Here is a 50634-nt window from a genome sequence, read left to right on the forward strand (position 1 = left end):
AAGGAGTATCTGGAAGAAATTTCAAGTCTGCAGCAAGAACTTAAAAACTGGGCCAACACCTGTCCTGAAAACTTCTTGCATAAGGTTTGGCTGGTAAACGCAGAACTCGCTCGCCTTGACGAGCGACCATGGGAAGCGTTTGGGGGGTACGATCAGGCAATTACAGAGGCAGCCACACAAGGATTTATCCAGGATGAAGCCTTAGCAAATGAGTTGGCAGGTCGGTTTTGGTTATCACAAAACAAGCGAGATTTTGCCCAAACCTACTTGCAAAAGGCCAGCTATACCTATCAACTTTGGGGAGCCCATGCCAAAGTGAAACAGCTGAAGCGGCACTACCCAAATCTGTTGGCGATCACCAGCCATTCCCCCAGAGGGTACATTTTTGATTCCCAGTCTACGGCAGTGCAGTTTAGTCTCGCGTCGGGGACTGAAACCTTTGATTTCCAGTCTTTGATGAAGGCGTCTCAGGCCATTGCCCAGGAAATTGTCCAGGAGAAGTTGCTGGGGCAGCTGATGAAAGTGGTGATGGAAAATGCCGGGGCCCAAACCGGCCATCTCATTCTTGAAAATCAGGGCCAGTACAGGATTGAAGCAACTGGAGCAGTCAATAAACCGATTCGGGTGTTGATGGGGTTACCCATTCAGGGGCATATTCCCACTGGGCTGTTTAACTATGTGGTGCGGACTCAGAAGAGTGTGGTGCTGACGAATGCGATCGCACCCGACGCCACGGATCAATTTGCCGACTTCGCCCAAGATCCCTACATTCAGCAACACCAGCTCAAGTCTGTACTCTGTACTCCCCTGGTACACCAGAGCAAGCTAGTCGGCGTTCTATATTTAGAAAACAACCTGGTAGAAGGAGCCTTTACCCGCGATCGTCTGCAGATTTTGGGTCTCCTTTCCACCCAAATAGCCATCTCATTAGAAAACTCACAGCTTTATACCACCCTGGAGCAAAAGGTGGCAGAACGCACGGTTGAACTGAAGTTGGCCAGGGATGAAGCCGAAATGGCTAGCAAAGCTAAAGGCAAGTTTCTTGCCAACATGAGCCACGAGCTACGCACCCCCCTCAACTCCATTATTGGCTTTAGCCAAATTATGGCTAAGGCTACAGACCTGGCAGAGACCCATCAAAAGCGTCTCAATTTGATTCGCCATAGTGGGGAACACCTGCTGCACTTAATCAATGACATTTTGGAACTCTCTAAATTGGAGGCTGGTAAGCACCCCCTAAAGGAGAGTCTATTTGAGATTATCCAATTAACAGAAACCATTCAGGCCCTCTTTCAACTACGGGTGGAACAGAAAGGATTGAGATTTTTCATCGAGACTGATCCAGATGTCTCGCCTCAGTTTGTCGGTGATGAGAAAAAGATTCGTCAGGTGCTATTAAATCTCTTGAGTAATGCGCTCAAATTTACGAACCAGGGACACATCGGTGTGCGGGTGCGGCCTTGCTCTGAGGCTGAGCAGCCATGCTTAGAATTTAGTGTGGAAGATACCGGCGAAGGCATTGCCGTCGATGAACTACCTAAATTATTTGTCCCCTTTGAACAAACTGACAGTGGCACTAAATCCAAAACTGGCACTGGTTTAGGTCTCTCTATCAGTCAACAGTTTGTCAAACTCATGGGGGGAGAGTTTCAGGTTACAAGTCAACTGGGAGAAGGCACAGTATTTTCCTTCACGGTTCAAAGCCAAAGTACCGTTGAGGCACTAAAACCATCGGCACCAGCAGCCATATTAGAACCTGCTATCCAAGTAATAAATCGTGAAGTTGAACCCGACGTTTCAGATTTAGGGGAGCTAGCAAAAGGAGCAAACACCCCAATCACATCTAGTACCATTGCCCAAGCCCTGACCACGATGCCTGCAAACTGGTTAACCGAACTCAAACAAGCCTCACAGCGGCTTAATGGTCGCCAGGTGATGAAACTCCTGAACCAGATGCCAGAGTCTGAAATAGCGGTGGCTAACCATTTGAAGCAACTCGCCGAAAATTATGACTACGGTCAACTAACTACCCTTTTGTCAGGTCATCCAGCCTAGGGCTTGTCAAAAAATAAGCTTATGGTTTTACTCAACGACTCAGATAATGCGGCTCAGATAATATTTATAACCCTATCCACAATGAATCTGAAGGGTTTGCTACACTCACGACAGTTTAAGCTTTCTCAACCACTGCAATGACAGTGGTTGAGAAAGCTGATTTTCTACGGTCAACTTACTCTTCTGAACGTAGGCCAGATTTAATAAGCGTTATCCATGAGCGACACTGACAGTATTCTAGAATTTGCTGAAACTCTTATCCACAAAAAGACAGACACGTTCTGTAGTGAGCTACAACGCCAAATTTTGATTGCCGCTCTCCAGGGAGAACGCAAAACCTATGACCAGATTGCTGAAGAATGTGGATACTCAGCTAAATATGTCAAGCAAGATGTTGCGCCTAAACTTTGGCAGCTGATTTCTCAATCATTGGATCAAAAAGTTACAAAAGCTAATGTGCGCGGGCTCCTAGAACAGACGATGCGCAGTGCTGCCCCTGCTCCTAAACCGGTTACGGCACCAATTGCCGCTGCTGCTGCTGCAGCGGCTGTACCACCGGTCACACCAGCCACTACAGCGCCAACCGCTGTACCATCGGTTAAACCTTTATCAGGTTCTACCATTTTGCTGGTGGACGATCAGCCTAAAAACCTGAGGCTGCTATCCGATTTGCTCGAAGAGCAGGGCTATGAAGTCCAGCAGGCCATCAATGGCACTGTGGCGCTGCAAGCCGTTTCGCTAGAACAGCCAGATTTGATCTTGCTGGACATTCATATGCCCGATATGGATGGGTACACCGTCTGTCAGCAGATCAAGGCGAATCCAACCACCCAGGAGATCCCTATCATTTTTGTCAGTGCCCTGGATGAAGCGTGGGACAAAGTCAAAGCATTTTCGGCAGGGGGGAGTGACTATATTTCTAAGCCCTTCAAGGTGGTGGAAGTGCTGGCCAGGGTAGAAAATCAGCTCAAGGTACAACAGCTGCAACGTCAGCTCAAGGCACAAAATGCTCAGCTGCAGCAGGCGATTCAAGAGCTACAGCGCCTAGCTGCTTTGGATGAATTGACCCAGGTGGCCAATCGTCGTCGATTTGATGCCTATTTGCTGCAGTGTTGGCAGCAGGCGGTACAATCCCAAATGTCTTTAAGTTTGATGCTGGTCCAGGTAGATAATTTTAATTTTTATGGGGAAGGGGGAAACCCGACAGCGGGCGATCAGTGTCTAACTCAAGTGGCCCAGGTGCTGAAGCAAACAATCCAGGGTTCTAATGATTTGGTTGGTCGCTATGGCACGTTAGTCTTTGCCATCGTTTTACCGAATACAACAGCAGCAGAGAAAATGGCCCAGAAGTTGTTGCAAGCTGTTGAGAAAATTGATCAAACCCTGAGTATTGGGATAATCACAGCGCAGCCGATAGCGGATATGGGACTGGAGGCGTTTTTAGAGGGATGCGATCGCGCTTTGCAACAGGCCAAACAAAATGGCGGCAATGGCATCAACATAGTGTCGTTGTAACCCTTTAACGCTCAGGCCGATATTATTTCTCACTGGGGGGCAGTACTCAGGTTTGTGTTACGGAAAGCGCGATTGCTGGTTAATCGATAGATGCCGTAGCCATGCTCTAGCGTATCAAGCCCCAGACCACGATCAACAGATTACTCACAAAAGCCAACAACACTTTTATCATCATTCCAGTTTAAAGCCTTAGTTTTTAACGCATTGTCATCTCAGTTATCTTGTTGAACTGATAATTTTCGGCTAGTTCTCTCAAGTGGTGCGCAAGGGCTGCTTTCTCCTCTGATACTTGCTGAATCAACTGCATCACCTGTTTCCCCTTTAATTGGCTCGCTGCATAATGTAGCTCTTTTAACCATTGGGGCGGCATATCATTTAGCATTTCATCCAATGATGCTGCAGTTGATGACGATAATGACTCAATTTTGTTTATATTATTCTCTTTGACTTGAATTTGACGCTCTTGACCATCAAGCTTGGATAAATGCTCAATAGCAGAGGCTACAGACAGCTCTGCAGGTATCTCCACAGACATCATCTCATCAGAATATTGGTAAACAGGTATATGGAGTTCAAACTTAGAGCCGACTCCAACTCGGCTATTGACTGTCAATTGACCACCCATCAATTGAATAAATTGCCGACTGATGGATAACCCTAACCCAGTTCCTTGATGGATATTACGACCTACTGAAGTTTGTTCAAAGGGGGTAAAGATGACTTCGAGATCACTCTCAGCAATCCCAGGCCCAGAGTCTTCTACTTCACAGTACAACGTACATGGAGTTCTAGACGATGTTTCCCCTTGTTGCTCAGCTGCCAATGTTTCAAAACTAACCCTAAGACACACCTGACCAATCTCTGTGAATTTAATGGCATTATCTAATAAATTGATTAAAACTTGTTTTAATTTTCCGGCGTCCGTTTCAACATACTGAGGTAGTTCAGGAGAGTAATTGAGAATCAGCTCTAAGCCTTTGGCATCTGCTTTGAGCTTAAACATAGCCTGCATAGCCTGCAAAAGTGTATGCAAATTGATGATGCTTGGATTAACAATGGTTTTACCTGCTTCCAGCTTAGACATATCTAAAATGTCATTGATCAAAGTCAGCAGATGCTCTCCACTTCGATTGATGATAGTCAGTTGTTCTCGTTGTTGAGAACTCAGGGACGGGGTATTTTCTAACAGTTGGCTAAATCCCAAAATCGCATTTAAGGGTGTGCGTAACTCATGGCTCATACTAGCCAAAAACCTACTTTTAGATTGGTTTGCCAACTCAGCAGTCACCTTAGCAATACGTAGTTGATGCGTAATATAGTCCGAGTGTTCCAGAGTAGTGTCAAGCAGAATCTCTAAATCTATTTTTTCACGCTCAAGCTCGCTGATTGTTTTTTGCAGTTGAGTAAGAGGATTATGCTCACACTGTTGATCTTCGGACGTAACAGTAGGTTCTTTAGAAAGAGTTGACTGAGGTGCTCCCAATGTCAACAAGTACGATTGAATAACTGTGGATGAATCCAGACCAGACTGCTCGCAATAGGCTACTAAATTTTTTAGTGCCTGCTCGCTAAGTTCTACAGTTAGATGTTTTGTATCCATGGGCAAACCTGAGCATAGGTCCGATCAAGTTCTAACTATTCTTGCACATATAGCTGGTATCTAGAAGTTTGTATCATATGCCACCAGGTATTTAGAAAATACTGGTAAAAAGTGGGCCTAAGGAGCCATTTCTACGTAGAAACCCAATTAAACTGAACTTCTACCTGAATAAATCTGAACTTTTCAGGAATAAATCTGAACTTTTCAGGATTGATTTTACCAAAAGTAGTTGTCATAGTGAGATTGTAGAATCCCATAGGCGATGCAGTGGGCTGTCAGTAATTTTCATCACTCCTCTGTTCGATGATGTTTTCTCAAACCGACCTTAAGTACATTGAGCTGGAAATGCTTTATAGCATTTTGAGCGATGATACTCCTTATCCTTGGAATCCTGCAGAACCAGCCGCCGCTAACTACTTCGACAGCATCGAAACACCCGATGATTTTTGCGATTTACTCAAAAATAGTGAATCCCAGTGGCTCCAATTGCTACGACAGTTAGAGTCCCACTGGGAGGATGAGTCGTTCAATCTCTCGAAGTCGATTACGGATTAATATCTGAGTTACCAATGATTTCAATAACTTCAGATAAGTACTGTTTCTGAAGGGAGTCTTCTTCGGAAGCAGCTAAACTGGATAATAGTGTTTGTACAAAACTCACATCTTCTGAGGCACTCAATGCTTCCTTAAAAGCATCGTACCAGTAGCCGGCTTCTGCATAGAGTGATGCCTTCTCTGAGGCTGTGGGAGCTAGAGCTACAGCAGCAGCCAGCTCTGCTGGAGGAGAAACGATGTCAACCTCGGCTATAAAATACTCCTGATAAGTGGGATTATCCAAATCGCAGTCAATGTTGACTTCCCAAAGATAACGCCCATCAGGTTCTAACCCAACATCTTCAGGGATTGAAAAACTCATAATTCCTGGGATGGTGTCTTCATACTCTGTCTCGTATAGTAAGTTTTCTTGGTCAATTGTATAGAGAGAAACTCTAATGCGATAGGGGTCAGCTGTCGGGACAAACCAGGCTAGGGTGGGGGTGATCGTAGTCGTTTGCCCCACATGATTCATCAACGTTGGAGCTAATCCTACTAAAGGTACATCATATATTCCTCGACAACCACGTGAGCCATTTGAACCAGTTGCAGTTTGCGGAGGACTACCGCTGGGAGGATTATACTGTTGAGCGTGAACAGGATTCAACGGCAACGTTAACAGTAAAGTCCCCAGTATTAATTGATAACAACGTTTTGAAAACAAAGAGCTTTTTTGTGAGGGTCTCATAGCCATATGTTGAAAATTTTTAAAGTATTTCATAGTTCTACGAGAAGATCCTGTTAATTTCAGTCTCAAGCCATCGTTACCCCACACTATAATCCGACCCTGATAAAAGGTAATAGTTTCTACGGAAGGAGGGTAACCTGAGACACTCATCATTCTCTACACACCATTTCCCACAGTTTTAAGGTGAATACCGGATGTTAAGACATGCAAGGTGTACTGATCAGATGGCTAACTCTAACTCCAAAGATGATTTCAGGCGATGTAAACTTTGGTTGCAGCTAGAATAATGACACTATCTTTGGGAGACGACTGATTGATTTTTGGGACCTGGGGCAGTATTCGTAACCAGATAGCAGTTTTACAAGTTGGACTGCTACCCGGTTTGCTGTTTCTAGGCTTAATTACAGCTGGCCGCTTGGCAGGGGCATTTCAACCTTTGGAATGGCAAGCTTTGGATGCTTTTTTGCGATCGCACCCCCAAGAACCCACCGATGAACGGATCTTGCTGGTCAGCATCAACGAGGAAACCATTCAATCCATCGGCACCTATCCCATCCCCGATCGTCCCCTTGCCAAAGTGCTACATACGCTCCATAGTCACGAACCACGGGTCATTGGTTTAGACTTATTTAGAGATCTACCTGTAGAGCCAGGTCATAACGAGTTAAGAACCACTTTGCAAGATATTGAAAACATTATTGGCATTGAAAAAGTCCTTTATCCTATAATTCCACCGCCACATACAATACCTGCAGAACGTGTGGGGTTTGTTGACGCCCCTTTTGATCAAGATGGTTGGCAACGCCGTGCCATTCTCGGCACCCAAACAGATCAAGGGTTCCGATTTTCTTTGGCATTATTATTAGCTCAAACTTATTTAGAACAAGAAAACATTCTTATCGGCAATGGGTATAAGGATCCGACCACCATACGCTTTGGTGATACTGAAATACCCCGCCTTCAATCCAATTTTGGCAGTTATGTAAATTTAGATACGGGTGATGGCGCAGTCCAAACTTTGCTCAATTTTCGTCAAAGCGCTCAACCCTTTAGGGTAGTGACATTTCAGGATGTGTTATCAGGCAATATCAATCCTGATTGGATTCGCGATCGCATTGTTCTCATCGGCGTCACTACACCCAGTATCAAAGACTATAGCAACGCAGCAACCCAATCTGTCATTAGCCCAGAGCTAGATTTTGTCTATGGTGTTGAAATCCAAGCCCACACAGTCAGCCAAATTATTAGTGCCGCCCTTGAGCAACGTCCCTTATTTAGAAGCTGGTCAGATCCAGAAGAATATCTCTGGATTATTGGCTGGGGGCTAGTCGGTATTGCTCTTGCAGGATATACGCGCAAGCCTCTGCATGGCCTACTGTGGGTTTCCCTTAGCACTGCCACTATCGTTGGCATTAGCTATATCATGCTGTTAACAGGTTGGTGGATTCCCTGGGTACCTGCGGTTGCCAGCCTATTGTTAAGCAGTGCTGGGCTGGCAGCTTTTTACCAATACGATCGGGTTATCCAAACAAAAGTCAAAGCTCAGCAACAGACCGTTGCCATTCTAGAAGAGGCAAAATCTGCTCTGGAATTAACCGTCGCTGAACGCACCGCTGAATTGCGACAGTCCAACGTAGAACTCAATCAGGCCAAAGAAGTTGCAGAAGCGGCTAGTCATGCAAAAAGCAACTTCCTTGCCCACATGAGTCACGAGCTTAAAACGCCCCTCAACGCCATCTTAGGATTTAGTCAACTTGTCGCCAGTGATAACAACATTTCTGCAACAAGTCAGAAACGCATACAGATGATTAGCCAGAGTGGAGAACATTTACTGGAACTGATCAATGACATTTTATCAATGGCTAAGCTGGAGTCAAACCAGCAAACTCTACGCCAAGATCCCTTCGCCTTGAGTACTCTAATCACCACGATTGAGTCTTTATTCCGACTGCGTATAGAACAGAAAGGGCTACAGTTTATAGTTGAAATTTCACCCACTATGCCAAAGGAGCTGATTGGAGATGCCCCCAAACTTCGGCAAGTGTTGATTAATTTATTGGGTAATGCCTTAAAGTTCACCCAAGCTGGGTATATAGCCTTACGCGTGGGCCACACAAAATACCAACAAAGTGGCCTCTCTCTACAGTTTGAAATTGAAGATACGGGTGAAGGAATTGCCGAATCTGAGTTATATAAGCTGTTTATTCCTTTTTTACAAACTGAAAGCGGCGAAAACTCAAAGACTGGCACTGGCTTAGGGTTACCCATTAGCCAGCAGCTAGCCCAGTTAATGGCTGGGGATATTCAGGTTAGTAGTCAACTTGGGAAAGGGAGCATCTTCACTTTCACAGCTCACGTGTTGGTTAAGTCAGACGAACTAGGGAGTAGCAAATCTTCTACTGATACTGTTATTTCCCATCAAAAGATCCTAAAAGTACCAGCCACAACTGTAGTTCCTTCCGCTGTGGAAGTTCCAATTAATCTGGGTAACGCTGTTGAACAACCTAAGGACGCAACACTCGTAAAGAAAGAGGTGATCCCTGTAGATGTGACAACTAATAACAGTCTTACAGTAGCATTGGCTACCATGCCGCCAGACTGGTTAGTGAAACTACATCAGGCAGCTCAGCGGCTCAATGGCAAGCAAGTGAAAGTGTTACTACAAGACATCCCCCCGTCTCAAATATTGGCCACCAAGCAGCTAATGGCGTTTGCTAAAGACTATGAGTATGCAAAAATCGCGCAACTGGTAGATAGGTGTTTACAGCAGCAGGATGATTAAATCTGAGGTTATTCTCCCAAAGAATTAGGTATCCTATTTTTGTTTAAACTCCCAAATCCCCTGCCAATCATCAGGCAAGTCTTGCTGCTGAAGCAGCTGTAAACGGTCTAAATAAAGCTGCACAGCTTTATCAGTAGGATTTGCCTGAAGAACTTCTTGAAAACAAACCTGGGCTTTGAGCAACTGCCCCTGCTGATAAAAGTCTAGAGCCTGTAAATACTCTGGCAATGTTTTTAGCTTATTGGCCCGCATTGTCTCTTCTTCCGCATCAAGCACCTCGTAAACGGTGATGGGGGTGTGACGACCTTTGACAATGACCCGATCAATTAGACGCATTGAGTAACGATCAACATCTGTTAATTTTTGGAGAACGTCTTCTGAAATCAGTAGTTGCACCCCATAGTATTTAGTCAATCCCTCCAAGCGAGCTGTTAGGTTCACGTTGTCAGCCATGGCATCCAACTGCATGCGATGGCTCTCACCAACAATCCCCACCATCATCTGCCCCACATGGATCCCCGTGCCCACATTTAGAGTTACATAGCCTTTTGATTGGCGCTGTTGGTTATAGTCTCGTAGTCGTTGAGCTTGAGCAATGCTAGCTTGTAGAGCATCATCTACTCCATCGGGAAAGACGGCCATAATGCCATCCCCCATATATTTCATAATCAAGCCATGATGATTAGCAATTTCTGGGCTAATATCCCCTAAATAACTATTAATAAAGTTGAAGTTTTCCTGGGGAGTCATGGTCTCGGCGATTGTCGTAAAGTCACGAATGTCGGAGAACAAGATGGCCATTTCTTTACTCACATGGTCCCCCAGATGTAAGTCGATCACGCTCTCTTTTTGCAAAAAATGAAGAAATTCCTGAGGCACAAATCGACTGTAGGCTTGCAAGAGTTGCTCTAGGTGTTGATTATTTTTGATTAATGTTTGTTCATGGGCTTTGACAGCCAACACTGTTTCTGTAAATACCTGGGCCAGGGTACCCAACTCGTCAGCACGACTGATAACTGTTTCTAAGTGCTCAGGGGTGAACGCATTACGTTGAACAGCCGCTGCTGCTGACGTAACAATTTTCACCTGCTGAATGTAACTGGCCATTTCCCGCTTTTGCTGATTAAGCGAGTTCTCCAACACAGTAGAATGCTCGGTCACAATATTGATCAGCGTCTCCAGGCTTTCGCGTTCACTCTGAGCCACTAACAGTGCCTGATGCAATCGTTCATTCTCTGCGGCAAGGTCAGTTGGTGACAGGTCATCAGGTTTAGGGGACACAGGGTTCATAGAGGATAATGGCACCTTTAACCTATGTTTACAAGAATGCATCAAAAAGCCAGCAGTGTTTAAAAATAGTAACTGTCCCAGAGATACCGTTGCTGAGCAGTGGTATAAGTAATGGCTAATTTCAAGCCATTTAATCTTGTGTCTGACAGGCAAATGCTGAATACCAGGGACTATGAGGTGTGACAGACGTTGCTTCTGCCGTCAGCACAATTTCGCCATTGTCATCTACAATCCATCCTTGAAACTCAGTGATTTGCCTGGGCTCTTGATGGTTGACCGTTGATGTCACAGGCCCTTGATCTGTGGTTATTGAGGTGTTTGGAACATCATCTAACGTTTCCCAAACTGCCAGGTCGCTTTGAGGGTTAAGCTGATCAGGCGATGGGGGCAACCCTCCCCGACCGGTCACCGTAAATTCCCCCAGGGCAGTTGCAATATCGCTAGCCCCCGCACCACACCCCTGGGCAACTAGTCTGGAAGCATCGACCAGCCCTGTGGGAAGTTGTACTAGATCATCACTGGGATCAACATCTGGCGTTTCAATTGTGACGCTACCTTGAAGACCAAATTCAGAACTAGCTGTAATATCGCTCAAGGGAGTCAAGGCTGGCCTAAACTCGATGCCAAACAACCCCTGGGTGTTTACGGTGACATTCCCACCGTTGCCAAGGAAGGCATTGGCTGTGATGTCACTATTTTCGGTATCCACCGCCACCACAAAACCATCGGCAGTCGTAATGGTAACGTTTCCACCATTGCCAAAGCCCTGATCACGCCCGGCAGTGGCAGAAACGTTACTGCCATTACGCAAAAGCAAAATAGGCCCCAAATTAAGGGTAATATTTCCACCATCGGCACTGTCAGCTTCAGCTGAGATCAGCCCTTGGTCCAGGCGAAGTTGCTCAGAAGTAATAAAAATATTGCCACTTTCACCAGTCCCCTGACTATCAACCGCAATCCGGCCTCCGTTTTGTACGAGCACTAGCTGAGGATCAATAATCACATCCCCGCCAATACCCGTTGAATCTGATGTGGTGTTAGCCTCAATAGCACTGTCAGCACCATCTACTAAAACAGTATCACTAACGTTTAGTTTGATATCGCCAGCATCCCCTTCACCTGCGGTTGTTGCTTCTAGCTGAGCACCATTGATAACAGACAGGTTAGGGGTGGTAATCACCAGTAGGCCACCATTTCCAGTTGCTTGTTCCAAGGTTTCGACACTGGCACCGCTATGGCGAGTGTCTTCACCCACTTCTGCAAACGAAACTAAGCCGTCAAAGATAGCGGATTCAGTGGCTGTAATCGTGACGTTGCCAGCATCACCCGATTGGGTACTGGCACTAATGGTGCCCCCGTTGGTGAGGGCTAGGGTGGAGGTTGTTATATCAATCGTTCCTCCTTGCCCATCTGACCCTGGACGCATCTCACTTAAAATTGCACTGGGAAATGTGGGTATTAAATCAGGTGTAGCTAAAACTTCTGGACTAAAGACAGCCCCATCTAAGGTGATATCGTCCGCCTCGATGACAACATTACCAGCATCGCCAACACCGTCTGAACTGGTTCTAATTTGAGCTGCATTTTCTAAGGATAACGAGCCAGTTTTAATATCAATGTTGCCTCCTGTACCAACGGCACCAGGGACAACGGTACTAAAAATACCTGTAGGTTCAAAAACAATAATAGGTTGAGTTACTACTCTAAAACCAGAAAGGGAGATAGAATCCGCCGTTACAGTTACATCACCAGCATTGCCATTGCCAGCAGTTAAAGAACCTATTAGGGTACCGTTAATGGCTACTAGCGAATCGGTTGTAATATCGACATTTCCTGAATTACCTGAAGCCCCAGGGATGACAACTGCGCTGAAAAACTGTACTTCATCTAAGAAAATTGAATCACTGTTAATATTGACATTGCCAGCTTGCCCATTATTGCCAGGTGGCACCACAACAGCGGCTATAGTCGAAAAATCAGACTGAAAAGAGTCTGCGAGTATGTTAAGGTCTCCTCCTTGACCAGGTCCAAATGCTCCGACAAATACGGTAAATGCATTACCCCCCAAATTAATAATGGGGGCCACCAGATTAATATCTCCGCCGTTCCCAACCAAAGAAGTACTTTCGATAGAAGCCTCATTTTCTGGCTGAAGAATAGCGGTCTCACTTCTTAAGGTAATACTCCCCCCTGGCGTCCCTACTGATGAAATGGATTCAGATGAGGGAAGAGAAATATCACCCCGAGCATCGATAACAATATTACTGCCAGCACCTGCAGGAGGGGGAAACTGATCCTCAATCGAAATTACTTCGATCGTACCAGCAGGTAAACTTGTATTTGGCTGATACTGATTAGTCAGCAACACCAATCCACCGGGTTGTCTAATACCGATAGTACCTACGGTAATGTCAGAACCCAGGGTTCCACCAGGATCATTCACAGTGGCTACACCAGCCGGCTCAATAGTAGGAACTCCGATCCCAGGCTCTCCAGTAAACGGAGCCTGATTCCAGTCAACGCCTGCCCTCACATCAAGCGTAGTCTGAGTGTTGCCACTAATCTCTAATGTTGTTACACCATCAGATAATGTCACGTTACTGAGGGCACTGTAAGGAGTTGTTGTCCCAGGAATAAGCGTATTGTTATTCGGGTTAATGGTATTAGCTCCCGTATCAGGACCAGTAATCACGACGTCACCCAATTGAACGCTGCCCCCTGCTAACACATGCAGTGAAGGGCCTTCGTAGTTCGCCAGGGTCACATTACCCACCGCTAAAACAATCGGATCTTCCAAACTGAACACATTCGCTGGATTACCATCAAGGTCTTGGGCCTGAAATTCACCCCCTGTTATAAAGTGAGCGTCTGCTCGAATGGCATTGGGTGAAACCAATGTTAGATCATTGCCTGCAGTCAAACCGCTGCCTGCCTGCTGCAGTATATATAGATCAATCGTGTCACCTTGCAGAGTTAGATTGTTACCCGCTGAAGCGATAAATGAATGACTGTCACTATCCCTGGCCGTTAGTGTATCTGTAGCTAATAGCGTTAAATTTTCCCCCGCGCTTATTTGATTATGCAGGTTCAGACTTAGCCCTTGCAGGGTCAGGTCTTGCCCCGCAGTTAAATTGCCCTCATTGGTAATATTTCCTGTAGCAGGCAGCCAACTGCTAAGCCCCATCGGTGAGTTAATTGCTAGCAGAGGGGGAACATCCGGATTAAGGGCACTAAAAATATAGCCGTTGTCAAACGTAACGCCGTTAGATGTGGTGCCAACAAATGAGCCGCGCACATCCAACTGAGCCTCAGGGCCAAAGAGGATACCGTTGGGGTTGATTAGATATAAGTTAGCCTGTCCCAATGTGCCAAGGGTGCCTAAGATACTGGATGAGTTTACTCCAGTTACCCGGCTAAAGATATTTTCAATATCAACAGGATTGGCGAAATGAACCTGTTGGCCATTTTGCACATTAAATTCTAAAAAGCTATGAAAGAGATTTCCAGATCGAATCGCTCCTCCGTCAATTCGATCCGTGAACCCATTACCCAAAGGAACATCAGGGGTAATAAAAGAACTTTCAATTCCTAGAGAATTATCTGGAATGAGCTGGGCATAGGCGGGAGCAACAATACTTAAACTGCCTACAGCCAATTGACTAACAGCTACAATACCCATGAATGCAAATTTCGTACCTTGCTGCATGGCTGTAAACCTTTAGTGTAAATTTGAAGTGACTTTGCGGTAAGTGTACCGTGAAAAACCTTAGGAATAGAGTCTTTGCTTAGTAAGTATTTATTAAGTTATAGCGTTTAGTCACTATGGAGCGATCTCAAACTACCACTCCATGGCTGTTTGCGATCGCAATGGGCTTAAAACCAATCCAATTTTTGTGGACTACCCTTATCCTCTAAATGCCAATGCCCCAGCCTCAATAGACAAGCACATTGAGACTGGGGCTAATGGCAGTTTCGGCCTTAGTTATAAACCTGTGACTTAGACATCCAAAGCAGTATGAAATGGCAAATCAGGCGTTACAGAAACAATCCGCTCAAAGTTATGGCGATTTCGTACCCGCGTGTGATCTAGGGTCAAAATCAACTTGCCTGGGTCACTGGTATCGCTTCCAAGCCTGATTTCTAAATCACCCGCATTATGGGAGTAAACAAAATCATCAATAGTGAACTCTGTTGTTTGCAACAAGATTTTATCTTGCCGTTTACTAAAGTCTTTGACCGTAGACGCTAATTCGTCGCCAGTCGATGTAACTGAGTCAGGAGGATTAAGCAAAAAGTCGACTGGGACATAAACCTTGTCTCTTCCTGCCCCCGTATAGGTATTCACACCACTAAATAGGATTAACGTATCGTTACCTCTGCCAGTATTGAGCGTTTCTCCCACACTCAGGCCAAAGTCTGTGACCTTATCTTTGCCATTACCAGTTTTGACTGTGACATCTATATTGCTGCTAAATTTATTTGCTGAAGCATCAAAGAAATCCTTGGCAGAGTGTTTTTTAGATTTAGATAGGTCAACTTTAACCTTCAGGGTCTCTTCAGCATTATTAGAACTGGCAATCAGATCGGCAAACGGGCTAAATGTCGTTCTACTCTTTTTGGAACTGTAGTCTTTATAGCCTTTATGGCGTCCTTTATGATGCCTTGGCTCCTTAATAGTAACTTTGTCACCATTTTCCCAGTTGTTAAAGATTAGGGTGCTAATCCCGTCTTCATCATTTTCCTTCCATGTCAAAACTGAAGAAATCGATGTATCTACTAGGACAGGGCCAGAAAGGCCATCTAACTTACCGTCTGCAGATACCGCTGTAATATTGGCTAACTCACCAAATACCAGATCTATCGTTTCGGCTATATCTGGAACAGTCTCATCACCGACAACTCTCAGGCTACCGTCCTCTAGTTGAGCAATACCATCGCTAAACTGTTGGAAAAATGCGACAGCCCCTTGATCTTCCAATAAATTAAAATCGGGGTCTTCGGTAAACTGCAAAAACATCTGAACACCAGGAAGAGTGCCCGCTTCAGATGTATTGACACCATTCCCTCCCCAAGGGCCCCAGATGGTTGAACCAGTCCCAATACCACCATCTACAATAAAGAAATCACCAACATTTGCCACATCAACTGCTCCAAATGCCAGCTGAGCAGTTTCCTCATCTGTTACAGTGATTCCCGTTTCAGATTCAGTAACCGAAACCGTATTGGTATATTGTTCTGCTTCTAAAACAATCTGATCAACTTGGTGATCGTTATCGGTATCAATTCGATCCGTAATCAACGATTCATATAATAAGAATGAACCATCTAAAACCCTGCCTCCATAGGATTCTATTTCACTGGCAATACCTGTAAGAGCTGCAATCGGAACTTCTACAATCGGCTCGTCAGGCAAAAGTGCCTGTACCTCAACAAAAAATGTGCCAGTCGAATTGCCCGCTAATGTTGCTGTCAATTCTAGTTCATCACTATCAAACTTATTAATATGAACCGAAGTGATATCAGGATCAGACGTCTCTAGTGTTCCAGAATTAAACGCCAACCCCGAACCTACAATATTGTCAGCTAAGTCAAAGGTAACAGCATGGTCAGAACTATTTTCTACTTCAAACCTTAGTAGACGATTCTGCCCTAAAGCTATGGTATTGAAGGGTAAAAGTTGATTGTCAGATCCTTCAATAACAAAGTCCTTTGTAACTGACAATGACGATTTATTGAATTCAAAATCTAAAATTTCATGGGTGGCATAGGCACCCCCAGTGGCTGCACCGAATCCAATCCAATTTGAACCTTGTCCAAAACTAGAGTCTAAATCAATGCGATCAGACTCATCTCCATCTCCATCAGGATCGTCAAAATCAATCGTTAGACTCGGATCTTCTGGGCGTGAGGGATAATCATCACCTTCATCAGCACTGACATAAACGCTCAGTTCACGTTCGCCACCATCATATTGAACCCAAGCATTGACAGGTGTTTCACTGATATTCTCAAAAACCGCCCCTGGCAGACTTTGGGTCTTGATCGACCGCACAGAACCATTTATATTGATGCCAAGATGATTACTATTCGGGTCTAATCTATTAGGATTTGCCCAAGTGTCAAACTCAACGGCAAAACTATTATCAATGCCCAAATATCCTAAGCCTTCTCCTGATGCACCTAGTGCATGAGCTCCATTACTTTGGAGCATAAACACAAGACCATCGGCTCCGTTTAAAACACCGACATCCTGAAATTTATCAGTAATTCCACCAGAATCACTCACTTGAAACGTGAAGAAAGCTTCCCAAGATTCTGCCTGACCTACGTCAACTTGTAAGAAAGCAGTACCCTTTTGGTCATTGGGATTAGTATAAGGGTCGGATACATCGGTTAAACGTAGCCTCCCTTTATTCAAAACGGCGTCACCGTTTGTTATTAAAAGAGATTCTGAGAGAAGGCTGTCGACAGTTGAATTCATACTGAGGCCCATTGCTAAAAAAATCCTCAAAAGTGGATGGTTAAAACGAGGAGATTATCCACAGCAAATTTTGACAAGATAGCGCTTTTCATTAGATGAAGTACTTACAAGTCTTGGCTAGAAAGCCTTGAGAAATTGACATATACTCCACTAATCCTAAAATGCTGTATCAACATTGATAAATGCCGACATTCTCGTGCATTCACGTAAGCTCTATAAATGCAGACCAAACTCGATGGATCTTACTTGGAAAAATAACGCCTCAATTTTTCAGCTTATACAAAAGCTAATTCGAGCAGCTGTAGTTGAAATCATCCAGTCAAAATGAGTAATTGAATACCAATTCACTGGGCATCAAAACTATTGTGCTCTCAATGCTATAGCTGAATCACTAAAATTAAAGCCACTTGTCCCCTTAGATGAATCGCTTCCAGTATGAAGAACCATAGCCTCTTTAAAGGGAAATCAGTACTTCAACACAGATCACGATACAAAGCTATGAACAATATCACCTAGAATATCTCGTTCGAGTATAAATTTTCATTGAACATTTGCAGTAATCCATGAAGCAACTACTTCGAGATTAAGGGGCTAAACCATAATATTTATTGTTTTTTAGCCCTTAACACATTACTGGCCTTAGCCCACATAAAGAGTGTTTCTCAACGCCAATAAAATTTTTGAGTTTTTACCCGTGTGGCCCTTCAAGGCATTCCGTTGACTCTGTTTCTAGCTGTTTATATTGTTACTTCAAGGGTAATTGATTGAGAAAACACAAACACCTGCTCCATAAGCCAGAGTAAATAGGAACAATACCCCCATTTACTCTATTTGGGTTAATTGGGGTATTCCTGGAGAAGATCTTCCATACCAAACATTCGATACATTTCAATGGATTCTCGATGTGATATTGCGGCCACAAGGTTGCAAAGGACTTATGGCGTTGCTGGTCCTTGGGATGACTTTAGTTGCTCGATTTGCCATGGTTCGGCCTATATTACATAGCCTGACATAAAGTCTGAGAAGCCTATCCATGCTTTAAGGTAGTAATGATTCATTCGCCAGAGTTTCTAAGCCCACCGATTGCAACAGATCCTTAAGATTTTGCTCAGCAGTCGCACGGTTAGTCCGGCTCGCCTCCATGAGGCTATTTAAGGTTTCTGGCCATAGTCCTGCTTCTGCATAAACAAATGGCTGCTGACTAACAGAAGTACCTTGCAGTTGCTGATTTACATTCCCACCACTAACACGCTCAAAGCTACCCTGCACAGTCATATCGCTAGCGCGCTCTCGAACATTACAAATTAACGAAAGATACCAGTAATAGCGCTGTCCTGTCCGCAATGGTGACACTGTGGCCCGAGCGGGTACGTCAACTCTGACTAAACCTGAGTTGCCAGTAACATTAAATAATGCTCCATAAACTAGTTCGTCAGAACCTTCTTCATAAAGAGTAAATTCTGCAAACTGAGCTGTACTTGCCGGGAAATAAGCATACACAACTGGATGAGATGCAGCAGTTTGCGCCAGATTATTGTCCGGCATCAACGCTACTAGCCCTTGCTCGCTCTGAGTACAGGCACCGCTACGATTTGCACCTGACTCACGATTCCCCGGAGCTCCCGTCTGAGTAGGCTGAAAATCTAGACGTCTCTGGCCCCATGCAGGCGTCATCGTGCCAACTGTAATGGACAGGCCAAGGGTTACCCCTATCAGATAAGCACCCAGATTACTCAGCAGCATACGATTCATATCGATAAGTTCAAATAGTTACACTCAGGAGAGTTAAAAGCGCTGGAGAAATCCTAACAGGGAATATAGTTCCTAACTGAGTTAAAACAACCTTTTGTAACCTCTTCATTGGCAAATATTGGCCATCGGTAACAAATGTGGTCTAAAAAGCTTAATATGCGTTTAGCAATAGAATCTTCTGTAAATCAACTAATATTAATTTTAGGATAGTCTTGTTATCTTGTGCTGTCTACACAAACGTCAGAATAACTTGAAATAATTTGTCAGCCAGGGCCTGTAAATCCTTAAAGGGAAATAGACTGTACCAAGAGCTTCATAGTAATAGACAAGTTTATTCTAGTTTAATGGCGGCACAGCTTAAATACACCTATTAGGAGGATTGAGAATCAAACTGGTTAGCTTCAAATATCCTATTCAGGGTCTAAAAACAATATTGAGCCGTCTGCCATTGGTTAAGCAAGGTCGTGATCGTCCACTGTCCAAGCATTTAATCCAATTAGGGCAGCCTGTTCTGCTAACCAGCTTAATTGTTGCCTCGTCTATCCTTGCGATTCGACACCTGGGAGGCCTCGAAAAATTAGAGTTATGGGCCTATGACCATTTTATGAGTCTACGTCCCGAGGAAAGTATAGATCCTAGAATGCTGATCGTCGGGGTTACAGAAGAAGATATTCAGAGGCTGAATCAGTGGCCCCTTGCAGATCAAACAGTTGACCAACTTTTAGCCAAGCTCGAACAATACTCTCCCCGTGTGATTAGTCTGGACATCATGCGCGATGTGCCCTTAGAACCAGGCCGAGAAGCATTGCTTGAGAGGTTAACCTCCAGTGAAAATATTGTTACTGTTTGCAAAGCTAGTAACCAAGAGTCGTTGGGGGTACCTCCCCCCCCCGGTGTCATCAAAGAATCTGTTGGTTTTGCAGATTTGGTGGTTGACTCGGGCGGTGTGCTACGACGCACCTTGTTGTGGATGACTCCGCCTGCACCTGCTGGGGGACTGGCCAACCAACCAGGACATCTTTGCAGCGGTCCTGAAATCATTATCTCTCTAGGGCTACGCACTGCTTTTTACTACCTACTCGATGAAGACATCCAGCCAGAATTCACTGACCGTGGAGAGTTTCGATTAGGCAATACAACCTTTCCTAGACTGACATCTAAGTTTAGCGGTTATCAAACGGTAGATACGGCAGGCTATCAGGTTATGCTCAACTACCGCTCGGAGCAGAATTCTGCTCGACAAGTCACCCTTGAGGACGTTTTGGCAGACCGAGTTGACCCTGATTGGATTCGCGATCGCATCGTTTTCATTGGCTACTTGACCCCTCAAGCAGGGGATGACTTTTATACCCCCTATAGTCAGGCCCTAAGCGATGATCAAAAGATGCCTGGAGTGGAAATTCATGCCCAGTCCACCAGCCAAATTTTGAGCGCCGTTTTAGATCAGCGACCGCTAATTTGGGTTTGGCATACTCCCGTTGAAGCCCTTTGGGTAGTTGTCTGGGCCGGTGTTGGCAGCATCCTAGCCTGGTACATTCGCCATCCCTGGCGACTGAGCCTAGCGGTGTTGGGCGTAGCTATTGGTCTCTACGTTTTTTGTTTTTTGCTCATGCTCCGAGGCGGGTGGGTTCCCCTAGTACCACCGATTATAGCCTTGGGAGCGGCCGCCTCTACCACTATCACTATTCTCAACCAAAAGCTTAAGGCAGAAAACCTGCGCATTCAAACTGAACTCGACATCACCCGCCGTCTGCAGAAAATGATTTTGCCACCTGAGCGTGAACTGCAGGTGATTGAAGATCTAGATATTGCTGGGTACATGGACCCCTGTGATGATGTGGGAGGGGACTACTACGACGTCATATCAGATAGCAATGGACACCTTAAAATTGGGATTGGTGATGTCACTGGCCATGGTTTAGAAAGCGGATTAATCATGATTATGGTGCAGACCGCTGTTAGAACCCTATTAGAAAGTGGCAAAACCAAACCTGAAGAGTTTCTAAGTGCCCTTAACCGTTCTATTTATCACAATGTGCAGCGGATCAATTCCGATAAAACCATGACCCTTAGTTTATTGGACTATAAACAAGGCACTTTATACCTGAGCGGTCAACATGAAGATGTGCTGATTGTTCGTGCCAATGGTTCCCTAGAACAAATTGATACCGTTAATTTAGGCTTTCCCATTGCCCTCGAAGAAGACATTGATGATTTTCTGGCACATACCCAAATTCATTTAGAGCCCAACGACGTGGTAGTACTCTACACTGACGGGATTACCGAATCGAGAAATATAGATCGAGAGTTTTACGGCTTAAACCGACTGTGTAATGTCATTATGAGCAATTATCAGCGAACGGCACAAGAAATTAGAGCAGCTGTTATTCAAGATGTGGCCAATCATATTGGTCAGCAGAAAATCTTAGATGACATTACGCTACTAATCCTCAAGAAAAGATAGATGGGAGAGACCTGAAACTATGGCTTCACCCACTTCATCAATGTCTGAGTCATTTGGCCAGTTCGCTAGCGAGCTTCATAACGAGAATCTATGTGTCAAAATCGATTTTCCGGTAGAACTAGTAAAACAGCGAAAGTTTTGGCCCAATAGCAATCTATCCGCCAAATTCGTTTCAGAATACATATCAATTTTTTTCCCAATTGAAAACGCTCGATCTGAGCAGCTGCACCGACGCACGGAAATAACTGATGCAGCTCGATACATTACTAATGAGCTATTGGAGAATGCATTTAAATTCTCTTGTACAGCAGCTCAACAACCTGTACAGATGGCCTTATACCACTATTCTGATCGGTTAATTATCACGGTTACCAATACTGCCCACATCAATAACATCGACTCGTTTAGGTCGCTAATTCATGATCTCACAACATTAGATCTGACCGAACTATACGTAGAACATCTGGAGAAAAACTTAGACCATGAAAACGCCCTCAGTTCTGGCCTCGGTTTTATTACTATCTTGATTAATTACAACACAAAACTGGGTTGGAAAATTGAGCAAAATTCACCAGAATCAGACTTCTTCCTGGTGACCACTATGGCCCAGCTACTATATGACTAGAATATTTATGGCACTAAGACTATATACTCACCCTGAGTAGCCCACGGATACTTGTGCATAAGCGATGTTATGATAGCTCGGTTAAATCACTACCTGCAAGATATCTTTTATATTGCTCTTAGCTTAGTTATCACCGTCTTTGGTGCAATCGGTTTATATGTGATCTTGTTCCATCTGCTACGGTCTTATTTTCGCAGATTCGAGCGAGATATAGCATTGGTAACGCTGAATGTATCTGCCTATCCAGGCTTAACGTTGTTTGTACTGCTCGGCCTGGCAATGATAGCCCAAAATTCCAATAGTTTGGCTACTGTTGATTGGTTACAGCGTCTACTGCTAGGTTGCATCATTTTAACCATCAGCTATTGGTGCTTGCGCCTGTTCAAACAAGTCCTGATCTATTACCTCAAAGATTATGCTGAAACCACTGAGGTAATGTGGGATGAAGTGCTACTCCCCTTGCTAGAAGCAATTGTTCCAGTCATGATTATCTTAATGAGTGGGGCCCTTATTTTACAGCTTTGTTTGGGCTTAAACTTAACCGGTGCCTGGGTAACCCTAGGGGGTAGTGCCTTTATCATTGGCTTTGCAGTTAAAGACATTCTAGCCAACTTTTTTAGTGGTATTGCCCTATTGATAGATAGTCCCTTCCGGTTCGGTGATGTACTCCACATAGAAAGCGGTAGTGAAGGGTCCAGCCATTTGGGCATTCTGCGAAAAATTGGAGTGCGTGTTACCCACATCTACATGTTTGAACTTCACACAGAGGTCTACATTCCCAACAGCGTGATGCAAAGTCACAAAATCACCAATTTGAGCCGTCCCATTGAACCTGTTTTTTTCTCAACACCGATTGAATTCAACCCACAGTGTAACCTGGAGCATGCCAAAAAGATTATGCAGGAGATTCTCCTGGCCCACCCGGATACTGTAGGTAACATTGAGTCTAAGCTAACCTGTCTCAAGAACTACTATGGCTGGGAAAATGAATTCGCCCAAAAAAAGGAAAATGGAATACAGCGACTCTTAGCTGAATATGCCGTCAACAACAAATTAGAAGAGGTTGAAGATGCCTTAAACGCTATGATGATCACGTTACAGTTTGTGGAACAAGGCGGACTAACCCAGGAAGAAATTGACACGGTACAAACTGAGTATGATGACATTCTAAAACTGATGGGTCTTACGGTCGTTAAACAAACAACGCGTAAACAGTCATTTCTTAATTTGCAGCATATTCAGCCTAAGTTTGTAATCAGAGAAACGAAAGACCCTGACTCCTTGATCCATCTAGTGCGCAAGTGGTATCGCATTTGGCTGGGCGACCCGAACATGGCTGATGAGGATGAATATGTATTGCTGGAAATTTGGGAACGCAAAATTGAGCTGCTAAAACGGCGCACACGTAAGCTCCATCAAAAGATTCTAAATCCACTTCAAGAAGAAACTCGATTAGATGATTATGTCAAAGAGCTAGTCCGATGGTTACGAGATCGCTTTAAACAAGCTCGTAGCTCATGGCATGAACCAGAGGTGCGCATGGAACGTGTGGTGAAGGATGAAGGACATACCTATATCCGATTTACCCTAAACTATTACGTTGATGATATCCGTCTAGAAGATGGGGAGCGAGGTACTCGTGTTAACAGCGATATCCATCGCGAGATTATGCATCATCTAAAAGATGATTGTCGTGGCCAGGCTTAATAGTCCCCGACATATAGTCCCTAACATAGAGAAGAAGCACAAATAGCCAAGATTATAAGGAACTCATCAGCTTATTTTCTTCTTCGGGGGTGATCCCATAGTCCTCTCGACTCTGCTGAATTACCTTTTTATCCTCTAACGACAGTGCCTCATCCGGTGCATCTAAGGATAGATCTTGAACTGAGTCTAGGGATTTTCGATCACCGGCCACAGCCAGCAAATCTGCACCTAATCCCTGAGCTGGGCGTCTGCGATCGCCAAAAACTTTCGCCAGCACCAGGCGATACCCCTCCAGGCGCAGCCAATCTTCTCGACTTTGCTGACGATCGGGATTTAGCAAGTCCGGATCATCAATGCCAACATCTGCTAAACAAGCACCATGCTCCTCATCAGTGATTTCTAGTTCCCGTCGCATATTTTGGAGTAGATCCAAACTAGTGGCTGAGGTCATTGCACCCTCTTCTAGACTTTCCTGCAAAATAGCCCGATACGCCTGCAATCGTTTGTCATGGGTAAAGCCAGGTAAGACTTTTGCCAGCACATATACTTCATTCGCAGTCAGGTCATCCAGAGCACGCCCTTCTAAAAACTTACCCACATCTAGATTGATCTTGCGTAACTGTTTCCGTAATCGACTGGCTAGCCCCTCACGCTGATATAAAGCCGGTGTCCGTGGCCATGTACGATACAGCCATAAACCACTAGAAATGGCAATGACTGACGTGAACAGATACTGACCAGGAATCGGCAACAAGCGTAAATTAGGCCTCGCCCCAAACATAAAAAATACGTTGAAAACCAAAAATGTGTAGAACGTAAACATCTTGTGCCGAATGAGTTCTATACTCGTTGGCCGCTTCCGTTTCAGAAAATAGGCCTTTAAACGTTTCTCTAATTGATCACCAATCCAGTAACTACCTAAACCAAAGCTCCCTAATGCCAGGGGTACAGCTATTAACTTAGGAATGGGAATTGCGTGACCCGCAATATAAAATCCTGGATTGAGAAGTGTGGCTAGTTGCTGCTCTTCATGGGTCCACACACCAGAAAAGTAATAATCCCAAGTTCCAGCATAGAGATAGTAGTAGACATAGAAGCCAACAGTAAGGCCGAAATAACTGTAGTATAGCCAGCGTTGATCTGGACGGGTAATTAATTCCCAATACGAACGTTCAGAATCAATATCAATACAAGGCACTTGGCAGGCCACACAGGCCGGTTTATCCTTACCCTCTTGAGTAACCGTGCGACACATCGACTGGGTAATCTTTTGACGATCATCAACGTGGGCAGCGCTATTCAACAATCCTCTTGGCTCACTGTAAATCTTTTGAACTGGAGCCATTGGACAAAAATACTGACACCATGCTTTGCCTCCAAATAAGTAGCCTACGTAAATTGAGGCAATAATGGTTGCTACGAGAAATATGCCAAGGGCAAGGCGATCAGAATTGACAAACAAAATACGGGTACATAAACCCAGATAAAATAATCCAAATTGTAGGGCAAGATAATTTTTCGCCAACCAGGAATTCTTAGCTACCTTGACCAATTCTTTACGGGTTTTACCTGTTTTTGCATTTACTCGGATCCGATACCGCTGTAATCCTAGGGCACGCGGAATCTGTGAAAGAAAGCTAAGGGGACAAATCCGTCGCCAGAACTCATGGCCAAGTATAAACAGAATAAAAATACCTGCAGGCACAACAGCTGCCCAAAATACTCTTGCGCCAATAGGATAGGGCTGTTCTACTAAACAGTCCCCTTGCACCTTGACACAGACAGTTGAATCAAGACGAATTGGACTAATGGTATTAGCTGGGTCAGTCAACCACGACGTTAGAGGATCATAAAAGAGAGAAAAGATAATCAATAACCAGCCGATGGTGAGCATCCACCGAATGCGGTGCATTTGTTGCTCAGATGTGCGATTAAGCATGATTTGAGTAGATGACCCCCGCTAGGTACTTTTTCTATGACTATTAAAGTTGTCCCCAATTTTGAATTTTCTTCGGCCATTCAACACCAGGCCCAAAATTTCGGGAACAGGATGAAGATTTTTTATGCTAAACCACGTCCAAACTAAAACCTTGAGTTTTCTCTGCGGAAAACCCTCGATTATGACCTTGAACAAGGTTTATAACCATTGCCTAAATAGTTCTACAAGAACAATATTATCTACTAAACACAAAGGCATTAATTATTATTTATCACGCTTTATTTCTGCTCTAGCAATTAATCGCAAAAATTAATGATTGATTCCAGGTACATTGAATATCGTTGTCCCTGATTACAATATTGATTACTCTCCTGTAACAACTGGTCCTCATAGCTACAGGTACAAAGGACATCCAAAATCTATTAAGGAGGCGATAGGACAGGCACAACCTATGCAATTACTTTAATAAAAGAGGTATTGTTCATTTATAGCCGATTACTGAACAATACACCCCTATCACCTCTTGGACTTATCCAAAAATATGATTCGAAGCCCTATTGTGTCTTAAGTAGAAAGAGTTAAAGAGTATTCTTTAGCCTAACTCCACAATCATCCCAGGCATCAGGCGCTTCAGATTTACCAAAGACTTTGCCTGCCAGGGAATCGTGTCAGAGCCCCTGATCGTCATAGCAACTTTAGCTGATCTACGAACTTTGATAACAAACTTCGAAATAACGTTAATGCCAGAACTATTCAGAAATTTAAGCTCCCGCAGATCCAGCGTCAGTTGGCTGGGTTCCTGGCTCGTCGCATCTTCTAGACACTGCTCTAACAAGTTTGCAATTGGTGGATACTCCCCCATGCCCATCAGAGCTAGTTCGCCTTTGAAAGTTACGGTTGAAATCGCTTGCTCATAGACAACCTCATACTCCTTACCCTTTATTTCCATGTTCGCTCTCCAAAACTTTGCCCTTGGGGTAGATATCCAGCCTATCAATCATAGCTGAGCAATTGAGCCGTAGCAGCAAACGGCTCACAGCTTCTTATAACCAGTTACCCACCAAAACGTAGGGAGCCCAGAAAAAGGGATGCTGTCGAAAGCGAGGAATTTCTAAAATTGAGAGCTGAGCACGACGTAATGCCTCTGCTTTGGTCACTTCACCAGAAATCAGCTCATCATAAAACCGGCTAATCAGCAAAGCGGTTGCTTCGTCACTGACTTGCCATAAAGACCCTAAGGTACTCCTTGCACCGGAACGGACCGCAGTACCGGCTAATCCTAATGCTGCCTGCTGATCACCAATAGCAGTCTCACAGGCACTCAGCACCAGTAGCTCCACGACATCAGATGATGTTGTTTGGTCTAAGCCAGTGGTCAGCAAGAGATCCCGAAGTTGATGCACACTCAGTCGGTCATTCCAGGTCAATATAAAGGTTTCATCAAAATTGGAGCTAAACTGACCATGGGTAGCTAAGTGGATCACCGGTGCATTGGCTGTCCGAATGGCCTTAGCAAAGGTGTCACGGGTGAAGTCTTGATTGAGCAAGGTCCTTTGGGCAGAGAGCTTGGCTTCAACTTCGGCAATTTCAGGGGCCACGTTAGGCAGTGAAGGAAATCCCTGACGTGCTTCTGTCAAACCAGCGGCGAGTACTCCCAAATTCTGAGGCTTAATTGGGGTGGGCTCTAGCAGTTGCAGTCCTGGAGTCAAGGCAATGGCATAGCGTTCCATCAAGTACCGTTGGCCATCGTAGAGTGCCGCCATGGGTACATTTCGCAAGACCCCATCAGAAACAAATACCAGGGTATTGACATCGCTATTTTCTAAATCTGTACTCAAGGGCTGCACCAGCCAATCATATACCTGTTGAGATAGCTTCAAATAGCGCTGACTAGTCTTTTGTACCAGGGCTTGTCGTAGGTCCAACACAGTCGCCTCTAATTGGGACTGCGAGACAGCGCTACTGTAGTGACGGAGAGCTTGGCCTGGCAGCCGCACAATTATATCCAGTCGATCTGGCAAAATAATCGGATAAACAACCGCTGCTTGACGATCCACTTGATCAATCAGCACTGGGTTAGCCGATAGACACGCTTCCCTAAAGAAATTATCGAGTTCTGCCAGCTGTAAAGACTCCATTACAGTCCTGGCCTTTTCAAGATTTTCCGTTGGAACTGTTGTGTCCGCCAGCAGTAGGCTAACGAGTTCACGATGGATCGGTTCCACACCAGTTTGAAAAGCCGCTTGCACCTCAGGATTGATCGAGACCAGGTCACTACGCAGCAATTGCAGGGTTTTGACCGATTCACCATAAGCCTTAACGGCTTTCGTGTAGTTAGGGTTTTGGGAGTTTTTGGAACTGCTTTGAGGAATATTTGCCTTGAAAATCCGCCCTAGTTGCCACTGCCAACGGTAGGAAATTTCTGGGGCATCTAGGCTTTGAGAAATCAGCAGCGCCTTTTGGGTAAAAACTTCGGCCTCTTGCCACTGTTGCGCCTGTTCATATAGATGCCCTAAACTACCCAGGACATAGGACTCTGAGCGTAAATCTCCCAGTGCTTGAGCATCCTTTTGAGCCAGCTGTAGCAATTGGATAATATCTGCTTGAGCATTGGCTGACGGTGTTTGCCTGGGTACTTCTAATGCAGGTGCTGTCTGGGGAACACTCCCATTCTCTCCTAAAAACTGTTCGACCAGACTGAGATTACCACGGGTATAAGTATCAGCATCAATAGCTGTTGCTGGTCCACGAACTGTTGTGGCAGATGAGCGTCCTCCTAAAAACTGTTCGACCAAATTGAGATTGTTACGGGTGTAGGTTGATGCATCTGGGATAGTCCTACTTTCGAACCCGTTATCGGGTGCCAAAGGAGTCTCTTTGATAGAGTCGATGGAGCGATCAATAAACAAATCAACCAAATCGAGATTATCGCGGGTATAGGTACTGGGCACGGTTGTTGAGTGGGGTGCTCCCAAGTATCTTGGAACTTTTTCTAAGCGAGCATTACGTTGGCTAATTTTGAGACGACTCTCTGCCAAGTTGATTTTGGCATAGACAACGGCCTGGCTGGAGGGCAACCCTTCTAGTGATGGCTGAATTTGTCGCGCCAGTGATTCTGCTCGCTGCCATTGTTGGGTATTGATCAAAACCGCCAGTTCACTCAGCTGGGCCTGAATGGTAGTAATGGGTTCTGCCGATTGGTTAACAGCCTGTTGATAGTATTGCTGGGCAGTTTCTAACTGTCCTCGGGCTTCAACCGTATTCCCCAAGCTCACCTGAATGGTTACGATCAATTGCGATAGGCCCAATTGTTGGGCCATCCTTAAACTGGTTTGTAATGCTGTCTCAGCCTGTTCCAGATCGCCAGCCACACGCAAAGCTTCACCCAACATCTGCAGTCCTGTTGCCTTAATGTCAGAATCAGGCTGGTCAGCGAGGGCCTCTGTCAAATCACTCAGGGTGACAATGGCACGTCGATAGTGCCCCATAGCCTGTAATGCTTGGGCCTGGGTCAGTATGGAACGCAGCCTTCGATCTTCATCGCCCAGTTGGTCGTAAATCTCAGTGGCCGATTGCCATGCTTGTAAAGCGTCTAATGCCTTACCCTGACTGAGATACAAATGGCCCTGTATATCTAGAATCCTGGCCAAGATTGGTGAGCGCTCCGCTGCTGGTAGCTGATCAATGACCTCTAACCCCCTGGAAATCGTCTGTCTGGCCTCGGACCAACGCCCCAACTGTTGATAAACAAAGGCCAGATTCCTTAGGGCCAGGGCTTGATTGAGATTGTCACCATTATTTTGGTAAAGCTCAACCGCTTGTTGGAGTTGTGCAATTGCCTCGCTGTAGGCACCAGCTTCAAACAGGTCGCGACTTTGTTGTGAGTTTGCATGCAGCTGCTCCTTTGGTCCTCGAAAATCTGCCCTGACCAATCCTGCTGGCAAAAATACAGCACATAGCAACGCTGTCATAAATCCTAAAAGTAGACGCCGCCAACGGTGCTGCCAGGGGGCTAAAAATAATCGCTTCAGGGGCCGAAAACTCAGTGAAACCATGGCATTAAACCCAGCGTGAATCTAGCAACAATAGTCAAGAACAACGGTTAAAAAAGGCGATAGTTAATGGCAAAGTAAAGGCCGTTTTCTTGCAAAGACGATGTTCGTTTATCAATGTCCACCAGGGGAATCCCCCAGTCCAGACGAGCCGTTAGGCGATCCCCCTGTTGCCACAGTAGACCTACACCAGTTGAGACCAATACGTTGGGATCTGGGTTAGTGCCATTATGATTCCAACCACCTCCCATATCTACAAAGGGTGCAAGCTGAAGCAGTCCATTAATCTCACGGGCACGGAACACTGGCAGACGCACTTCCCCTGACAGAGAAAATCCATTATCAGTTAGCAAAACATTTTGGCGATACCCCCGCACTGTTTGCTGTCCACCAAGACCAAATTCTTCTAGCGGCAGCAGATCATCACCACTCAGTTGTAGCCCGCCCTTGAGCAACAGCAGAGTTTCCGGAGCCAATAGCTTTACCCACTGGGCCTGCCCACGCCAGGCAAAAAACTGACTGTCGGGAGCATTGTCATTAACAGTGGCCTCTAATAGATCCAGCCCCAGACTAAATTCAGAAAACAGCGCTAGCACTTCACGATTGCCCGTTTGGGTCCATTCCTGAGAAAAACGCAAAGCTGACAGTCGGGTTCGCCCGTCCGCATCGGCCCCAGGGGAAGGAAAGCCGACAGACTCACCAATTACGTCACTCAAAAAATCTGTCTTGCTGCGCTGGTGTGTCAGCCTCAGTCCTAACGCCAATTCCTCGTTGGGAGTCTGTACCAGCGGTTGACGAAAAGATACCCCATAGGTTTGTGATTCTGATTGAATATCCAGGACCGTAAACGGGTCTTCTATCACTGAGCTATCGGACAAGCTTGTTTGCCAGCCGATGGTGCCGTTGCGAGCATTGACGGGAAATGTATAGTCCAGTTTGACTTCATCACTACCGCTAGTGTTGAGGTACTCCAGCTCAATGCGATCGCCCTGGCCCAGCAAATTACCTTCAGTTAGGGCAATTCCCCGTCGCCAGCTGCCGACACTGGGAGAACGATTGTTGTCTGTGCGTAGCTCGACGTCAAATGTATCCGCTACTGTCACCTCTACATCTAAAATACTTGTGCCCGGCTCAGTCCCCGTTGCTAGTTCAGCCGTAATGTTCTGAATTAGAGGATCGAGCTGTAGTAGCCGTAGCCCGTCTAACAGACGTTCTGAATTCAGCGGTGTAGACCCAGCCAGAGCTAACCGACTACGAACATAGTTGGGGGATAATCTCCCAACTATGTCGACATTGATATCTGTTAGTTGACCTTCCAGCACTTGAATTTGCAAAATGCCATCGGTCAACGTTTGGGGTGGAATGTAAGCACCGGAATTGACATACCCCTGATCTACATAGCGCTGCGTAATGGCTGAACGCACCTCAAACAACTCAGCTGGGGTGAGAGGACGATTGAGATAAGGGGCTGTAATCGTTGCTAAGTCTGACTCACTAAAGACTGTACTGCCTATAACCTCAAAAGCACTGATCACAATGCTTTCTGGCACTGTACCTGGGAGAGCAGGGGATGGTGCGACATCAATCGGAATGTCAAGTATCCGCTCGGATGGCAATGGCTGTATATCAATCGATTCTGGAAATTCACTCTGGGCATATCGGGTTTGGGCCAGTACTGACTCAGCAATCAAACCACCACAGACACCACACATCCAGATAGATAGGCAAAACCGTAGACAATGAAAAATAGGAACACGCAGCAGGGTCATTTTATAGTATTGCTTTTACCTAGAGTCTTTATAAATAAAGTTGGCATTGCTGCTCCTCGGGATGGATTGAATATGGATACTGTTGAATAGCAATGGTGCTAGACTGGCTCATCCCTTCAGCGATCGCAAAAAGTTGAGATAGGACAGTATGCGGTCTTAACACGTGACAGGTGCTAATTTTACCGCGAAGACTTTTTTTGAGGGACATCTTGAATCATCTCTTTGCAAGCTTTACCTTTTGATACACTCTTTTGATATTGCGCTTTTGATAAATGTATCGATATTGGGCGGTGATATAGTACTTCTAGTCATGATGGCTGCTTGATCCATGACTTAAATTACGGCAGCTTCATCGCCAATGGAGTCAGAGACTAATAACCTCAAATTACAGCTGAAAGTTTTACGACACCAATTGCTGAAAATACAGCAAGAAAAAGCAGATCTCGAAGTAATGCTGGAAAATGTGAGTGAGCATGCTGATTTGATTCTAGCTGAGGTTTATGAAGACAAACAGGATTTAGAACTGATTTTAGAAACGTCAACAGTTCATGCTGAGACCGTTGAGTCTGATTTATACCGACGAGCTATCATCGCTAAACAGCAGATTACAGAACAGTTTCAGCTAATTGCAGAATCCTCGCCCGTTGGCTTAAGCATTGGTTGCATTGCAACGAGTAAATTTCTATATGCCAATGCTAAAACCTGTGAAATTCTAGGAATTTCCTTTGAAGAGATTCTCAGTCGAAAAACAACAGACTTTTATGTAAATCGAGCCGATCGTGAGCAAATCATTGCAGCATTACTGAATCAACAGACTTTCGAAGGAGAAATAGCGTGTGTGCGGGCACAGGGTGAGCACTTTTGGGCGATGGTTTCACTATGTCCGTTTATTTTTAAAGATGAGCCAGCCATTCTCATGGCAATGCAAGATGTGACCGCTCAAAAGCAAGCAGAAGAAGCACTGAAGCTGGCAGAAGAACGGTATCGCAGTATTTTCGAGAATGCTTTAGAGGGCATTTTTCAAACAACATCCACAGGGGACTATATTCGAGTCAATCCGTCCATGGCCCGGATATATGGATATAAATCACCGGTCGAAATGATCCGTCAGGTGCCTTCGATCTGGGCAAAACGCTTTGTTGACCCACAGATACAGATAACCTATGAAAAAACGCTTAGAATCAAGGGCCAGTTAAAAGAATTTGAATACCAGTGCTATTGCCAGGATGGTAGGACAATCTGGATTGAAGAAAATAGTCGAGTGGTGAAAGATAGCCTTGGACAAGTTTTGTACTATGAAGGCATTGTTCAGGAGATTACTGAACGGAAACAGGCGGAAGACGCTTTAAAGCAACAGATCAAAAAGCTGCAAATCGAGATTGACCAAACCAAACGACGCCGAGAAGTTAAAAAGATTGCTCAGACTGATTACTTTCAGCATTTAATGGCAGAGGCTGATAACCTTCGTTTTTCTGAGGAAGATTGTTAAGAGATCGCCGTAATCGCCCAGGGTATTTATAAGTTATGGTAGTTTTTCTACACGCACTATCCTAATTTTAAAATTAATAAAATGGCTAAGGTTGTAGCAATTCACTCCTACCGAGGAGGTACTGGTAAATCCAATACAACTGCAAATTTAGCAGCTGTGATCGCAAGCACCGGACACCGAGTTGCTGTCATTGATACTGATATACAGTCACCTGGTATTCATATCTTGTTTGGCCTTGAACCAGACACGATGAACCAGACCTTAAATGACTATCTCTGGGGAGATTGCACCATCGTCGAAGCCGCCCATGATATCACCCCCCCTGAGGTTAAACAAAATCAAGGAGAAATTTTTCTAGTCCCATCCAGTAGTGAGCTAGCAGACATTACGCGAGTATTGCAGGAAGGATATGATGTTAAGCTGCTACGGGATGGCTTTCGAGATCTGGTTAAAGAGCTAAATCTAGACTATATCTTCATTGATACCCATCCTGGACTCAATGAAGAAACACTGCTGGCGATAGCAGTCTCTAACATTTTGGTCATTGTTTTGCGACCTGACAAACAAGACTTTCAAGGTACAGCAGTGATGGTCGATCTCTCTCGGAAGTTAAAGGTACCGAAGATGTTGATGGTGATCAACCGAGTGCTACAAAACACTGATTTTCCTGCACTATCACAGCAAATCGCCGAGACCTATGAAACTGATGTGGCGGGTCTCTTTCCTAACTGTGATGAAATGATGGAGTTGGCTAGTAGCGATCTGTTCTATTTACGTTTTCCCGAGCATCCATTATCTAATCTCTTCAAACAGGTTGCTGACCAGGTGATGGCCTAGGGTACGCTTATGAGGCAATATCAAAGGACCTCAGCACTGGCCCCACATTTTGTAATGCTTTGCTCGGTGCAATGTCACACCGAGATTGCGGAAACACAAGCTAGTTATGATTGACCAAATCATCTGGGTGGGTGGGTTTATGGCCTTTAACTCCATCAGCGTGGTGTTGAATTCGCTACTCCTACGTTGGCAATTGAGGTAAAGGGATTGATTTTTGATAGCGTGTGGTGCGCCTTTAGCTTACTCATTAGCCAGATATCCCTAATGCTTGCGCGAAGCTTGCTTAAGCCAAAAGAGAATTAGCCAATCAACGATGCGATCGCTTAACACGCCCTGCAAAAATTTCAAAACCTTGGCATCGACTGTAGTGCAGTAAACGGTTTTGGGGCGTTTGGCGATGGCTGCTGCCACCATAGCTTTTACCGTACTGTCTACTCCAGGAGCCTTGGCATAACTCGTGGCCATAGAATGCCTGAAGTCATCAACTAAAGGCAAATAATCAGCGGGATGCTCAACGTGATCCAGTAAATCAAACGCAACACGATCAAACCCTGTTTTAACTATTCCAGGCTCAATAATAATCACCTCAATCCCAAGATCTCTAACCTCCTGGCGTAATGCCCTGGCAATACCAGTTATGGCATGTTTAGTTGACGCATACCAGCCTGTGCACGCTATCGAGAGATGACTGGCGAGGGAAGCGGTGAAAATAATTCGACCACTTTTCTGCTGACGCATAGCGGGGAGCACAGCCTTGAGGACCCTTGCCACACCAAAAACATTAACGTCGTACTGGTTTTGGATTTCTTCTATAGCGATACTTTCTATTGTTCCATAAGCCCCATAACCAGCGTTCACAAAAACAACATCGATACGCCCTTGCTCCGCAAGTATCTGTTCTACACTTGCTATGATCGAGGCATTATCTGTCACATCCAACCCTAAGAGATGTGCCTTCTGTATAAGCAGATCTTGCATTTTCTCAACACTTCGAGAGGTGGCATAGACAATGCAACCCAGTTCTAACAGCATCTCTGCGGTTGCTTTTCCAAATCCTGACGAGGCCCCAACCATCAGCACTACTTTGGACTTGATTGACACTGCTACTAACTCTCCTTAGAAATCAGCTCAAATACTGATAGGCATGACGCATACACTGGATACTCATTTGGAAAACATTACCTAATTCACGGATAAACTCCAATAGTCTTGCCTCATCCTCTGAATCAAAAGGCATGTCACCTATTTTGTTGATGATCTCGATAACGGCAATCACTTCACCTGTTTGGAAACCAAAAACTGGTAGGGCCAATATATTTCGAGTAATAAAGCCAGCATCTTTATCAATTTGTGGATTAAAGCGATGGTCATCATAGGGGGATGGAATATTGAGGACTTCTCCTGTGATTGCAACATATCCCGCGATCCCAGTATCAAGCGGCATCTCAATTGCAAAAAGATTATTATCTTCATCTATGGCGGTATTGGTACGCAAGACCTGGTTCGAGAGATCCACTAAGAAAACGGCAACTCTCTCTACTCGAAGGGTTTGACCAATCTTGAGGAAAATAACCTGCAGCAGAACTTGAAGCTTTTGCTTTAACACTGATTTGTCAGGAGATACAGCAGAGTCTAAAAAAGATTGAAGTTCCTGGTTAAGTTGATCTAGAAAAGCAATAAATTTATCTGTGGATAGAGAGTCTACTCGTCGCCTTAATTCATGGGCGTTTTGAATCAACGATTGATGCCGAGAAACATTGGTTTCTCGCGCATATAAAATACTGGTTTCCAGAACATTTCCTAGAAATTGGGTTAACTCATAAAACCTGGTCTCATCTGCCTGGTCAAAGGCTGCATCACCAATTTTATTGAGGGCCTGGATAACGGCACACACTTCACGACTAGAGTTAAAAATCGGCATACAAAGGATACTTCTTGTCCTAAACCCAGTATCCCTATCAACTTGAGGATTAAATCTAGAATCGTTATAGGGGTTAGGAATATTTAGACTTTCTCCCGTCGTAGCAACATGACCGGCAATACCAGCATTTAAGGGAATTTCAATATTAATCGGTTCTCCAGAGGCACTGCGTGCGCTTTGCGACCAAAGCTTATACCGATCTCTATCTACCACGAAAAAAGTTACTTGTTGGGCAGCTATCAGCTGAGAAATTTTAATAGAGACCGCCTGTATAATCAAGTTTAGTTTTTGATTGACAGAACGGTTTTTGAGCAGGTTCATCGTACTTAGAATCTGCTCGAATTCTTTATTAAGCTGCTTCAAGAATATGGAAAATTGCTCAATTGATAATGGATCAATCAATGTTCTAATTTGACTGGTTTCCATTTGAAAAATTTCCGACATCAAGTTATTGATGTTCAGCAACAATTCACCCTTGGCCTGGGATAAACGACCATCTTCTAAACTAATAATTCGATCAGCAATATCAAGAATTCGATTATCGTGGGTCACTAACACAATGGTGCAGCCTTGTTGTTTGGTGAGCTGCTGCATCAGCTCAACGACATCACGTCCACTGCTTTTATCTAAGGACGCAGTAGGTTCATCCGCTAGTAGAATTTTGGGTTGATTGACTAGGGCACGGGCAATGGCGACACGCTGTTTTTGCCCTCCCGACATTTGGTGAGGATAGCTTGTTATCTGGGGCTTTAAGCCCACAGATTCTAGCATCGCTTCTGCCCGATTCTGGGATCGTTTTCTTGATAGGCCAGGGTTTAGCTTTAGTGCCATCTCAACATTTTGTCTGGCGGTAAAGAAGGGCACTAAATTATGGTGCTGAAAAATGTAGCCTAGCTGATGGCGCAGTTCTAGCCGTTTGCGATCGCTCGCTTTAGAAATATCTCGATTGAGAACCATTAAACAGCCTTCTTGGACTGATCGTAAACCGGCAATTAATGTAAGTAGCGTGGTTTTACCAGACCCTGAAGGCCCAGTTAGAATAACAATTTCTCCAGATTCAATGGAAAGGTTAATGTTATATAAAACCTGCTGACGTAGTGTCCGTCGACCATAGTAATGATTGAGGTTTTTAACCTCTATAATGGTTTGCTTAGTCATCGGCTCAGCACACGAAATAAAAAATTATTCAGACTAGACTCTTACCTAAAGAGATCAGCAGGATCGGCATCCTTTAGTTTTACAATTGCTACAATACTTGCTAACGCACAGGTAATAAACGTTAGCACAAGGACCAAAGCAGCTCTGCTAAAACTCATATCCATAGGCAGCCGAGTAGCGCTCTGAACTAAATTAAAGAGATAGAGACAAAAAATATATCCGGGAATATACCCCAGAACTGCCATTAACATGCTTTCTTGGAGAACTGTATTGATCAAATATTGGTTTGTATAACCAATTGCCTTAAAGGTGGCATAGACAGATAGATAATCTGAAATTTGGGTAAATAGGATTTGATAGACAATTACTCCCCCAAATATCGAACCAATGACTGCCAATGTATTAAAAATGAACCCAATGGGTGAACCCGTCGTCCAATATTTTTTCTCATTGGCAATCAGTTCTTCTTTTGTCAATACTTCTATTCCTTTTGGCAAAATACTGACTATCTCCTGTTTAATGGCTTGAGGATCTACTCCCTCTTCTAAATTAACCAGTCCTAAACTTGCTTTAGCCAGGGAAAAACCTAATAAATTTGAATAGTTAAAATCACTCGTAATCAGGATGCCATTAGCGGATAAAATGCCTCCTCCTAAGGTAAAAAGACCTGCAATGGTAATTTTTTTATCTGCTATTTCTGTTGTAAACGAGCCTCTCTCCTGAACTTCTTGAATGATAGGCCCATATCCAGGCTTAGCCAGCTGATCATAGAGCCATGTGTTAGACCGCGTTATGACATCCAGCTGCTGATTAATTTCAGGCAGATTAAATACAGGGCGCTCAGGATCAAAGGCAAAAATAGTAATTTGTTTTTGCGCTAATGTTTCTGGGTTTTTGAAGTTGGTCCAATTCATATAAAATGGGCTGGTTTCCGTGACGCCACCAATAGCGGCTACTCGATCCATCACCCGCCGAGGAAATCCCCGCGCGCTTAGCGCCCAAAAATACTCCAATTGCCCCGGTTGTATAAATAAATCAGCTCTCAGAGATTTATGAATCGTAACTGCATCCTCAAAAATGCCATCACGCAGTGCCGTGGTGGTAAACATCAGCGTGACCGAGAGCATGACACTTAACAAGCTCACAAACAGACGAGACTTCTTATGGGTGAGTTGGAGCCATGCTTCTGATGTAAAGAAATTCATTGGACCGAAGAAGTGATTTGAATGGTAACGTCGGCTTCCATATGAATGAACTGGGTCACTTTCTCACTATCAGATGGGTTAAGACGAATTTCCACTTCAAAGACCCTGGCATCAATTTCCAAGGCCGGATCATTATCAAAAACTTCTTTTTGCCCTATTTGATGAGAGATCTTTTCCACGGTGCCCTGAAGTTCATCAGATAAGGCACTCAATTTGACTATGGCAGCTTGTCCTGCCTGAATTTTGGCAATATCGGTCTCATATACTTCAGCCAGGATATACATCTCCTGGGTTTGTCCTAAATCCACAATGCCATTCTGACCCATTTGCTCACCTGGCAAAGTATGAATTTTTAGAATGCGTCCAGCTACTGGAGCTCGAATACGGGTTAGTTCCAAGTTGGAAGCAGCTGTTACAGCGGCGGCGGTAGCGGCTTTAAGTTCAGCTTGAACAACAGCTATATCCACTGGACGCACCTCCTCTAACCTTTCTAGAGTGGCACTTTCACGGCGGATCTGCTGAGTACGACTGGACTGAATATTTTCTAATTGAGCTTTTACCTCATTCAACTGGGCCTGGGCAACCTCAAACTGTTCTTGCTTGTCATCTAAGTCAGAAATACTGATGGCACCATCTTCGTAAAGAACTTGAAAACGTTGATAAGCCTTTTCCGCATTCTGCAATTCAGCCTGCATACGCTCAATCAAAGCCTTTTTCTCAATCACTTCCGCACGCAATTGAGCTTCTAAATTAGCAATCTCTGCTTCCTGGGCAGCAATATCTCCAAGTTTAGCTTCACCAGCCAAGACTTTATCCAGCCGAGCTTTGGCCACTGAAACTCTCTGTTCGGCCATAGCTAACTCTGCTTGCTGGGAATAAAACGTATCCAACAAGGCAATTATTTGACCTGCTGTTACCTCATCCCCTTCTTGAACATTCACTTCAGCAATTCGTGCACCAAACAACTGAGACGGGCCAGATAAACTGATGACGCCGCTCTTGGGGATCACACGCCCTAAAGCAACAACCGTTTCAGGTTTATTGGCATTAATTTCAGGGACTTCTGGCAATGATTGCACTGGCTCAGAAGCCTTGGGAAATAGATGCCTATGCACTGCCAATGCAATCATTGCCAGTGTAATACAAGCAATGGCTAGTTTATATCTTCGCTGCATTGTCAAGTGAATTGAACTGATTTACTGAGCAAATAACTATTCACCAACATGGAATCAGTCCAAGGGCTATGGCTGACGAGTTTAGCTGGGAAATGGCCGAGTGAAACAGAAACGCTTGCCAAGATATTTTTTACTCTTTAATATACAGTTCCTCTACTTAAGAACAGCTTGCTTATTGAACCAATCTAGGGCTGTTTTAATTTTCTTTGGCTTTTCCTTATACACCACCACAATAGGGACAAGAATCTTATCCTCTGCTGCATCACCCAACTGGTATTGGGTACGTTCTAAAACTTCCTGAACTTCATCCATTAATTTCCCGCGACCTTTTTCAAGCTTCTTGATATTCTTTTTGCTCGTCTTACCAAGATTAACAACAACAGGCATTTGAATATTTTTCATGGTTCCTAAAAATCCTGATTTTGGTTCGGTTAATGGCTAAGCATGATCAGCATCATGCAACAAGTTGCTCTAATTCAGAGTGAGAAACTAATAAACTAAATATTAATTATGGTACATGAAATAATCTCCTATGGAGAGGTAAAGCCAGGAGGGCATAGAGACAAGCGATAAAGCTCGGGATCAAAAGAGTTGACAATGTGTTTTGTACAGGTGTTCTATAGAACACCTGTACATCCAAAAGCTGGAATTTAATCGGTCTTGCTTTCTAAGATGATTGGAATATAAAATCTCCTTGCCTACATTAACAAATTCAAACGTTCTTATATAAAGAAGACTTATACATGAAAATAACGTTTTCTTTTGAGAATATAGATAGATCCTTACATTTCTAATCATTCAGCCATTTATAACTAAATGATTAAATTCGAGCAGGTAAACGACCACTTCAAAATAAATCAATTCAAATAAATTTAAAATAATTCAAATGCATCATTGTGTTTTTAAAAAAGTTTAAGAATCATGGGTAAGAATCGTAAGCGACCTCGAATTAAAGTGATCAAACCCATAAACGTTAACGGTGACAATGGTTCATCACCAACAGCTTACACAAACTTGCCCAATATCAAACGATCATCATCTTCCTATCGCGTCCAAAAGGCTGTTAGCAGAGGCATTCAATCATGGCTTTCTCAAACCGCTAAGCCCTCTAAATCTCGCTTGATCAAACGGAAAAGGCGATCTCAAAAAGTTTTAGAGACTAACTCCCTCGAACCATGGGAAAACAATAGACCCGAATCCCATAGTTCCTCGAAGGGGATTGAGGATGAGGCCCCTATTCGCTCTATGCAACGTCGCCAACAGTTAGGTATAAATCCCGATATTTATGGTAGCCCACCACCGATGATGAGCATCATGCAAATCCAGGTGAGTTTTCTGCAGGTACTGATGAGATTGGGGGTGTGGATATATGCCATCGTTAAATTTTGGACTCTCATATTTTGGGATTGGCTACAACGAAAAGATTCGGTAGAGCGCCGCGCCCAGCGGGTACGGATCATATTACAAAGCATGGGGGGGATTTTTATTAAACTTGGTCAACAAATGGCGATGCGGGTTGACCTATTGCCCTACCCTTACTGCCTTGAGCTATCTAAACTTTTAGATAAGCTACCGCCCGAAACAACAAAGCATGCCATCCAGGTGATTGAACGGGTTACCCAAAAACCTTTAGCAGACACCTTTACTCAGTTTGACCCAGAACCTATTGGCTCTGCCTCAATTGCCTGCGTTTATCAAGCTGTTTTACACAATGGCGATAAGGTGGCAGTCAAGGTACGTCGCGCCAATATTGGCAAACTTATGATGGCTGATTGGCAAGCCCTGAATTGGCTGTTAGGGATAGTGGAACTGTTAGCCATTGTTCGCCCAGGCACCACCACCTATTTAAGAGCCGATTTACGGGAGGTCATCCTGGGAGAATTAGATTTTCGCCATGAGGCCCGATACCAGGAAGTTTTTCGTAAAACGGTGAAAGAATCGAAAAATTCCTTTATCAATGCACCAAAGGTCTATTTTGAACTGCTGAGTGAAGATCTTCTAGTCACAGAATTTGCATCTGGCGTTTGGCTTTGGGAAGTTCTAGCTGCCATTGAGCAGAAGGATAAAGACGCCCTTGCCTATTTGGAAAGCATTGATATCAACCCAACAATTGTGGCCAAACGGTTAGCTTGGGCAAATTGCTGGGGTAATTTAGAAAACATTATTTTTCATGCTGATCCCCATCCAGCCAATATTGTGATTCGGCCTGGCAATAAACTAACGTTTATTGACTTTGGGGCCTGTGGGACCATGAGTGAAAAAACTCGTCGTCATAGCCAACGACTTAATTACTGTTTTATTAATAAAAATGTTCGAGGCATGGTGCAAAGTGCCATCAGTGTCTTAGAACCCTTACCTCCCATTGATGTCGATTCATTTGAGCGTGAGTTAGAGCTGATTTATTGGCAAGTTGTCTTTGCATTTGAGTCTAAACATGCAGAATGGTGGGAACGGACATCGATGACGGCCTGGTTAGGGGTGATGAAGCTGGCTGGAAAGTATCAAATTCCAGTAGCTCGCGACACGTTGAATTTGGTGAGGGCAACGTTACTGTATGACACTATCGTAATGCGGCTGGATAGCAAGATTGATTCTATCAAGTTGCTGACTAAGTATCTGAAATCCATGGGTAAACAGTCGCGAAAACGGATACGCAAACAGTCACGGAATCTATTCAATCAAGAGCAAAGCTATACGCAACTGGAAGAATGGTTCAGGTTAGCCGATACAGCCCGTAATCGATTGGAACAGTTTTTGGATTTCCCAAAATATACCTTTACCTCTTTGGTGGATAAGCTGTCTTATGCTGTTTCTAATATCATGTGGACGGTTGGATTTATTTTGATAGTGGGGGTGGTGTTTGCGATCGCAATTGCAGGCATCCAAAACATCCAGGGAGACATGCTCCTCCAGGGAGAGCTTATCAGAAAAGTTTTATCCAACCGTCTGTACCAAGGCTTTATGGTAGCAATAGCCATCATTAGTACTCGTCGTATTTGGTTTCGGGTTCGAGATCGATCCATTCGTCGTTAGTTCGTCGGTTTACAGGGGAACATGGTGAGCGTCATCATTCCCTTATAAGATCCAGATCACACCTATGGCCTCCTTTACTTAAACACCTGAATAAACCTGAATTGAAACCTGAATAAACCTGAATTTTTCGGGATGTTTTCTGTCGGGGAGTTTTCTGATAATAGATTCAACGTTGCACAGGAGCTGTGCGACTCCTAATCACTAAACCGGAGACTATCCCATGCAATCCACATCCAAACCCTGCTGCGTTAACATCTCTCCTAAGGAATTTCTAAACTTACCTAACCGACCTATTCTCATTGATGTTCGCATGGAGATAGAGTACAAGACGTTTCGAGCTCCCAATGCCAGGTTAGTGGGGATGACTGACGTTCTCTTGGGTCTACGGTCTAAAGAAAGTCGAAAAAATCGCTGGCCTCAGTGGCTACAAGATTTGACTAAAAAGAGAGATACCCCTGTTGCCATTATCTGCCTGGCTGGCCAACGTAGCTATTTAGTAGGAGAGCAACTGGCTAAAGCCGGGTTTAAGGAAGTTTATAACATCCAGGGGGGCATGATGGAATGGTGCCGTCTAGGCTTAGATGTGGAAAAGGGGGAAGCTGATGCAATCAATGCTGTCGTTGCAGCGGCATAGTTGCCCCAGCTAAGGCACCGGAATTGAATCGGCCTTGGGTAAAAAATCATTTTGACGCCAATGGGTTACATAGGTTTTGAGTAATGTTTCATCTAAGAGCGGATAGCTCAAACCACTGTTAGCCAGCCCAATAGCAGTATTTTGGGTATTAATACGGCTAAAATCTATCCCAGCTTTTTGAAGATTTAGTAGATCTTCTCGAAAATCTACCATGTAAGGATAGAGAGAATTCTCAGGACATAGTTTTAATATGGCGACCCACTGATCTAGGGGAATTTTCTTAAGGGTATACCCAAAAGAACTTAACCATTGGAACAGGTTCTCCGTGGGGATAGATTGGGGGTGAAGCAGATGGAATGTAGACCCCATAGGTTGAAGAGAAAGCTGGGCAATGGCTTGAGCTACATAGTCAACGGGTACATAGTTACTGAACACCCCTGGGAGCGCAGGCACCTGGCCTAGCTGAACGCACCCCTTAATCATGCGAGAAAACAAGTCTTCGTTATTACCTACTCCGGTTTGACTGTTCCCAGTCACAATACCTAATCGATAGATAGATGTGGGAAGACCGCGATCTCGCGCTGTTTCCACTAACTTTTCTGCCACCCACTTACTTTGCAAGTAGCCATGCTTCAGTCCCTTGGGAGATAGTAACGGATCCTCTTCTCGAATGGGCTCCTGGTCATCTGTATAGGCCGAGGCCATAAACACCCAAAGCGTGGAAACAAAGTGAACGGGCTTAACTCTATGGGTACAGGCCAGACGCAGCATTTCTAATGTACCCAACACATTAGTCGCCTTCAAGGTGGAATAGGGATAAACATGATTAACCCATGCTCCACTGTGGTAAATCACTCCGATGTTCTCGGCTAGTTGTTGAAACACCTCGGCTGACAGACCCAGCCAAGGTGCTGATAAATCCCCCACCACTGGCACAATACGCTGGTTAAACCAGGGCTGCCATAAACCAAAGGTTTCAAGTTGGCGCTTTAGCTTTTGCTGGGCAGCCGCAGCATCTTGAGCCCGGATAAGACAATAGATATCGACGGTTGTTTGCTGCAGTAGTTCAGCTAACAGGTGAGCGCCCACTAGACCAGTGGCTCCAGACAGCAAAATTGGTTCGGCATGTAACGGATCTGATACGGACAATAATGCCGGGTTCGTAGGATCGATAGCTGGCTCTAAAATGGCCTCTGCTTCTAAATCTGGTTCTGCACTATCGGTTGCTTCTACTGTCGTTCCATCACGGGCGTCATCAATAAATCGAGCTAACCCAGCAATAGTTACCCCTTCAACTAATTGCCCCAGGGGAATGTCCACCCTCAGGGTACTTTCGAGCGCTTCTTTGAGTTCGAGGGCCATCAGGGAATCGAGGCCTAAATTACCCAAAGGTTCAAGCAGAGAAACTTGGGCTGGGGGTAGCTCCATGATTTGCGCGATCGCAGTTTGAATATGGCTACTCAAAAGCTGCTGACGCTCGGCACTAGATGCTGTGTCTAGTTGAGCAAGAATACTCTGTTGGGAACGGTGCGTTCTTGGTAATTCTGCACTTACTACGAGGTCAGGTTGATCCTGAGAGAATAGCTCCTGTCGATATTGTTGAGATAATTGCCGTAATAGCTTCGGTAAAAGCTGTTGTTCAGCTGGAGAAAAAATTCCCCCCGTACTCAATTGATGGACTAGCGCGTCCAGATGGCCCGTTTGTAGAGCTTGCATCACAGGGGATAAAGCTGGGACAGACAATGGATCCGTCATGACTTGACGCTGAGGGTAGCCCTGATAAAAGCCTGCCCAATCAATGGGGACTCCACGGATATAGAGTTCGCCCAGACTGCGCAGCAGTTGTTTCCAATCCGATAATTTCTCCCGTAAACTTGCTAGCCACAGCCCGGTTCCAGGCGGTACACTGGCCCGCCCCATGCTCAAACTGGCGGCATCGTCGCTGACGCCGAGAAAAATCTCGCAGCCATTATGCAGACAGGTGTGAATCGCTTTAGAAAATTGGGCTGGTTCCAGGGCCATGCGAGTCCAATAATTCGAGGTGGTCAGGACCTGATCAACTAGCTCTCCCGTCAAAGAAGACACCACCTTTAACTGGGGAGGAGACAGAGAAATATCTGCCATTGTTGGCGTATTTTGTACTTCCGGTGTCTGGAGCTGTTGAGTATGGAATCCATAGGTCAGCTGTAGATCAATGGTGGCCACCTGTTGATCACTCAGGTGTTGGATCACGGCCTCCATCGCTGCAGGTTCTCCTGAAATTAAGTTACAGGCCCCGGCGTAAACAATGATTGACACCTCCTGGGCAACAGGTTTAATTGCTTCTGTTACTACAGCTTCACTAGCATTGACGATCACCGCTCGATGAGTGGGAGCGACTCCCTTTAATGCCTGCCCAAAGGATGCCAACAGATGTAATGTATCGTCTAGGTCAATCACCCCAGCCACATGGGCCACAGTGTATTCACCAAAACTGGCCCCCAGCAACAATGATGGTGTTATTCCCCAAGATTTCCATAGTTCATACAGGGCATATTGCAAGGTAAATATGACAGGCATGGCATAAACCATGTCCTGATCAGTTGTTGGGGCAGTTTCATTAGGAGATTTATTGGCAGAATAAAGGTAATCCAGCAGCGATCCTCCCAAGAGAGATTGCACAATGGCATCACAGCGTTGGATGGCTTCTCGAAAAACAGGTTGAGTTTGATACAGTTCATACCCTGCCCCGCGATAGGGCCATTGAAAGCCGCCAAATAGAAAGGTGATGTCCGCACTTGTGGGGCTACTGATTTGTCCCCACAACACATTGGGAACATCTTGCCCCGCGAGGAATTGGAGGAGAGTCTGATGCAGTTCTTCTGCGGACTGAACGATGACGGCTAGGCGATGGGGATGGCGCGATCGCGCTCCACTATCATAAGTATTTGCCTCAAAACAAATCGCTGCTAGGTCTGGTTTAGGTCCCAAATCTAACGATGTTTGTAGGCGCTTGACCGTAGCTTCAGCCTGGGTAAATAGCTCTGCTTCAGTAGCTGCAGATAAACAGAAAATTTGAAACGGAAGATAGCTAGTATCCGGAATTCTCCGCGCATGGGACATCTCTACTGAGGGGGCGCATGGCCATGCGCCCCTACGATCAGACAAACTTTTATCTTGTATGTCCGTTTTTGGCTCTTGGAACCAATGGCGCTGACGTTGCCAGGGATAGGTGGGTAAGTCAACTTTTTGGTAATCAACACCGACATTAACCTGTTGCCAGTTCACCGCTGCCCCTTGCACGTAGAGCGAACCTAAATTCTGTAAAATAGAGTCCTTGTCAGATTGGCTTGGATACAAGCTGGGCAACCATATCCCTGAAGATATGCATTGTTGTCCCATCCCAATCAATAGCGGCTTAGGCCCCATTTCGAGGAATAGTGGCTCTGTTAAAGAGTGCGTCTTCCCGTTTTGAGACGGCACCTTTTCTAACGCTTGCTCAGGTCCCAGAAGATCGCTGGACTCCTGGGTTTGTTCATACAGTGTTCTAATGCCAGCCGTAAACTGAATGGGTTGGAGAAAATGATCGCTCCAATAATCAGGGGTAGCCACCTCATCTCCTACTAAAGTGCCATTAATGGTTGAAACCAGGGGAATTTGCGGGCAGGCATAGGAAATGTTCTCTGCAGCTTGCCTAAATTTCGCTAGCAACGGCGTTAATAGCGAAGACTGAACCCAATGGGGCGAAAGCGCACCCGTTTCCAAGCATTTGTATAGGAGGCCCTCATCCTCCAAGGCATCACAAATGTCAGCCATTGTTGCAGTCGCACCAGACAGTACAAAATGATTCGGACTGTTATACGCCACTATCTCAACGGATGCTCCATAGGAGGCCAGCAATGTCTGACATTGGGATACAGGTGCGAGCACGGTCAGTGCCTGTCCCCGATCTGTGATGTTTGCCCACCATTGGTCCCACTGGGCAATCAACTGTAGTCCATCCGCCAAGCTAAAAACACCCGCAACACAAGCCGCCACAAATTCTCCTAAGCCATAGCCCATCACCTGGTTAGGCTGAATACCCCAGGATTGCCAGAGCTGAGCGAGGGCATATTCAAAGGCGAATAGGGCGGTTTGGGGGAGAGGGGGAGAAGGAGAGGGAGACTGTAGGGGCTGGCCTTGTGCGGTTCGGCTGAGCTCACCGTCGAAGCCCTGCCCTGACTCAGAGGACAACAGATCCGGATAGAGAATCTCCAGCAGATTGTAATGTGGACGCAGAACCTCGGTACATTGGTCAAGGGCTTGCCGGAAAACAGGGTAGGTTTCATAGAGCTGCTGCCCCATTCCTGAATATTGAGCACCGTCCCCCGTAAACAAAAAGGTAATGTTGGGCCTGTAGTTCGTCTTAGGCAATTGCCACTGCTGCACCTGGGCTGACGTCTGACCCGCTTCAAGTTGTTGCAGTGCCGTCATCAGCCCTTGCCGATCGGTAACTCGAATCGCTAACCGATGGGTAAAGTGAGATCGCCCCACCTGCGAACCACAACAAATATCTGCCAATCCCTGCTCAGGATATCGTTCTAAGTGTTGCCCATACTGATTCACTAGCGTCTCTAACCCTTTTTTACTCTTAGCCGACAACGTAAGTAAATTTTTAGACTGATTTTCCGACTTCCGACTTCCGACTTCCGATTTTAGTTTTCCGACTTCCTCCACAATCACATGGGCATTTGTCCCACTAAACCCAAAGGCACTCACCCCAGCCATACGTCGGTCATCCTTAACGTCCCAGGGTGTCAGGCTTTCTGGCACCGTCACCGGCAACGTATCCCAATCAATGTGCGGGTTCGGTGTCTGGCAATGGAGGTGGGGGACAATTTGTCGATGCTGCAGTTGCAGAACCACTTTGATCACACTGGCAATACCAGCTGCAGCTTCTAGATGACCAATGTTGGTTTTGACAGAGCCGATATGCAGAAATTGAGCGGTGGTGCGATCCCGAGGGAAAATCTCCCCTAAGGCATTGACTTCAATGGAGTCTCCCAGAGGGGTGCCTGTCCCCTGCACCTCCACATAGCTAATTTGTGAATGATCGACACCACTGTTCGCCAGTGCTTGGCGGATCACCTCAACTTGGGCAGGGCCATTAGGAGCCGTTAACCCACCCCGATGGCCGTTCTGGTTAGTGGTTGAGCCCCGCAGGATAGCCTGGATGGGGTCTCCATCCGCCAGGGCATCCGAAAGCCGCTTGAGCACAATCACCCCGCAGCCTTCACCGCGAGCATAGCCATTGGCACCGGCATCAAATGTGCGGCAAGGACCACCAGGAGACACCATACCGGTTTGGGAAAGCACCTCATGGGTGTGGCTATCCAGTAAGAGATTGACCCCACCGGCCAGTGCCAGGGTACATTCTCGTTGCCGTAAACTCTGACAGGCCAGATGAACGGCAACAAGGGAAGAGGAACAGGCGGTATCAACGGCTAGACTTGGCCCCGTTAGGCCCAGCTGATAAGAAAGCCGACCAGCCGCCGTACTAAAGGCATTACCGGTACCGGAATAGGTGTCGACGGGTTCGTCTGCCGCCAACAACTGATTGGCATAGTCCTGGCTGCTAATACCGACAAACACCCCTGTGGCACTGTTGCGCAGCTGGTGTGGCACCTGATGGGCCTGTTCCAACGCCTCCCAACTGACTTCTAGCAGCAGGCGTTGCTGCGGATCCAAATTACGAGCTTCCCGAGGCGTAATCCCAAAAAACTGGGCATCGAAGCTATCCACCTGGTCCAGCAGTCCCGCTAATGATGTCGTGGTTTCATAAGTAGCTGCCTGCCCAGGCCAACGATCTGAGGGAATTGGGCCAACGGCGTCTTGTCCCTGCTGGAGCAATTGCCAGAATTCATCAGGAGAATTAACACCACCGGGAAAACGGCAGCCCATGCCGATAATGGCGATGGGCTCAGTCTGGGCAGACTTCACCGCTTGCAGTTCAGCCCGCATTTCCCTAAGGGCAATCAAGGCTCGCTTAGTAGCGGACAAGCTAGTGGCGGACAAACCATCGGGCTGATGTTGAGGTGAAGGCGTTGAATGGTTACTACTCACGTTATTGCCCCCCTGATGATTGAGTGATGCTTTCCAGTTCTTGCAACAGAATGGCTTCGGCTTCAGCTTCTGAAAGCTGGGTCACCTCTGCTCGAATCTCAGAAACATCTGTTTGCGGCGAGCGGTAGGGGGGAGTCGGGTCCGGATGGTCTGGGGGAAAGATTTTCTCGAAGAGGTAAGTTGCGATCGCATCCACCGACGGATAATCAAATAACACCGTTGCCGAGATAGATATCTGCAATTCTGACTGCAGGCGATTGCGAAACTCCACCGCCATTAGAGAATCCATCCCCATATCAAACAACGACTCCTGAGGATCAATCTGTTGCAGATCAGTGATGGCCAAGGTATATCCCACGTTTTTCTGAATAAACTGAATCAACAGCTCCTGTCTCTTAGCAATTGGACCGGTTTCTAATCGCTGGAGAAACGTGGACGACGGCTGAGATGACGGTTCTGCCGGTCGTAATCCCTCCAGGATAGGCATGGTCAGATGCCTGGGCAACTGTTCAAAGAACTGGGACCAATCTGCTGGCAAGACAGCGACTTGGGCAGTAGCGGTGGCCAACAGGTCACCCAAAACCTGCACACCGGTCGCTGGGGCAATAATTCCTAAGCCCCGCCGGTCCTGAAGGGGAAGATTTGCCGCCATACCGCTAGACCACCGGCCCCAGTTAATACTTAACCCTGGTAATCCCTGGGCCTGACGGTAATGGGCCAACCCATCCAAAAAGGCATTGGCCGCAGCATAGTTCCCCTGCCCCGGTGCCCCCAGCAAAGACGCCACCGACGAGAAACAGACAAAGAAATCCAAATCTAGATGCTTTGTGTTCTCATGCAATAACCAAGCCCCCTTCACCTTAGGAGCCAGAACCTGGGCAAACCGAGACCAGCTCATCTCCTGGAGCACACCATCATCCAACACACCGGCTGCATGAATCACCCCTCGCAGCTTTGGCAGGGGGGCAATCTGTTGAAACAGCTGCGCCACATCGGCTTGCTGAGTAATATCGACTTGTAAAGCCGACACCTGTGTACCGTTTGCTTGCAAGTCAGCGATGATTTGCTGCGCCACTGGTGACGGTTGACTACGCCCTGCTAAAACCAAGTGTTTTGCCCCCTGTCGCCCCAACCACCGGGCAACGTCTAAGCCGAGAGCACCCAGCCCCCCAGTAATCAGATAGCTGCCCTCAGATTGGATAGACACTGGCCCATCGGGGAACTGCACCACCACTTTCCCAATGTGCTGTGCCTTTTGCATAAACCGAAAGGCATCAACCACATCGTCAGCGGAAAACACGCGATGGGGTAGCGGCTTTAGATGCCCCGTGGAAAACTGTTGACTTAAGTCACACCACAAATCTTGTAGCTGTCTGGGAACAGTCTGGGCAACTTCTCCCAGATCAAACGGGAAATAGCTTACATCTGGACGATGCTGCGCAACCCGCTCCGTACTCCAGATGCCCAGCTTGCCAATCTCAACAAAGCGTCCGTTTTCAGCCAGCACCTCAAAGCCCTTATCAATAAACTCTCCTGTAAAGCTGTTGAGAACAATATCCACTCCCTGTCCCTGGGTTCTCTCCTGAATCTCCGTCGCAAAATCCAGGCTGCGGGAGTTCATGACATGCTCAATGCCCTGCTGTTTTAACCAATCCAATTTAGCTGGGCTAGCCGTGGCAAAAATTTCAGCCCCCACCTGTTGAGCAATTTGGACAGCAGCCTGACCCACCCCCCCAGCTGCAGAATGGATCAGAACACGGTCCCCAGGTTGAAGTTTTGCCAGATGAT

At 45.5% G+C, this 50634-nt stretch carries 28 protein-coding genes; 11 read left to right on the forward strand and 17 right to left on the reverse strand.

From position 1 onward, the window contains the following. The coding region (locus DXZ20_RS17380) for a GAF domain-containing hybrid sensor histidine kinase/response regulator (RefSeq protein WP_250565800.1) at positions 1-2055 on the forward strand (2055 nt) is incomplete at its 5' end. Positions 2056-2271: 216 nt separating this feature from the next. Beyond that, positions 2272-3570 (forward strand): response regulator, encoded by a 1299-nt coding sequence (locus tag DXZ20_RS17385; protein ID WP_163699521.1) that lies wholly within the window; start codon positions 2272-2274, stop codon positions 3568-3570. 196 nt (positions 3571-3766) lie between these two features. Here DXZ20_RS17385 and DXZ20_RS17390 read toward each other — a convergent pair whose 3' ends face one another. Beyond that, positions 3767-5170, reverse strand: coding sequence for a sensor histidine kinase (locus DXZ20_RS17390; RefSeq protein ID WP_163699523.1), 1404 nt, complete (start codon positions 5168-5170; stop codon positions 3767-3769). A 303-nt stretch (positions 5171-5473) separates the two neighbouring features. On the opposite strand from DXZ20_RS17390, the gene DXZ20_RS17395 reads away from it, so the two are divergent. Further along, complete coding sequence (locus DXZ20_RS17395) at positions 5474-5725, forward strand: hypothetical protein (RefSeq protein WP_163665529.1); 252 nt, start codon at positions 5474-5476, stop codon at positions 5723-5725. On the opposite strand, the gene DXZ20_RS17400 is transcribed toward DXZ20_RS17395, so the two are convergent. Beyond that, a complete protein-coding gene (locus DXZ20_RS17400) occupies positions 5715-6371 on the reverse strand; it encodes a DUF928 domain-containing protein (RefSeq protein ID WP_163665531.1) in 657 nt (218 codons plus the stop codon). The genes DXZ20_RS17395 and DXZ20_RS17400 overlap by 11 nt on opposite strands. A gap of 394 nt (positions 6372-6765) precedes the next feature. On the opposite strand from DXZ20_RS17400, the gene DXZ20_RS17405 reads away from it, so the two are divergent. Beyond that, complete coding sequence (locus DXZ20_RS17405) at positions 6766-9234, forward strand: CHASE2 domain-containing protein (protein WP_163699525.1); 2469 nt, start codon at positions 6766-6768, stop codon at positions 9232-9234. Positions 9235-9267: 33 nt separating this feature from the next. Here the strand turns inward: DXZ20_RS17405 and DXZ20_RS17410 are convergent, their stop codons facing one another. The 4 genes from DXZ20_RS17410 to DXZ20_RS17425 all read right to left on the reverse strand — a co-directional run bounded on the left by DXZ20_RS17410 (position 9268) and on the right by DXZ20_RS17425 (position 18757). Further along, complete coding sequence (locus tag DXZ20_RS17410; RefSeq protein ID WP_163699527.1) at positions 9268-10524, reverse strand: adenylate/guanylate cyclase domain-containing protein; 1257 nt, start codon at positions 10522-10524, stop codon at positions 9268-9270. Between the two features lie 130 nt (positions 10525-10654). Next, positions 10655-14230, reverse strand: coding sequence for a two-partner secretion domain-containing protein (locus DXZ20_RS17415; protein ID WP_163699529.1), 3576 nt, complete (start codon positions 14228-14230; stop codon positions 10655-10657). Between the two features lie 291 nt (positions 14231-14521). Continuing rightward, entirely contained in the window at positions 14522-17005 is a 2484-nt protein-coding gene (locus tag DXZ20_RS17420) for an L-type lectin-domain containing protein (RefSeq protein ID WP_163699531.1), read from the reverse strand. A 1038-nt stretch (positions 17006-18043) separates the two neighbouring features. After that, entirely contained in the window at positions 18044-18757 is a 714-nt protein-coding gene (locus DXZ20_RS17425; protein ID WP_163665543.1) for a DUF928 domain-containing protein, read from the reverse strand. Between the two features lie 448 nt (positions 18758-19205). Here DXZ20_RS17425 and DXZ20_RS17430 point away from each other — a divergent pair, with 448 nt between their 5' ends. The 3 genes from DXZ20_RS17430 to DXZ20_RS17440 all read left to right on the forward strand — a co-directional run bounded on the left by DXZ20_RS17430 (position 19206) and on the right by DXZ20_RS17440 (position 23553). Then, on the forward strand, positions 19206-21221 hold the full coding sequence (locus DXZ20_RS17430; protein ID WP_163699533.1) for a CHASE2 domain-containing protein: 2016 nt from the start codon (positions 19206-19208) through the stop codon (positions 21219-21221). A gap of 19 nt (positions 21222-21240) precedes the next feature. Then, a complete protein-coding gene (locus DXZ20_RS17435; RefSeq protein WP_163699535.1) occupies positions 21241-21846 on the forward strand; it encodes a slr1658 superfamily regulator in 606 nt (201 codons plus the stop codon). 69 nt (positions 21847-21915) lie between these two features. Continuing rightward, positions 21916-23553: a mechanosensitive ion channel family protein gene (locus DXZ20_RS17440; protein ID WP_163699537.1), complete on the forward strand. Its 1638-nt coding sequence runs from the start codon at positions 21916-21918 to the stop codon at positions 23551-23553. A 52-nt stretch (positions 23554-23605) separates the two neighbouring features. Here DXZ20_RS17440 and DXZ20_RS17445 read toward each other — a convergent pair whose 3' ends face one another. The 4 genes from DXZ20_RS17445 to DXZ20_RS17460 form a co-directional block, all read right to left on the reverse strand. Then, the gene (locus DXZ20_RS17445) at positions 23606-25492 is read right to left on the reverse strand and encodes a calcium-binding protein (RefSeq protein ID WP_163699540.1); all 1887 of its coding nucleotides are present in this window, start codon (positions 25490-25492) and stop codon (positions 23606-23608) included. A 592-nt stretch (positions 25493-26084) separates the two neighbouring features. Beyond that, positions 26085-26441 carry a slr1659 superfamily regulator gene (locus tag DXZ20_RS17450; protein WP_163665554.1) on the reverse strand — a complete coding sequence of 119 codons (357 nt, stop codon included), beginning with the start codon at positions 26439-26441 and terminating at the stop codon, positions 26085-26087. A gap of 94 nt (positions 26442-26535) precedes the next feature. Further along, complete coding sequence (locus tag DXZ20_RS17455) at positions 26536-29547, reverse strand: CHAT domain-containing protein (RefSeq protein ID WP_163699541.1); 3012 nt, start codon at positions 29545-29547, stop codon at positions 26536-26538. Between the two features lie 47 nt (positions 29548-29594). Further along, the gene (locus DXZ20_RS17460) at positions 29595-31313 is read right to left on the reverse strand and encodes a ShlB/FhaC/HecB family hemolysin secretion/activation protein (protein WP_163699543.1); all 1719 of its coding nucleotides are present in this window, start codon (positions 31311-31313) and stop codon (positions 29595-29597) included. 358 nt (positions 31314-31671) lie between these two features. Between DXZ20_RS17460 and DXZ20_RS17465 the strand changes: the two genes are divergently transcribed. Then, on the forward strand, positions 31672-32802 hold the full coding sequence (locus DXZ20_RS17465) for a PAS domain-containing protein (RefSeq protein ID WP_250565801.1): 1131 nt from the start codon (positions 31672-31674) through the stop codon (positions 32800-32802). 81 nt (positions 32803-32883) lie between these two features. After that, on the forward strand, positions 32884-33639 hold the full coding sequence (locus tag DXZ20_RS17470; protein WP_163665558.1) for a MinD/ParA family ATP-binding protein: 756 nt from the start codon (positions 32884-32886) through the stop codon (positions 33637-33639). A gap of 261 nt (positions 33640-33900) precedes the next feature. Here DXZ20_RS17470 and DXZ20_RS17475 read toward each other — a convergent pair whose 3' ends face one another. The 5 genes from DXZ20_RS17475 to DXZ20_RS17495 all read right to left on the reverse strand — a co-directional run bounded on the left by DXZ20_RS17475 (position 33901) and on the right by DXZ20_RS17495 (position 39500). Continuing rightward, positions 33901-34740, reverse strand: coding sequence for an SDR family NAD(P)-dependent oxidoreductase (locus DXZ20_RS17475; protein WP_163665560.1), 840 nt, complete (start codon positions 34738-34740; stop codon positions 33901-33903). A 22-nt stretch (positions 34741-34762) separates the two neighbouring features. Further along, on the reverse strand, positions 34763-36718 hold the full coding sequence (locus tag DXZ20_RS17480) for an ATP-binding cassette domain-containing protein (protein WP_163665562.1): 1956 nt from the start codon (positions 36716-36718) through the stop codon (positions 34763-34765). Positions 36719-36759: 41 nt separating this feature from the next. Continuing rightward, positions 36760-37923, reverse strand: a complete 1164-nt coding sequence (gene devC / locus DXZ20_RS17485; protein WP_163665563.1) for an ABC transporter permease DevC — start codon at positions 37921-37923, stop codon at positions 36760-36762. Further along, a complete protein-coding gene (locus DXZ20_RS17490) occupies positions 37920-39098 on the reverse strand; it encodes an HlyD family efflux transporter periplasmic adaptor subunit (RefSeq protein ID WP_163665566.1) in 1179 nt (392 codons plus the stop codon). The genes devC and DXZ20_RS17490 overlap by 4 nt, the downstream gene beginning before the upstream one ends. Positions 39099-39251: 153 nt before the next feature. Beyond that, positions 39252-39500, reverse strand: coding sequence for a DUF6200 domain-containing protein (locus DXZ20_RS17495; protein WP_163665568.1), 249 nt, complete (start codon positions 39498-39500; stop codon positions 39252-39254). Between the two features lie 519 nt (positions 39501-40019). On the opposite strand from DXZ20_RS17495, the gene DXZ20_RS17500 reads away from it, so the two are divergent. Both DXZ20_RS17500 and DXZ20_RS17505 read left to right on the forward strand, forming a co-directional pair. Further along, positions 40020-42131 carry an ABC1 kinase family protein gene (locus tag DXZ20_RS17500; protein WP_163665570.1) on the forward strand — a complete coding sequence of 704 codons (2112 nt, stop codon included), beginning with the start codon at positions 40020-40022 and terminating at the stop codon, positions 42129-42131. Positions 42132-42351: 220 nt separating this feature from the next. Further along, positions 42352-42765 (forward strand): rhodanese-like domain-containing protein, encoded by a 414-nt coding sequence (locus DXZ20_RS17505; RefSeq protein WP_163665572.1) that lies wholly within the window; start codon positions 42352-42354, stop codon positions 42763-42765. A 9-nt stretch (positions 42766-42774) separates the two neighbouring features. Here DXZ20_RS17505 and DXZ20_RS17510 read toward each other — a convergent pair whose 3' ends face one another. Beyond that, on the reverse strand, positions 42775-48846 hold the full coding sequence (locus DXZ20_RS17510; protein WP_163699545.1) for a type I polyketide synthase: 6072 nt from the start codon (positions 48844-48846) through the stop codon (positions 42775-42777). A 1-nt stretch (position 48847) separates the two neighbouring features. Continuing rightward, positions 48848-50634 (reverse strand): type I polyketide synthase (locus tag DXZ20_RS17515; RefSeq protein ID WP_250565802.1); only part of this gene is annotated, 1787 nt, incomplete at its 5' end.

It is taken from the genome of Adonisia turfae CCMR0081 (assembly GCF_011009555.1).
In the GTDB taxonomy this organism is placed as follows: Bacteria; Cyanobacteriota; Cyanobacteriia; order Phormidesmidales; family Phormidesmidaceae; genus Leptothoe; species Leptothoe turfae.

Coding starts and splice junctions, on each gene's coding strand:
- DXZ20_RS17385 (WP_163699521.1), top strand. CDS start 2,272: ATGAGCGACACTGACAGTATTCTAGAATTTGCTGAAACTCTTATCCAC.
- DXZ20_RS17390 (WP_163699523.1), bottom strand. CDS start 5,170: ATGGATACAAAACATCTAACTGTAGAACTTAGCGAGCAGGCACTAAAA.
- DXZ20_RS17395 (WP_163665529.1), top strand. CDS start 5,474: ATGATGTTTTCTCAAACCGACCTTAAGTACATTGAGCTGGAAATGCTT.
- DXZ20_RS17410 (WP_163699527.1), bottom strand. CDS start 10,524: ATGAACCCTGTGTCCCCTAAACCTGATGACCTGTCACCAACTGACCTT.
- DXZ20_RS17415 (WP_163699529.1), bottom strand. CDS start 14,230: ATGCAGCAAGGTACGAAATTTGCATTCATGGGTATTGTAGCTGTTAGT.
- DXZ20_RS17420 (WP_163699531.1), bottom strand. CDS start 17,005: ATGAATTCAACTGTCGACAGCCTTCTCTCAGAATCTCTTTTAATAACA.
- DXZ20_RS17425 (WP_163665543.1), bottom strand. CDS start 18,757: ATGAATCGTATGCTGCTGAGTAATCTGGGTGCTTATCTGATAGGGGTA.
- DXZ20_RS17435 (WP_163699535.1), top strand. CDS start 21,241: ATGGCTTCACCCACTTCATCAATGTCTGAGTCATTTGGCCAGTTCGCT.
- DXZ20_RS17440 (WP_163699537.1), top strand. CDS start 21,916: ATGATAGCTCGGTTAAATCACTACCTGCAAGATATCTTTTATATTGCT.
- DXZ20_RS17445 (WP_163699540.1), bottom strand. CDS start 25,492: ATGCTTAATCGCACATCTGAGCAACAAATGCACCGCATTCGGTGGATG.
- DXZ20_RS17450 (WP_163665554.1), bottom strand. CDS start 26,441: ATGGAAATAAAGGGTAAGGAGTATGAGGTTGTCTATGAGCAAGCGATT.
- DXZ20_RS17455 (WP_163699541.1), bottom strand. CDS start 29,547: ATGGTTTCACTGAGTTTTCGGCCCCTGAAGCGATTATTTTTAGCCCCC.
- DXZ20_RS17460 (WP_163699543.1), bottom strand. CDS start 31,313: ATGACCCTGCTGCGTGTTCCTATTTTTCATTGTCTACGGTTTTGCCTA.
- DXZ20_RS17465 (WP_250565801.1), top strand. CDS start 31,672: ATGGAGTCAGAGACTAATAACCTCAAATTACAGCTGAAAGTTTTACGA.
- DXZ20_RS17470 (WP_163665558.1), top strand. CDS start 32,884: ATGGCTAAGGTTGTAGCAATTCACTCCTACCGAGGAGGTACTGGTAAA.
- DXZ20_RS17480 (WP_163665562.1), bottom strand. CDS start 36,718: ATGACTAAGCAAACCATTATAGAGGTTAAAAACCTCAATCATTACTAT.
- devC (WP_163665563.1), bottom strand. CDS start 37,923: ATGAATTTCTTTACATCAGAAGCATGGCTCCAACTCACCCATAAGAAG.
- DXZ20_RS17490 (WP_163665566.1), bottom strand. CDS start 39,098: ATGCAGCGAAGATATAAACTAGCCATTGCTTGTATTACACTGGCAATG.
- DXZ20_RS17495 (WP_163665568.1), bottom strand. CDS start 39,500: ATGAAAAATATTCAAATGCCTGTTGTTGTTAATCTTGGTAAGACGAGC.
- DXZ20_RS17500 (WP_163665570.1), top strand. CDS start 40,020: ATGGGTAAGAATCGTAAGCGACCTCGAATTAAAGTGATCAAACCCATA.
- DXZ20_RS17505 (WP_163665572.1), top strand. CDS start 42,352: ATGCAATCCACATCCAAACCCTGCTGCGTTAACATCTCTCCTAAGGAA.